The 54586-nt window shown below is 68.6% G+C and carries 60 protein-coding genes, 4 tRNA genes and 1 pseudogene (2 of these 65 cut by a window edge); 12 read left to right on the top strand and 53 right to left on the bottom strand.

Going from position 1 to position 54586, the window contains the following annotated elements; all coding sequences use genetic code 11:
• The 19 genes from rpsH to PZB75_RS19680 form a co-directional block, all read right to left on the bottom strand.
• Positions 1-319 carry the 5' portion of a 30S ribosomal protein S8 gene (rpsH, locus tag PZB75_RS19770; protein ID WP_275536631.1) on the bottom strand. The gene continues 80 nt to the left of window position 1, outside the view, so only the first 319 of its 399 coding nucleotides appear in the window; the start codon lies at positions 317-319; the stop codon falls past the left edge of the window.
• Positions 320-541: 222 nt separating this feature from the next.
• Complete coding sequence (locus PZB75_RS19765; protein WP_024491590.1) at positions 542-727, bottom strand: type Z 30S ribosomal protein S14; 186 nt, start codon at positions 725-727, stop codon at positions 542-544.
• Positions 728-729: 2 nt separating this feature from the next.
• On the bottom strand, positions 730-1287 hold the full coding sequence (gene rplE / locus PZB75_RS19760) for a 50S ribosomal protein L5 (protein WP_275536630.1): 558 nt from the start codon (positions 1285-1287) through the stop codon (positions 730-732).
• Positions 1287-1610, bottom strand: a complete 324-nt coding sequence (gene rplX / locus PZB75_RS19755) for a 50S ribosomal protein L24 (protein ID WP_275536629.1) — start codon at positions 1608-1610, stop codon at positions 1287-1289. The genes rplE and rplX overlap by 1 nt, the downstream gene beginning before the upstream one ends.
• A 2-nt stretch (positions 1611-1612) precedes the next feature.
• Complete coding sequence (gene rplN, locus PZB75_RS19750; RefSeq protein WP_003966950.1) at positions 1613-1981, bottom strand: 50S ribosomal protein L14; 369 nt, start codon at positions 1979-1981, stop codon at positions 1613-1615.
• A gap of 106 nt (positions 1982-2087) precedes the next feature.
• Positions 2088-2372 (bottom strand): 30S ribosomal protein S17, encoded by a 285-nt coding sequence (gene rpsQ / locus PZB75_RS19745; protein ID WP_275536628.1) that lies wholly within the window; start codon positions 2370-2372, stop codon positions 2088-2090.
• Positions 2372-2596: a 50S ribosomal protein L29 gene (rpmC, locus tag PZB75_RS19740; protein WP_275536627.1), complete on the bottom strand. Its 225-nt coding sequence runs from the start codon at positions 2594-2596 to the stop codon at positions 2372-2374. The genes rpsQ and rpmC overlap by 1 nt, the downstream gene beginning before the upstream one ends.
• Positions 2596-3015 (bottom strand): 50S ribosomal protein L16, encoded by a 420-nt coding sequence (gene rplP / locus PZB75_RS19735; RefSeq protein WP_014047785.1) that lies wholly within the window; start codon positions 3013-3015, stop codon positions 2596-2598. The genes rpmC and rplP overlap by 1 nt, the downstream gene beginning before the upstream one ends.
• 5 nt (positions 3016-3020) lie before the next feature.
• Positions 3021-3863 carry a 30S ribosomal protein S3 gene (gene rpsC, locus PZB75_RS19730; RefSeq protein ID WP_275536626.1) on the bottom strand — a complete coding sequence of 281 codons (843 nt, stop codon included), beginning with the start codon at positions 3861-3863 and terminating at the stop codon, positions 3021-3023.
• Positions 3863-4210, bottom strand: a complete 348-nt coding sequence (gene rplV / locus PZB75_RS19725) for a 50S ribosomal protein L22 (protein WP_026290933.1) — start codon at positions 4208-4210, stop codon at positions 3863-3865. Before rplV ends, rpsC begins: the two co-directional genes overlap by 1 nt.
• Positions 4211-4252: 42 nt before the next feature.
• Positions 4253-4534, bottom strand: coding sequence for a 30S ribosomal protein S19 (gene rpsS / locus PZB75_RS19720; protein WP_023539342.1), 282 nt, complete (start codon positions 4532-4534; stop codon positions 4253-4255).
• Between the two features lie 12 nt (positions 4535-4546).
• Positions 4547-5383, bottom strand: a complete 837-nt coding sequence (rplB, locus tag PZB75_RS19715) for a 50S ribosomal protein L2 (RefSeq protein ID WP_030914137.1) — start codon at positions 5381-5383, stop codon at positions 4547-4549.
• 48 nt (positions 5384-5431) lie between these two features.
• Complete coding sequence (rplW, locus tag PZB75_RS19710; RefSeq protein WP_275536625.1) at positions 5432-5755, bottom strand: 50S ribosomal protein L23; 324 nt, start codon at positions 5753-5755, stop codon at positions 5432-5434.
• Positions 5755-6405 carry a 50S ribosomal protein L4 gene (gene rplD / locus PZB75_RS19705; protein ID WP_275536624.1) on the bottom strand — a complete coding sequence of 217 codons (651 nt, stop codon included), beginning with the start codon at positions 6403-6405 and terminating at the stop codon, positions 5755-5757. The genes rplW and rplD overlap by 1 nt, the downstream gene beginning before the upstream one ends.
• A gap of 4 nt (positions 6406-6409) precedes the next feature.
• Positions 6410-7054, bottom strand: coding sequence for a 50S ribosomal protein L3 (rplC, locus tag PZB75_RS19700; protein WP_275536623.1), 645 nt, complete (start codon positions 7052-7054; stop codon positions 6410-6412).
• A gap of 13 nt (positions 7055-7067) precedes the next feature.
• Complete coding sequence (gene rpsJ / locus PZB75_RS19695; protein WP_003948644.1) at positions 7068-7376, bottom strand: 30S ribosomal protein S10; 309 nt, start codon at positions 7374-7376, stop codon at positions 7068-7070.
• A 537-nt stretch (positions 7377-7913) separates the two neighbouring features.
• Positions 7914-8081 (bottom strand): DUF397 domain-containing protein, encoded by a 168-nt coding sequence (locus tag PZB75_RS19690; protein WP_275538774.1) that lies wholly within the window; start codon positions 8079-8081, stop codon positions 7914-7916.
• Positions 8082-8137: 56 nt separating this feature from the next.
• Positions 8138-8344: a DUF397 domain-containing protein gene (locus PZB75_RS19685; protein ID WP_275536622.1), complete on the bottom strand. Its 207-nt coding sequence runs from the start codon at positions 8342-8344 to the stop codon at positions 8138-8140.
• Positions 8341-9213: a helix-turn-helix transcriptional regulator gene (locus tag PZB75_RS19680; RefSeq protein WP_275536621.1), complete on the bottom strand. Its 873-nt coding sequence runs from the start codon at positions 9211-9213 to the stop codon at positions 8341-8343. Before PZB75_RS19680 ends, PZB75_RS19685 begins: the two co-directional genes overlap by 4 nt.
• Positions 9214-9353: 140 nt before the next feature.
• On the opposite strand from PZB75_RS19680, the gene PZB75_RS19675 reads away from it, so the two are divergent.
• The 4 genes from PZB75_RS19675 to PZB75_RS19660 all read left to right on the top strand — a co-directional run bounded on the left by PZB75_RS19675 (position 9354) and on the right by PZB75_RS19660 (position 13585).
• On the top strand, positions 9354-9791 hold the full coding sequence (locus tag PZB75_RS19675) for an ATP-binding protein (RefSeq protein WP_275536620.1): 438 nt from the start codon (positions 9354-9356) through the stop codon (positions 9789-9791).
• A gap of 149 nt (positions 9792-9940) precedes the next feature.
• The gene (locus PZB75_RS19670) at positions 9941-10849 is read left to right on the top strand and encodes a hypothetical protein (RefSeq protein ID WP_275536619.1); all 909 of its coding nucleotides are present in this window, start codon (positions 9941-9943) and stop codon (positions 10847-10849) included.
• A 91-nt stretch (positions 10850-10940) separates the two neighbouring features.
• A complete protein-coding gene (locus PZB75_RS19665; protein ID WP_275536618.1) occupies positions 10941-11198 on the top strand; it encodes a hypothetical protein in 258 nt (85 codons plus the stop codon).
• A gap of 341 nt (positions 11199-11539) precedes the next feature.
• Complete coding sequence (locus PZB75_RS19660) at positions 11540-13585, top strand: PIG-L family deacetylase (RefSeq protein WP_275538773.1); 2046 nt, start codon at positions 11540-11542, stop codon at positions 13583-13585.
• A gap of 143 nt (positions 13586-13728) precedes the next feature.
• On the opposite strand, the gene tuf is transcribed toward PZB75_RS19660, so the two are convergent.
• The 14 genes from tuf to PZB75_RS19590 all read right to left on the bottom strand — a co-directional run bounded on the left by tuf (position 13729) and on the right by PZB75_RS19590 (position 32341).
• Complete coding sequence (tuf, locus tag PZB75_RS19655; RefSeq protein WP_275536617.1) at positions 13729-14922, bottom strand: elongation factor Tu; 1194 nt, start codon at positions 14920-14922, stop codon at positions 13729-13731.
• 160 nt (positions 14923-15082) lie between these two features.
• Positions 15083-17209 carry an elongation factor G gene (gene fusA, locus PZB75_RS19650; protein ID WP_275536616.1) on the bottom strand — a complete coding sequence of 709 codons (2127 nt, stop codon included), beginning with the start codon at positions 17207-17209 and terminating at the stop codon, positions 15083-15085.
• Positions 17210-17246: 37 nt separating this feature from the next.
• A complete protein-coding gene (gene rpsG / locus PZB75_RS19645; protein WP_031076642.1) occupies positions 17247-17717 on the bottom strand; it encodes a 30S ribosomal protein S7 in 471 nt (156 codons plus the stop codon).
• Positions 17718-17719: 2 nt separating this feature from the next.
• Complete coding sequence (rpsL, locus tag PZB75_RS19640; RefSeq protein WP_003948652.1) at positions 17720-18091, bottom strand: 30S ribosomal protein S12; 372 nt, start codon at positions 18089-18091, stop codon at positions 17720-17722.
• 489 nt (positions 18092-18580) lie between these two features.
• Positions 18581-22480, bottom strand: a complete 3900-nt coding sequence (locus PZB75_RS19635) for a DNA-directed RNA polymerase subunit beta' (protein ID WP_275536615.1) — start codon at positions 22478-22480, stop codon at positions 18581-18583.
• Positions 22481-22610: 130 nt separating this feature from the next.
• Positions 22611-26093, bottom strand: a complete 3483-nt coding sequence (gene rpoB / locus PZB75_RS19630; protein WP_275536614.1) for a DNA-directed RNA polymerase subunit beta — start codon at positions 26091-26093, stop codon at positions 22611-22613.
• Positions 26094-26692: 599 nt separating this feature from the next.
• A complete protein-coding gene (rplL, locus tag PZB75_RS19625; RefSeq protein ID WP_275536613.1) occupies positions 26693-27076 on the bottom strand; it encodes a 50S ribosomal protein L7/L12 in 384 nt (127 codons plus the stop codon).
• An 85-nt stretch (positions 27077-27161) separates the two neighbouring features.
• Complete coding sequence (rplJ, locus tag PZB75_RS19620; protein WP_275536612.1) at positions 27162-27722, bottom strand: 50S ribosomal protein L10; 561 nt, start codon at positions 27720-27722, stop codon at positions 27162-27164.
• Between the two features lie 370 nt (positions 27723-28092).
• Positions 28093-29010 (bottom strand): hypothetical protein, encoded by a 918-nt coding sequence (locus tag PZB75_RS19615; protein ID WP_275536611.1) that lies wholly within the window; start codon positions 29008-29010, stop codon positions 28093-28095.
• Positions 29011-29179: 169 nt separating this feature from the next.
• Entirely contained in the window at positions 29180-29902 is a 723-nt protein-coding gene (gene rplA, locus PZB75_RS19610) for a 50S ribosomal protein L1 (protein WP_275536610.1), read from the bottom strand.
• An 82-nt stretch (positions 29903-29984) separates the two neighbouring features.
• Positions 29985-30419: a 50S ribosomal protein L11 gene (gene rplK / locus PZB75_RS19605; RefSeq protein ID WP_275536609.1), complete on the bottom strand. Its 435-nt coding sequence runs from the start codon at positions 30417-30419 to the stop codon at positions 29985-29987.
• 428 nt (positions 30420-30847) lie between these two features.
• Complete coding sequence (nusG, locus tag PZB75_RS19600; protein ID WP_275536608.1) at positions 30848-31801, bottom strand: transcription termination/antitermination protein NusG; 954 nt, start codon at positions 31799-31801, stop codon at positions 30848-30850.
• 73 nt (positions 31802-31874) lie between these two features.
• Positions 31875-32162 carry a preprotein translocase subunit SecE gene (secE, locus tag PZB75_RS19595; RefSeq protein WP_275536607.1) on the bottom strand — a complete coding sequence of 96 codons (288 nt, stop codon included), beginning with the start codon at positions 32160-32162 and terminating at the stop codon, positions 31875-31877.
• Between the two features lie 106 nt (positions 32163-32268).
• Positions 32269-32341: transfer RNA gene (locus PZB75_RS19590), tRNA-Trp, on the bottom strand.
• A 237-nt stretch (positions 32342-32578) separates the two neighbouring features.
• Between PZB75_RS19590 and PZB75_RS19585 the strand changes: the two genes are divergently transcribed.
• Both PZB75_RS19585 and PZB75_RS19580 read left to right on the top strand, forming a co-directional pair.
• Positions 32579-33805: a pyridoxal phosphate-dependent aminotransferase gene (locus PZB75_RS19585; protein WP_275536606.1), complete on the top strand. Its 1227-nt coding sequence runs from the start codon at positions 32579-32581 to the stop codon at positions 33803-33805.
• 124 nt (positions 33806-33929) lie between these two features.
• On the top strand, positions 33930-34976 hold the full coding sequence (locus PZB75_RS19580) for an adenosine deaminase (RefSeq protein WP_275536605.1): 1047 nt from the start codon (positions 33930-33932) through the stop codon (positions 34974-34976).
• Here the strand turns inward: PZB75_RS19580 and PZB75_RS19575 are convergent.
• The gene (locus PZB75_RS19575) at positions 34969-35580 is read right to left on the bottom strand and encodes a TetR/AcrR family transcriptional regulator (RefSeq protein ID WP_275536604.1); all 612 of its coding nucleotides are present in this window, start codon (positions 35578-35580) and stop codon (positions 34969-34971) included. The two genes, PZB75_RS19580 and PZB75_RS19575, sit on opposite strands and share 8 nt — an antisense overlap.
• Before the next feature lie 96 nt (positions 35581-35676).
• On the opposite strand from PZB75_RS19575, the gene PZB75_RS19570 reads away from it, so the two are divergent.
• A complete protein-coding gene (locus PZB75_RS19570; protein ID WP_275536603.1) occupies positions 35677-36309 on the top strand; it encodes an NAD(P)H-binding protein in 633 nt (210 codons plus the stop codon).
• 97 nt (positions 36310-36406) lie between these two features.
• On the opposite strand, the gene PZB75_RS19565 is transcribed toward PZB75_RS19570, so the two are convergent.
• From PZB75_RS19565 to PZB75_RS19540, 6 genes are all read right to left on the bottom strand, one after another.
• Positions 36407-37462, bottom strand: a complete 1056-nt coding sequence (locus tag PZB75_RS19565; protein ID WP_275536602.1) for a UDP-N-acetylmuramate dehydrogenase — start codon at positions 37460-37462, stop codon at positions 36407-36409.
• Positions 37463-37604: 142 nt separating this feature from the next.
• The gene (locus tag PZB75_RS19560; protein ID WP_275536601.1) at positions 37605-38033 is read right to left on the bottom strand and encodes a MaoC family dehydratase; all 429 of its coding nucleotides are present in this window, start codon (positions 38031-38033) and stop codon (positions 37605-37607) included.
• The gene (locus tag PZB75_RS19555; protein WP_275536600.1) at positions 38033-38485 is read right to left on the bottom strand and encodes a MaoC family dehydratase N-terminal domain-containing protein; all 453 of its coding nucleotides are present in this window, start codon (positions 38483-38485) and stop codon (positions 38033-38035) included. The genes PZB75_RS19560 and PZB75_RS19555 overlap by 1 nt, the downstream gene beginning before the upstream one ends.
• Positions 38486-38602: 117 nt before the next feature.
• Complete coding sequence (rpmG, locus tag PZB75_RS19550; protein WP_003956487.1) at positions 38603-38767, bottom strand: 50S ribosomal protein L33; 165 nt, start codon at positions 38765-38767, stop codon at positions 38603-38605.
• Positions 38768-38856: 89 nt separating this feature from the next.
• A tRNA-Met gene (locus PZB75_RS19545) sits at positions 38857-38929 on the bottom strand.
• A gap of 46 nt (positions 38930-38975) precedes the next feature.
• Positions 38976-39048 (bottom strand) — tRNA-Thr (locus PZB75_RS19540).
• Between the two features lie 382 nt (positions 39049-39430).
• Between PZB75_RS19540 and PZB75_RS19535 the strand changes: the two genes are divergently transcribed.
• Both PZB75_RS19535 and PZB75_RS19530 read left to right on the top strand, forming a co-directional pair.
• Positions 39431-40771, top strand: coding sequence for an amidohydrolase family protein (locus PZB75_RS19535; RefSeq protein ID WP_275536599.1), 1341 nt, complete (start codon positions 39431-39433; stop codon positions 40769-40771).
• Positions 40772-40862: 91 nt separating this feature from the next.
• Positions 40863-41519 (top strand): SDR family oxidoreductase, encoded by a 657-nt coding sequence (locus PZB75_RS19530; RefSeq protein WP_275536598.1) that lies wholly within the window; start codon positions 40863-40865, stop codon positions 41517-41519.
• Between the two features lie 29 nt (positions 41520-41548).
• Here the strand turns inward: PZB75_RS19530 and PZB75_RS19525 are convergent, their stop codons facing one another.
• Both PZB75_RS19525 and PZB75_RS19520 read right to left on the bottom strand, forming a co-directional pair.
• Positions 41549-41998, bottom strand: a complete 450-nt coding sequence (locus tag PZB75_RS19525; protein ID WP_275536597.1) for a DUF523 domain-containing protein — start codon at positions 41996-41998, stop codon at positions 41549-41551.
• Between the two features lie 250 nt (positions 41999-42248).
• A tRNA-Tyr gene (locus PZB75_RS19520) sits at positions 42249-42330 on the bottom strand.
• 254 nt (positions 42331-42584) lie between these two features.
• Between PZB75_RS19520 and PZB75_RS19515 the strand changes: the two genes are divergently transcribed.
• The 3 genes from PZB75_RS19515 (at position 42585) to PZB75_RS19505 (ending at position 44628) form a co-directional block, all read left to right on the top strand.
• Positions 42585-43073 (top strand): YajQ family cyclic di-GMP-binding protein, encoded by a 489-nt coding sequence (locus PZB75_RS19515; protein WP_275536596.1) that lies wholly within the window; start codon positions 42585-42587, stop codon positions 43071-43073.
• Between the two features lie 281 nt (positions 43074-43354).
• Positions 43355-43870: a methylated-DNA--[protein]-cysteine S-methyltransferase gene (locus PZB75_RS19510; protein ID WP_275536595.1), complete on the top strand. Its 516-nt coding sequence runs from the start codon at positions 43355-43357 to the stop codon at positions 43868-43870.
• Positions 43871-43887: 17 nt separating this feature from the next.
• Entirely contained in the window at positions 43888-44628 is a 741-nt protein-coding gene (locus PZB75_RS19505) for an alpha-ketoglutarate-dependent dioxygenase AlkB (RefSeq protein ID WP_275536594.1), read from the top strand.
• A 25-nt stretch (positions 44629-44653) separates the two neighbouring features.
• On the opposite strand, the gene PZB75_RS19500 is transcribed toward PZB75_RS19505, so the two are convergent.
• The 11 genes and pseudogenes from PZB75_RS19500 to PZB75_RS19450 form a co-directional block, all read right to left on the bottom strand.
• On the bottom strand, positions 44654-44926 hold the full coding sequence (locus tag PZB75_RS19500) for a GlsB/YeaQ/YmgE family stress response membrane protein (RefSeq protein WP_275536593.1): 273 nt from the start codon (positions 44924-44926) through the stop codon (positions 44654-44656).
• Positions 44927-45059: 133 nt separating this feature from the next.
• Positions 45060-45452: a YccF domain-containing protein gene (locus tag PZB75_RS19495; RefSeq protein ID WP_275536592.1), complete on the bottom strand. Its 393-nt coding sequence runs from the start codon at positions 45450-45452 to the stop codon at positions 45060-45062.
• A complete protein-coding gene (htpX, locus tag PZB75_RS19490; RefSeq protein ID WP_275536591.1) occupies positions 45449-46312 on the bottom strand; it encodes a zinc metalloprotease HtpX in 864 nt (287 codons plus the stop codon). The genes PZB75_RS19495 and htpX overlap by 4 nt, the downstream gene beginning before the upstream one ends.
• Positions 46313-46613: 301 nt before the next feature.
• Positions 46614-47072: pseudogene (locus PZB75_RS19485) on the bottom strand (MscL family protein); the annotation flags it as partial.
• Positions 47073-47243: 171 nt separating this feature from the next.
• Positions 47244-48773, bottom strand: coding sequence for an NADH-quinone oxidoreductase subunit N (locus PZB75_RS19480; protein WP_275538772.1), 1530 nt, complete (start codon positions 48771-48773; stop codon positions 47244-47246).
• A gap of 98 nt (positions 48774-48871) precedes the next feature.
• A complete protein-coding gene (locus PZB75_RS19475; protein ID WP_275536590.1) occupies positions 48872-50431 on the bottom strand; it encodes an NADH-quinone oxidoreductase subunit M in 1560 nt (519 codons plus the stop codon).
• A gap of 27 nt (positions 50432-50458) precedes the next feature.
• A complete protein-coding gene (locus PZB75_RS19470) occupies positions 50459-52459 on the bottom strand; it encodes an NADH-quinone oxidoreductase subunit L (protein ID WP_275536589.1) in 2001 nt (666 codons plus the stop codon).
• Entirely contained in the window at positions 52456-52905 is a 450-nt protein-coding gene (gene nuoK / locus PZB75_RS19465) for an NADH-quinone oxidoreductase subunit NuoK (protein ID WP_275536588.1), read from the bottom strand. The genes PZB75_RS19470 and nuoK overlap by 4 nt, the downstream gene beginning before the upstream one ends.
• Positions 52905-53648, bottom strand: coding sequence for an NADH-quinone oxidoreductase subunit J (locus PZB75_RS19460; protein ID WP_275536587.1), 744 nt, complete (start codon positions 53646-53648; stop codon positions 52905-52907). The genes nuoK and PZB75_RS19460 overlap by 1 nt, the downstream gene beginning before the upstream one ends.
• Complete coding sequence (locus tag PZB75_RS19455; protein WP_275536586.1) at positions 53645-54388, bottom strand: 4Fe-4S binding protein; 744 nt, start codon at positions 54386-54388, stop codon at positions 53645-53647. The genes PZB75_RS19460 and PZB75_RS19455 overlap by 4 nt, the downstream gene beginning before the upstream one ends.
• A protein-coding gene (locus PZB75_RS19450; protein WP_275536585.1) for a complex I subunit 1 family protein crosses the window boundary here: on the bottom strand, positions 54388-54586 show its 3' end. 770 nt of this gene lie beyond the right edge of the window; the window shows 199 of its 969 coding nt (coding positions 771-969); its start codon lies off the right edge, out of view — the gene reads right to left on this strand; its stop codon occupies positions 54388-54390. The genes PZB75_RS19455 and PZB75_RS19450 overlap by 1 nt, the downstream gene beginning before the upstream one ends.

Below are 54586 nucleotides of genomic sequence, written 5' to 3'. Positions count from 1 at the left end.
AGATGATCGCCACGCCCAGGCCGCCGAGGACCTTCGGCAGATTGGTGGACTTCGCGTAGACACGCAGACCCGGCTTCGAGATCCGCTTGATGCCGGCGATCGAGCGCTCGCGGTTCGGGCCGAACTTCAGCTCGAGGACGAGGTTCTTGCCGACCTCGGCGTCCTCGACCTTCCAGCCGGTGATGAAGCCCTCCTGCTGGAGGATCTCCGCGATGTGCGACTTGATCTTGCTGTGCGGCATCAGGACGGAGTCGTGATACGCCGAGTTCGCGTTACGCAGACGCGTGAGCATGTCTGCGATGGGATCAGTCATGGTCATGAATTGGCCTTCGGCCTCTCTCGCCGGGGTTTCCTGTATGCGCCATCCCTCTCCCCACTCAGTGGCGGGACGGGTGCGGTGCGGGGACCTACGGCGTAGTAAGTCGGTCAGGGCGGCAGGCGCCCAACCCTGCAAGCCTACGGCATGCGGGGCGGGGCTCCTGCCGACCAGATGCTTACCGAGAGCTTCCGGAATCCTCAACGCCCGAGGGGCGAAGGAGAATTACCAGGAGCTCTTGGTCACGCCCGGCAGCTCGCCACGGTGAGCCATCTCACGAAGGCACACGCGGCACAGGCCGAACTTGCGGTAGACGGAGTGGGGCCGGCCGCAGCGCTGGCAACGGGTGTACCCGCGCACGCCGAACTTCGGCTTGCGGGCGGCCTTAGCGATCAGGGACTTCTTCGCCACGGTCAGTTCTCCTTGAACGGGAAGCCGAGGTGACGAAGGAGGGCACGACCCTCGTCGTCGTTGGTCGCCGTGGTGACCACGGTGATGTCCATGCCCCGGACCCGGTCGATCTTGTCCTGGTCGATCTCGTGGAACATGACCTGCTCCGTGAGACCGAAGGTGTAGTTGCCGCGGCCGTCGAACTGCTTCGGCGACAGACCACGGAAGTCACGGATACGCGGCAGCGCGAGCGACAGCGTACGGTCCAGGAACTCCCACATCCGGTCACCACGAAGGGTGACGTGGCAGCCGATCGGCTGGCCCTCGCGCAGCTTGAACTGCGCGATGGACTTGCGGGCCTTGGTGACGGCCGGCTTCTGGCCGGTGATCGTGGTGAGGTCGCGCACGGCGCCGTCGATCAGCTTGGAGTCGCGGGCGGCGTCGCCCACACCCATGTTGACCACGATCTTGACCAGACCGGGAACCTGCATGACGTTCTCGAAGGAGAACTCCTCACGCAGCTTGCCGGCGATTTCCTCGCGGTAGCGCGTCTTGAGACGCGGCGCAGTGGTGGCAGTCATCAGATGTCCTCACCGGTCCGCTTGGCAACGCGGATCTTGTTGCCCTCGTCGTCAAAGCGGTAGCCGACGCGGGTGACGACCTTGTTGCCGTCCTTCTCCACGACCAGCTGTACGTTGCTGACGTGAATCGGGGCCTCGGTGGTGACGATGCCACCGGTCTGCGAGCCGCGAGCCGTCTGACCGGCCTTGGTGTGCTTCTTGACCCGGTTGACACCCTCGACGAGGACGCGGTCGAGCGTGGGGTAGGCCACGATGACCTTGCCCTGCTTGCCCTTGTCCTTACCGGTGATGACCTGAACCAGGTCGCCCTTCTTGATCTTCATGCTTACAGCACCTCCGGCGCGAGCGAGATGATCTTCATGAACTTCTTCTCGCGCAGTTCCCGGCCCACGGGGCCGAAGATGCGGGTGCCGCGGGGGTCGCCGTCGTTCTTCAGAATGACGGCTGCGTTCTCGTCGAAGCGGATGTACGAGCCATCCTGACGACGACGCTCCTTGACGGTGCGAACGATGACGGCCTTGACGACGTCACCCTTCTTCACGTTGCCACCGGGGATCGCGTCCTTGACGGTGGCCACGATGACGTCACCGATGCCCGCGTAGCGGCGACCCGAACCGCCGAGAACACGGATGGTGAGGATTTCCTTCGCACCCGTGTTGTCGGCGACACGAAGTCGCGACTCCTGCTGGATCACGTCTGTCTCCTGATCGTCTGCCGGTTCCCGGCGGGGCCGCGTACGTCACGCGCACGCGGCCCCACCGAGCCTGGCGGAACCTGCCCGAGGGAATACCCCTCAGGAATTACTTGGCCTTCTCGAGGACCTCGACGATGCGCCACCGCTTCGTCGCGGACAGCGGCCGGGTCTCCATGATGAGGACGCGGTCGCCGACGCCGGCGGTGTTCTGCTCGTCGTGGGCCTTGAGCTTGTTCGTACGGCGGATGACCTTGCCGTACAGGGCGTGCTTGACGCGGTCCTCGACAGCGACGACGACGGTCTTGTCCATCTTGTCGCTGACGACCAGACCCTCACGGGTCTTGCGGAATCCGCGGTCGGTGTTGGTCTCAGTCACAGTCTTCTCGCTCATCAGGCGCTCTCCACCGTCTCGATGCCCAGCTCACGCTCGTGCATCAGGGTGTAGATCCGGGCGATGTCCTTACGGACGGACTTGAGCCGGCCGTGGTTCTCGAGCTGTCCGGTCGCCGCCTGGAAGCGGAGGTTGAACAGCTCTTCCTTGGCCTCGCGAAGCTTGTTGAGAAGCTCCTCGTTGCCCAGCTCGCGCAGCTCGGACGCCTTGGTACCGGCCGACATCACGACTCACCTGCCTCGCGCCGAACGATCCGGCACTTCATCGGAAGCTTGTGAGCAGCGCGGGTGAGCGCCTCACGAGCAATCTTCTCGTTCGGGTAGGACAGCTCGAACATCACCCGACCGGGCTTGACGTTCGCGATCCACCACTCGGGAGAACCCTTACCGGAACCCATGCGGGTCTCGGCGGGCTTCTTCGTCAGGGGGCGGTCCGGGTAGATGTTGATCCAGACCTTGCCGCCACGCTTGATGTGGCGGGTCATCGCGATACGAGCTGCCTCGATCTGGCGGTTCGTCACGTACGCCGGGGTCAGCGCCTGGATGCCGTACTCGCCGAACGCAACCTGCGTACCACCCTTGGACATACCGCTGCGCTTCGGGTGGTGCTGCTTGCGGTGCTTGACCCTACGGGGGATCAGCATTTCGGTCAGGCCTCCGTTCCGGTGCTCTCAGCAGCCGGAGCGGCAGCGGCGGGAGCCTCGGCCTTGGGGGCCTCGGCAGCCGGAGCCGACTGCTGCTGCGGCTTGCGACCGCGACCGCCACGCTCGCCACCGCGGCCACCGCGGCCGGCCGGACGGTCGGTGCCGCCTCGGGCCGGACGGTTGCCGGCGCGGGCAGCGGCGTTCTCGGCGCGGACCTCGGCGATGTTCTTGACGTCGCCCTTGTAGATCCAGACCTTCACGCCGATGCGGCCGAAGGTCGTCTTGGCCTCGAAGAAGCCGTAGTCGACGTTCGCGCGGAGCGTGTGCAGGGGCACGCGGCCCTCGCGGTAGAACTCCGAGCGGGACATCTCGGCGCCGCCGAGACGACCGCCGCACTGGATCTTGATGCCCTTGGCGCCCGCCTTCATCGTGCTCTGCATGCTCTTGCGCATGGCACGACGGAAGGAGACACGGGAGGAGAGCTGCTCGGCGACGGCCTGGGCCACCAGCTGAGCGTCCACCTCGGGGTTCTTGACCTCGAGGATGTTCAGCTGGACCTGCTTGCCGGTCAGCTTCTCCAGCTCGCCGCGGATGCGATCGGCCTCGGCGCCGCGGCGACCGATGACGATGCCCGGACGGGCGGTGTGGATGTCAACGCGGACGCGGTCGCGGGTGCGCTCGATCTCGACCTTCGAGATACCGGCCCGCTCCATGCCCTTCGTCATCATGCGACGAATGGCGACGTCTTCCTTGACGTAGTCCTTGTACAGCTTGTCGGCGTACCAACGGGACTTGAAGTCCGTGGTAATGCCGAGCCGGAACCCATGCGGGTTAACCTTCTGGCCCATTACCGGGTTCCTTCCTTGCTGCTGACGACCACGGTGATGTGGCTGGTCCGCTTACGGATCCGGTAGGCACGGCCCTGAGCACGCGGACGGAACCGCTTCAGGGTCGGGCCCTCGTCCACGTAGGCCTCGCTGATGACCAGCGAAGAGGCGTCCGGGTGATCGTAGTTGTGTGCGGCGTTGGCGATGGCGCTGTCGAGCACCTTGCCAACCGGCACGCTCGCGGCCTGCGGGGCGAAACGCAGGACCGCCTGAGCCTCCGTGGCGTCCATGCCACGGATGAGGTCCACCACGCGGCGGGCCTTCATGGGCGTGACGCGGATGTACCGCGCCTGGGCCCTGGCTTCCATGGTTGTCCCTTCGGTGTGAGTCATAGTCGTTTCCACCCCGCCTTAGCGGCGCTTCGACTTCCGGTCGTCCTTGACGTGGCCGCGGAAGGTGCGAGTCGGCGAGAACTCGCCGAGCTTGTGGCCGACCATGGACTCGGTGACGAACACCGGGACGTGGATCTTGCCGTTGTGCACCGCGATGGTGTGGCCCAGCATGGCCGGGATGATCATCGAGCGACGGGACCAGGTCTTGATGACGTTCTTGGTGCCTGCTTCGTTCTGTACGTCCACCTTCTTGATGAGGTGGCCGTCGACGAAGGGCCCCTTCTTGAGACTGCGCGGCATCTAAACCCGCTCCTAGCGCTTCTTGTTCGTCTTGCGGCGGCGGACGATGTACTTGCTGGACGCCTTCTTCGGCGAGCGAGTACGACCCTCCTTCTGACCCCACGGCGAGACCGGGTGACGTCCACCGGAGGTCTTGCCCTCACCACCACCGTGCGGGTGGTCAACCGGGTTCATCGCGACACCGCGGACGGTCGGGCGGACGCCCTTCCAGCGCATGCGGCCGGCCTTGCCCCAGTTGATGTTCGACTGCTCGGCGTTGCCGACCTCACCGATCGTGGCGCGGCAGCGGGCGTCGACCAGGCGGATCTCACCCGACGGCATACGAAGGTGGGCCATGGTGCCCTCCTTCGCCAGCAGCTGCACGGAGGCACCCGCGGAACGGGCGAACTTCGCGCCGCCGCCGGGCCGCAGCTCGATGGCGTGGATGGTCGTACCGACCGGGATGTTGCGCAGCGCCAGGTTGTTGCCGGGCTTGATGTCGGCGGCCGGGCCGTTCTCGACACGGTCGCCCTGCGACAGGCCACGCGGCGCGATGATGTAGCGCTTCTCGCCGTCGGCGTAGTGCAGGAGCGCGATGCGCGCGGTGCGGTTGGGGTCGTACTCGATGTGCGCGACCTTGGCCGGCACACCGTCCTTGTCGTGACGACGGAAGTCGATCACCCGGTAGGCGCGCTTGTGGCCGCCGCCCTGGTGGCGAACGGTCACACGACCGGCGTTGTTACGGCCGCCCTTGCTGTGCAGGGGGCGGACCAGCGACTTCTCCGGCGTGGACCGCGTGATCTCGACAAAGTCGGCGACGCTGGAGCCACGACGGCCCGGGGTCGTCGGCTTGTACTTGCGGATACCCATTTCTCAGTCCTCGGAAGATTCCGGACTTCTCAACGATCCGATCCCCCGTCAGGAGGTCGGGCCGCCGAAGATGTCGATACGGTCGCCCTCGGCGAGGGTCACGATGGCGCGCTTCGTGTCGGCGCGCTTGCCGAAGCCGGTCTTGGTGCGCTTGCGCTTACCCTGCCGGTTGATCGTGTTGACCCCGGTGACCTTGACCGAGAAGACCGCTTCGACGGCCTGCTTGATCTGGGTCTTGTTGGTGCCGGGCGCGACGATGAACGTGTACTTGTTCTCGTCGAGCAGCGCGTAGCTCTTCTCGGAGACAACCGGCTTGACGAGAACGTCGCGCGGGTCCGTGAAGGTCTTGCTGGTAACGGTCGCCTCGCTCATCAGGCGTCGCTCCCTTCGGTCTCAGCGGTCTGGGGGCCAGACACGAAGGACTCGAAAGCGGCCTGGGTGAAGACCACGTCGTCAGAGACGATCACGTCGTACGTGTTCAGCTGGCCCGGCTCCAGGATGTGCACCTGGGGCAGGTTGCGTGCGGACAGCCACGCGGCCTCGTCGGCGCGGTCGACGACCAGGAGCAGGTTGCTGCGCTCCGAGATCTTGCCGAGCAGCGTCTTGGCGGCCTTGGTGGAAACCCCACCCTCGACCACGCCGGTGACGACGTGGATGCGGGAGTGACGCGCCCGGTCGGAGAGGGCACCGCGGAGGGCGGCGGCCTTCATCTTCTTCGGGGTGCGCTGCGAGTAGTCACGCGGCTGCGGGCCGTGGACGACGCCACCGCCGACGAACTGCGGCGCGCGGGTCGAGCCCTGGCGGGCGCGGCCGGTGCCCTTCTGGCGGTACGGCTTCCGGCCGCCACCGCGGACTTCGCCGCGACGCTTGGTCTTGTGCGTGCCCTGACGGGCCGCGGCCAGCTGTGCGACAACGACCTGGTGGATCAGCGGAACGCTGGTCTTGGCGTCGAAGATCTCCGCGGGGAGGTCGACGGTACCGGCCTTGTCGCCTGCCGGCGAAAGGATGTCAATGGTGCTCATTACCTCAAGCCCCCTTGGCCGCGGTACGGACCAGGACGAGGCCGCCGTTCGGACCGGGGACCGCGCCCTTGATGAGCAGCAGACCCTTCTCCGCGTCAACCGCGTGGATGGTCAGGTTCTGGGTGGTGACCCGCTCGTTGCCCATACGACCCGCCATGCGCATGCCCTTGAAGACACGCCCAGGGGTGGCGCAGCCACCGATCGAGCCGGGGGAGCGGTGCTTGCGCTGGGTGCCGTGACCGGCGCCGAGGCCCTTGAAGTTGTGACGCTTCATGACACCGGCGAAGCCCTTGCCCTTGCTCTTGCCCGTGACGTCGACCTTGACGCCGGACTCGAACACCTCGGCAGTGACCTCCTGGCCCAGCGTGTACTCGCTGGCGTCAGGGGTGCGGAGCTCCACCAGGTGGCGGCGCGGAGTCACGTCGGCCTTGGCGAAGTGACCCTTGAGGGGCTTGTTCACCTTGCGCGGGTCGATCTCGCCGAAGGCGATCTGGACCGACTCGTAGCCGTCGCTGTCATTGGTGCGGACCTGGGTCACGACACACGGCCCGGCCTTGACGACGGTCACCGGGACGACCCGGTTGTTCTCGTCCCAGACCTGGGTCATGCCGAGCTTCTCGCCCAGGACGCCCTTGATGTTCTTGGTCATCTCGCGCGTCACCTCAGAGCTTGATCTCGATGTCGACGCCCGCCGGCAGGTCGAGGCGCATGAGCGAGTCAACCGTCTTCGGCGTGGGGTCGAGGATGTCGATGAGGCGCTTGTGCGTCCGCATCTCGAAGTGCTCGCGCGAGTCCTTGTACTTGTGCGGCGACTTGATGACGCAGTACACGTTCTTCTCAGTGGGCAGCGGCACCGGGCCTGCGACCGACGCACCAGTGCGGGTCACCGTCTCGACGATCTTCTTCGCCGAAGAGTCGATGACCTCGTGGTCGTAGGCCTTGAGCCGGATGCGGATCTTCTGTCCCGCCATGGCTACTTTGTAGTCCTGTTCTCTCGTCACGCTCTGGAACCCGGGTGTCCTGCGACTCCGACTCCGACCCACGCGGTCGGGTGTGTCGCTCCCCCTCCACGGAGATCTCCCGAAGGATTTCCCAGCCAAGGGTTTGCGGGCCCAAGGGCCGCGCCGCGCTCGGTGAAGAGCTGGTCGGAGGCGAACTGCATCCGCAGGTACGAACACGGATGCGGCCACCGGGTGCCTGGTCTGCGCCCTGCTGACACTTCCCGGAAGATTCCCGTACGTCCGATCCGCATGGGATCGACGAGTACTGTGGGACTCGCTTCCGGTCCTCCCGGCGGGAGGCGCGCAGCATTGACACTCAACCGAGCAACCTGGTCAGTGTGCCATACGGGACGTGACGCTGGCCAATCGGGCCAGGGATCTTACCCCCAGCGGTCGACCGGTCAAACGCGGGCGCGCTCCGACTGCGGCAGGGGGGCGGCGCGAGGCCGCCGCCGCCCCCCGATGCCCCGGTTCACCACGGAGACGCCCCGGCCCGCCCCTCCCGCTTCAGCGCCCGGACGCGTACGCGACGAAATCCGCCCACGCATCAGACGCGAACCCGAGCTGCGGACCCGACACCACCTTGGAATCACGCACCCGCACCGAACTCGCGGCCGCCGCGACCTCGACGCATGAAGGACCGTCGCTGGTGCTGTAGCTGCTCTTGAACCACATCAGCCCGGAAACGTCTCCGGCCGAGTGCTTGCCACTCACGTTTCTCCCCTGCGGGCTCAACGCCCGGACGCGTACGCAACGAAATCCGCCCACGCATCAGGCGCGAACCCGAGCTGCGGACCCGACACCACCTTGGAATCACGCACCCGCACCGCACTCGCGGCCGCCGCGACCTCGACGCAATCAGGGCCGTCGTTGGTGCTGTAGCTGCTCTTGAACCACATCAGCCCGGAAGCGTGTCCGGCCGAGGACTCCACACTCATGTTTCTCCCAGCAGTTTCTCGATGAAGGCCCGCGACAACCGAGGTGTGAGCGCCTGGGCCCGGATCATGCCGTACCGCATCTCAAGGATCTGGACCTCCTTGGGATCAGTGATCAGCCGACTGGTGAGCTGAACCTCGTTGTGCCCGACAGTCGTACCGTCGTTCAGCTTAAGCACCCGGTGGGAACCCGCCAGACCCGCGTGCTCCTCCGCCTCCGTCGGCATGACCTGAATCTCGACATGCCTCAACGCGCCTACATCCAGCAGGTGTTGAAGCTGGCGCTGCAACACGGCCCTGCCACCCGTCGGCCGCCGCAGCGTCGCCTCTTCCTGGACGAACGTGAGCAGGGGTGCGGGCTGTCGCTCGAACACCGACTGGCGGGCCATACGGGCTGCCACCAGGCGTTCGACCTCCTCCTCCGCGAAGGCGGGCCGCCGCTCCCCGTACAGGGCACGGGCATACTCCTCGGTCTGCAAGAGACCGTGTACGACATTGCCGGCGTAGGCCCCCATCTCGACGGCGTTCGCCTCAAGCTTGGCCAGATCGCGGACCTTCTTCGGATACCGCGCCTCCGCCACGTCCTTCTTCATGGCGGAGAGCTTCCCGCCCGCCCCCAAGACCTCGTCCGCCCGGTCCAGGAACTCCGGCTTCGGAATGCGCTTGCCGGCCTCCACCTTGTAGACCTGGTTCTCCCCGTACCCGATCGCCGCACCCAACTCCGTCGCGCGCAGCCCCGCCGCCTCGCGCCACAGCTTCACCTGCCGCCCCACCGCGGTGATCACGGCGGCGGAGTCGGCGTCCAGACCGAGATCCCGATCGGGATCGTCTCCGCCGTTCGTTCCGTACGACCTGCTCTCTTCTCCGCTCATACCGACACCTGCCTCCCACGTGTGCCACAGAACTGGACGCCGTACCCAACTGGACAGGGCCGAAAGACGACTGGACAGTGACTGCCCGTACTCACCTCACCCCTGTTCAGAGTAGGCACGGAGCGACCACTCTGCGTAACGTGAATCAAGAAATCACCCGAACCGGACGTTCCGTTCTCACCCACGAGTTCACCGTGCTGCTCTCCCCCACCCGTCGGGGCGCCAGACTCGCCCGACTGCTCACCACGGCCCATCTGGGCTGCTGGGGACTGCCGACGGATTCCGCGGCGCACATCGTGGCCGAGCTGGCCGTCAACGCCACGATCCACGGCCGTGTACCGGGCCGGGACTTCCGGCTGAGCCTCCGCGTGCGCGACGAAACGCTGTTGCGGATCGAGGTCTCCGACGCCCGGGGTGAGCACCTTCCGCCCGCGCCGGGGACGACGGGAACGGTCGCCGAGGACGCGGAATCGGGCCGGGGACTGCTGATCGTCGAGGCGCTGGCCGACCGCTGGGGCGTGACGCCGGGGCCGGTGCCACGCAAGACCGTATGGGCGGAACTCGATCTCGCTCCGTAACCCTGCCTCCACCGGGTCGCTACGGATCGCGCCCCGGTGGACCACACCGCCGAATTCGGGGGCGGCCGAAAGCACATACATCACACCATCGGGTGAGTATTCACCGTTTTGGCATATGCCAGGGGTCTGTGGCGTTTAGCGTTTGGTGCATGGTCAATTCCTCACATGAGGCGATGCATCGGATCTTTCAGGAAGATCCGGGTATTTTCACTCGGACGTTCAGGTCGTTGGGTGTGTCTTTTCCTGATCCGGTGGCGGTGTCGTTGCTGCCGACGGATCTCACCGAGCTGAAGCCGCTGGAACGGCGGCTGGACACGTTGTTGCGGGTGGACACGGCGGAGGGGGGTGGGTATCTGCTGGCGGTGGAGGCGCAGGGGCGCAGGGATGTGGCGAAGGAGAGCAGCTGGGCGTATTACCTGGCGCATCTGCGGGCGAAGTACGGGCTGGGTCCGGTGCTTTTGGTGGTGTGTCAGGACGAGGCGACGGCGTTGTGGGCGCAGGGTCCGTTCCGGATCGGTCCGCCGCAGTGGCCGTCGTTGCTGGTGCGTCCGCTGGTGCTGGGTCCGCACAATGTGCCGGTGGTGACGGATGCGTCGGTGGCAGCGCGGGATGTTCCGCTCGCGGCGTTCTCGGCGATTACGCATGGTAGGAAGCCGAATGCTCCTGCGATACTTCACGCACTGGCCACCGCGCTGAAGAGTGTCGACGAGGAGACCGCGACGATCTTCAGTGAGCTCACCGAACTCGGCCTGGGAAACACCCCGGCCGCTCAGGTCTGGAGGGACCTCATGGCTGTCGACCTCTCGTTCTTCCGCTCCGAAACCTCCCAACGCCTACGCTCCGAAGGCCGAGCGGAAGGCAAAGCCGAAGGCAAAGCCGAAGGCAGGGTGGAAGGCCAGGCCGAAGCTGTCCTCCTGATTCTGGACCGCCGCGGCCTCCTCCTCACCGATGAAGCGGTCCACCGCATCCGTACCTGCACCGATCCCGACACCCTCCACCACTGGCTCGAACGCGCCATCACCGCCACCACCACCGAAGACCTCTTCACCCAACACTGACCCACACCGACCCCCGTCCCTACTCCAGGAGCGGGGGCCATCTCCTCATGGGCATCGGCCTTCCCCGGCCGCTCAGGTCTGGAGGGACCTCATGGCTGTCGACCTCTCGTTCTTCCGCTCCGAAACCTCCCAACGCCTACGCTCCGAAGGTAAAGCCGAAGGCCGAGCCGAAGGCAGGGTGGAAGGTCAGGCAGAAGCCGTGCTGCTGATCCTGGACCGCCGCGGCCTCCTCCTCACCGACGAAGCGGTCCACCGCATCCGCACCTGCACCGATCCCGACACCCTCCACCACTGGCTCGAACGCGCCATCACCGCCACCACCACCGAAGACCTCTTCACCCAACACTGACCCACACCGACCCGTAACCGGCCCCGCCCCCGGACACACCACGCCCGGGGGCGGGGCCGTCCCCATCTCCTCCCTCCCTGGTCAACCGCGTCCGGCACGCAGGCAACCCACCCGCCCGCCTCCCCGTCTAGTCATCCGCGCGAGCCGGCTCGGGAACGGTTCGCGCGCACCACGACAGCGACAGCGAACAGCGGCAGCACAGGGCAGAGCAGGCACTCCCCCATCCGCCCGCTGCGGGGACAGCGGACGGAGTACGCGGCGTGACGGACAGATCTGCGCGGAGCGCGACCGGCGGCGGCATATCCAGCGCCGGTACCGGAGGCGGACGAGGGTCCGCTCGAATACCGCGGCGCAGTGTCGTCGTGGCCGGGTCCGTGCTCGGCCTCGCGTCCGTCGCCGGCTGCTCCGTACCCGCTCCCCGGCGGCCGAACCCCGCCGCCGATCCGGCACCCGGCCTCACCATCAGCAGCTCGCGACGGGCCCGGCTGATGCAGATCCTGGCCCACCCGGACGACGACCTCTACTTCATGAACCCGGACACACAGCGCGCGCTGGACGCCGGGACGCCGCTGGTCTGTGTGTACCTCACGGCCGGGGAGGCGGACGGGGTCAACAAGGCCCCCGGCAAGGCCGAACCCACTCCCGACAAGGGGGCGTACTCCTCCGCCCGCCACCAGGGGCTGCGCCAGGCGTACGCCACCCTGATCGGGCTTCCCCGCTTCACCGGCTGGCAGAAGTCCGTCGTCCAACTGCACGGCGGCCACCGCGCCGAGCTGAACAGCCTCACCAACGGCGTCCGCCGGGTCGAGCTGATCTTCCTCAACACCGCGATGCACAGCCGCCGCGGCAAGCTGGGGCTGCCCACTCTCTGGGAGGACCGCGGGCTGAGCCTGCGTACCGTCGTCGCCGACGACTCCCCGCTGCGGCGGCCGGGCGCGTACACCTACGACGGGCTGATCGATGTGCTCGTCGCACTGCTGGAGGAGTACCGGCCCACCGTCGTGCACACCCTGGACCCCGACCCGGACATCCAGCACAGCACCGACGCCGTCCGCAGGAAGGACAGTGAGCAGCGCGGCTACTCCGATCACGCGGACCACACCGCGACCGCGTCCTTCGCCTGGGCCGCGATGATCCGGTGGGTTGCGCGGTCCGCCGCTCGTGGGGAAGGCGTTCCGGGGTTCGTGGTCACCGCGTTCCGGGGGTATTACAACCGGCACTGGCCCAAGAACCTCCCGCACGATGTGCTCACGGAGAAGGCCGCGCACCTCGTCCCGTACGGCGGCGACGCCGACTGGGAGTGCGGCAACCCGGGTGGCTGCGGTGACTACAACGTCGGCGGCGACCGGCCCCTCACCAACAAGAAGGGCTGGGTCCGCGCCACCCACCACCGCTATCCGGGGCCCCGCACCGTCGTGGCCACCGAACCGGACGGGCGGCTCGCCGCCTACGGAGTGCTCGGGCTGCGGGCCGTGCGGTGGCGGGAGACCGCGCCCGGCAACGGCGTCTGGGGGCCGCCGGACGATCTCGGTGGCGGCCCGCTCGCCCCGGTGCTGGGCGGCGCCGCGCTCGCGGACGGGCGGCGGCTGCTGTTCGGCCTGCGGTTCGCGGCGCTCGCCGGGCACGGCTCGGACAACAGGCGGGAGATCGTCCTGCTGGAACAGCGCTTCCCCGGCGGCCCGTTCCTCGCCTGGCGCGGGCTCGGCAATCCTGAGCCGGACCAGGACCGGGGCCGGCGGATCGGGGTGCCGGTCGCGGTGACCGCGCCCGACGGCCGGGTGCATCTCTTCGTGCGGAACGCCGACATGGGTGTGGTTACGCGGGTACGGGACCGGGCCGGCCGGTGGGGCGTGTGGCGCGACCTCGGCGGCGCCGCCGTCCAGGACGGGCTGACCCCGGTCGTCGACAGCGGCGGGCTCGTCCACCTGTACGGTGCGGGCCGGGACGCGGTGCACCACTGGGCGCAGGAGACGGCCGCGGGCGAGGTGTACGCCCGGCCCCCGATCGCCGGGGTGCCGGTGCCCGGGGACGGCCCCGCCGCGCTGCCCGCCCCGGACGGATCGGTCGAGCTGTTCTACCGGCCGGCGGCGAAGGCCCGGCTGACCACGGTCCGCGGGGGTACGGCCGTGGACATGATCGGGTTCGACGGGTACGGCCCCGTGACCGCCGCCGCCGCGACCCGGGGGCAGGTGCTGCTGGGCCGTACCTCGCGGGGCCTCGTCCAACTCCGTACGGACACGGGTCTCTCCGTACGGACCGGGGGGCCCGTCGCCCTGGACGGCCCCACGCTCCACCTAGCCGACAGCGACAGCGACGACGTCCGCGACGGACGGCCGACCGTGGTGGGTCTCGGACCGGACGCGCTCCCCTGGCTCTGGCGCCCCTGACCCGGCGCCGGGGCCGGACCCCGACCCGGGCGGGACACACCATGCGAAAGAGCCCCGGTCCACCGCTCACGCGGTGGGACGGGGCCCTTCGTGGTGCTCTGTGCGGAGCTACCAGGTCAGACAGTCAGCGAGTACGGAGGTACTTACTTGACGATCTTGGTGACCTGGCCGGCGCCCACGGTCCGGCCACCCTCACGGATGGCGAACTTCAGGCCCTCCTCCATGGCGATCGGCTGGATCAGCGCGACCGACATGACGGTGTTGTCGCCCGGCATGACCATCTCGGTGCCCTCGGGAAGGGTCACGACGCCGGTCACGTCCGTGGTACGGAAGTAGAACTGCGGGCGGTAGTTGTTGAAGAAGGGGGTGTGACGGCCACCCTCGTCCTTCGACAGGATGTAGGCCTGGGCCTCGAACTCGGTGTGCGGCGTGATCGAGCCCGGCTTGATGATGACCTGGCCGCGCTCGACGTCCTCGCGCTTGATGCCACGGAGAAGGAGACCGACGTTCTCACCGGCCTGGCCCTCGTCGAGCAGCTTGCGGAACATCTCGATGCCGGTGACCGTGGTGGTGGTCTTCTCCGGCTTGATGCCCACGAGGTCAACGGTCTCGTTGACCTTGAGGATACCGCGCTCGATACGACCGGTGACGACGGTGCCACGACCGGTGATCGTGAAGACGTCCTCGATCGGCATCAGGAACGGCTTGTCGACGTCACGCTCGGGCTGCGGGATGGACTCGTCGACGGCCTTCATCAGGTCGAGGACGGTCTGGCCCCACTCCTTGTCGCCCTCAAGGGCCTTGAGCGCCGAGACCTTGACGACCGGAAGGTCGTCGCCCGGGAACTCGTACTCGGAGAGCAGCTCGCGAACCTCGAGCTCGACGAGCTCCAGGATCTCCTCGTCGTCCACCATGTCGGCCTTGTTCAGCGCGACGACGATGTAGGGGACGCCGACCTGGCGGGCCAGGAGCACGTGCTCCTTGGTCTGCGGCATCGGGCCGTCGGTGGCCGCGACCACGAGGATGGCGCCGTCCATCTGCGCCGCACCCGTGATCATGTTCTTGATGTAGTCCGCGTGACCCGGGCAGTCGACGTGCGCGTAGTGACGCGACTCCGTCTGGTACTCGACGTGCGCGATCGAGATCGTGATACCGCGCTGGCGCTCCTCGGGAGCCTTGTCGATCTGGTCGAAGGCCGAGGCCTCGTTCAGGTCCGGGTACGCGTCATGCAGCACCTTGGTAATGGCGGCCGTGAGGGTCGTCTTACCGTGGTCGATGTGACCGATGGTGCCGATGTTGACGTGCGGCTTAGTCCGCTCGAACTTCGCCTTCGCCACTGGGTCCTCCTGTGGAGTGGTTCTGTACGCCTTGCTTCATCGGCGCCAGGTGATCTTTGCTGGGATGCCGGGGCCGGGGGCGCACACCGCACAGCTCGCGCGCTGCGGTGAATGCCCTACCAGGCTCCGGTGACAAGCCTAAAGCGTGAGCTCGGGAGAGTTACTCGCCCTTGGCCTTCGCGATGATCTCCTCGGCGACGTTCCGCGGAACCTCGGCGTAGGAGTCGAACTGCATCGAGTAGCTTGCGCGACCCGAGGTCTTGCTGCGGAGGTCTCCGACGTAGCCGAACATCTCCGAGAGGGGCACGAGGCCCTTCACGACGCGAGCGCCGCTGCGCTCCTCCATGGCCTGGATCTGGCCACGGCGGGAGTTGATGTCGCCGATGACATCGCCCATGTAGTCCTCGGGCGTGGTGACCTCGACGGCCATCATCGGCTCCAGGAGCACGGGGGACGCCTTGCGCGCGGCCTCCTTGAAGGCCTGCGAACCGGCGATCTTGAACGCGAGTTCGGAGGAGTCGACCTCGTGGTAACCACCGTCGAGAAGAATGACGCGGACGCCAGTCATCTCGTACCCGGCCAGGATGCCGAACTGCATGGCCTCCTGGGCGCCCGCGTCCACCGAGGGGATGTACTCCCTGGGGATACGGCCACCGGTGACCTTGTTGACGAACTCGTACGACGCCTCGCCGCCCTCGATGGGCTCGATCGCGATCTGCACCTTCGCGAACTGACCGGTACCACCGGTCTGCTTCTTGTGGGTGTAGTCCACGCGCTCGACGGTCTTGCGGATCGTCTCGCGGTACGCGACCTGCGGCTTGCCGACGTTCGCCTCGACGCGGAACTCGCGCTTCATGCGGTCGACGAGCACTTCGAGGTGGAGCTCGCCCATACCACCGATGATGGTCTGGCCGGTCTCCTCGTCCGAGTGCACCTGGAAGGAGGGGTCCTCCTCCGAGAGGCGCTGGATGGCGACACCCAGCTTCTCCTGGTCACCCTTGGACTTGGGCTCGATGGCGACCTGGATGACCGGCGCCGGGAAGTCCATGGACTCCAGGATCACCGGGTTCTTGTCGTCGCACAGCGTCTCACCGGTGGTGGTCTGCTTCAGGCCCATCACGGCGACGATGTCGCCGGCGCCCACCGCCTCGATCTCCTCACGCTTGTTCGCGTGCATGCGGTAGATCTTGCCGATGCGCTCCTTCTTGCCCTTGACGGGGTTCAGCACCGCGGTGCCGGACTCCAGGCGGCCCGAGTAGACCCGGACGAAGGTGAGCTTGCCCAGGTGCGGGTCGCTCATGATCTTGAACGCCAGCGCCGACAGCGGAGCGTCGTCGGACGGCTGACGCTTGACGACAACCTCCGGGTCCTTGACGTCGTGGCCCTCGATGGCCTCGACGTCCAGGGGGGAGGGAAGGTAGCGGACAACCGCGTCGAGCAGGGGCTGGACGCCCTTGTTCTTGAACGCGGTACCACAGAACACCGGGGTGACCGTGGTGTCGCCGCCCTTGCCGGAGTTGATGGTGATGCGGCGGATCGCCGCGTACAGCTGCTCCACGGTGGGCTCCTGGCCCTCCAGGTACAGCTCCATCAGCGCGTCGTCGTTCTCGGCGACGGTCTCCAGCAGCTGGGCACGCCACTCGGCCGCGGCCTCGGTGAGCGTGGCCGGGATGTCGAGGATGTCGTACGCCTCGCCCTTGGCCGCCTCGGCGGAGTAGACGAACGCCTTCATCGTGACGAGGTCCACGACACCGGTGAAGTCGGCCTCGGCACCGATCGGCAGCTGCATCACGATCGGGGTCGCGCCCAGGCGGCCCTTGATCATGTCGACGCAGCGGTGGAAGTCGGCGCCGGTGCGGTCGAGCTTGTTGACGAAGCAGATGCGCGGCACGCCGTAGCGGTCCGCCTGACGCCAGACGGTCTCGGACTGCGGCTCAACACCGGCGACACCGTCGAACACCGTGACGGCACCGTCGAGGACGCGGAGCGAACGCTCCACCTCGACCGTGAAGTCGACGTGCCCCGGGGTGTCGATGATGTTGATGGTGTGATCGACGTCCTCGAGCGGCCAGTGACAGGTCGTCGCGGCCGACGTGATCGTGATGCCGCGTTCCTGCTCCTGCTCCATCCAGTCCATCGTGGCAGCGCCGTCGTGGACCTCACCGATCTTGTAGCTCACACCGGTGTAAAACAGGATGCGCTCGGTGGTCGTCGTCTTGCCCGCGTCGATGTGGGCCATGATCCCAATGTTGCGGACCTTGGCCAGGTCAAGCGAAGTGGTGGCCATAAGGCTCAGTCTTCTCTCGGTCTCGATGTGGGTACGACTACCAGCGGTAGTGCGCGAAGGCCTTGTTGGACTCGGCCATCTTGTGCGTGTCCTCACGCTTCTTGACCGAAGCGCCGAGGCCGTTGGAGGCGTCGAGCAGTTCGTTCATGAGGCGCTCGGTCATGGTCTTCTCGCGACGGGCGCGGGAGTAACCGACCAGCCAGCGCAGCGCGAGGGTGGAGGCGCGACCGGGCTTGACCTCGATCGGCACCTGGTAGGTGGCGCCACCGACACGGCGGGACTTGACCTCGAGCGAGGGCTTGACGTTCTCAAGCGCGCGCTTCAGCGTGATGACCGGGTCGTTGCCGGTCTTCTCGCGGAGGCCTTCCATGGCGCCGTACACGATCCGCTCGGCGGTGGAACGCTTGCCGTTGAGCAGGATCTTGTTGATCAGCGAGGTGACAAGAGGAGAACCGTAGACCGGGTCGATGATGACCGGGCGCTTCGGGGCGGGGCCCTTACGAGGCATTCTTACTTCTCCTTCTTGGCGCCGTAGCGGCTTCGGGCCTGCTTGCGGTTCTTGACACCCTGGGTGTCGAGCGAACCACGGATGATCTTGTAACGAACACCAGGCAGGTCCTTCACACGGCCACCACGCACGAGCACGATGGAGTGCTCCTGCAGGTTGTGTCCCTCACCCGGGATGTAGGCCGTGACCTCGATACCGGAGGTCAGACGCACACGCGCGACCTTACGGAGGGCCGAGTTCGGCTTCTTCGGGGTGGTCGTGAACACACGCGTGCAGACGCCGCGGCGCTGGGGCGAACCCTCGAGTGCGGGCGTCTTGTTCTTCTCGACCTTGTCCTGCCGGCCCTTCCGGACCAGCTGCTGGATCGTAGGCACTACTTCTCCGGTTTCTGTGTGCCGTTCGTGAAACTAACCTGGAACATCTCCGACCCACGCGGTCGGGTGTGTCGAATACTGCGGACTCCTGCCCGAGGGCGGGAAAGGCGCAGATTGCGATGGCCACTGACAGGCTCGCGATGCGGCTGAGGACACGCGCACGAGCCCAGGCACACCCCAGGCACAAGGTCTGAGCGTACCTACCTCACGGACTCCGGTCAAAACAAATGGCGTCCACCACGACACGCCGCGAGCGCTGTCCGGCTTGTCCGGGACCTCCTCCGACCACGGCGGTGCCCCTTCCGAGCCCCCACAAGGCCCCTCAGGGCCCGTACGGACCCCGACACCCCCGTGGGCGCCGACTCGCCGGCCGACACCGGGCCGGACGGAAGTGACGCATTCCACACGCGAACGGCGGTGTTCCACAACGCCGAGGGGCGGCCACCCCGTGCACAACGGAGTGACCGCCCCTCGGTTCGAGCGACCCGCTTACTGGTTGTACGGACCGTAGTCGTAGTCCTCCAGCGGGACGGCCTGGCCGGAGCCCGTGCCGAACGGCGAGTAGTCGATGTCGTCGTAGCCGACGGCCGAGTACATCGCGGCCTTGGCCTCCTCGGTCGGCTCGACCCGGATGTTGCGGTAGCGGGACAGACCCGTACCGGCCGGGATGAGCTTACCGATGATGACGTTCTCCTTGAGGCCGATCAGGGAGTCCGACTTGGCGTTGATCGCCGCGTCGGTCAGAACCCTGGTCGTCTCCTGGAAGGACGCCGCCGACAGCCACGACTCGGTGGCGAGCGAGGCCTTGGTGATACCCATCAGCTGCGGACGGCCGGAGGCGGGGTGACCGCCCTCGGTGACCACACGACGGTTCTCGGTCTCGAACTTCGACCGCTCGACGAGCTCGCCCGGCAGCAGCTCCGCGTCGCCGGACTCGATGATCGTCACACGGCGCAGCATCTGCCGGATGATGATCTCGATGTGCTTGTCGTGGATCGACACGCCCTGCGAGTTGTAGACCTTCTGGACCTCGCCGACCAGGTGGACCTGGACCGCGCGCTGGCCGAGGATGCGCAGCACGTCGTGCGGGTTGGTGGCACCGAAGGTGAGCTTCTGGCCCACCTCCACGTGGTCACCCTCGCGCACCAGGACCTTGGCCCGCTTCGAGATCGGGAAGGGCGTCTCTTCGCTGCCGTCGTCCGGGGTGACGACGATCTTCTTGGTCTTCTCGGTCTCCTCGATACGGATGCGGCCGGCCGCCTCCGAGATCGGGGCGACACCCTTGGGCGTACGGGCCTCGAAGAGCTCGACGACACGGGGCAGACCCTGGGTGATGTCGTCACCGGCCACACCACCGGTGTGGAAGGTACGCATCGTCAGCTGGGTGCCGGGCTCACCGATGGACTGGGCGGCGATGATGCCGACCGCCTCACCGATGTCGACCAGCTTGCCGGTGGCGAGCGAGCGTCCGTAGCAGAAGGCACAGGTGCCGACCGCGGACTCACAGGTCAGGACCGAACGGGTCTTGACCTCCTCGACGCCGGCGCCCACCAGGGCGTCGATCAGGACGTCACCGAGGTCGACGTTGGCAGGCGCGATGACCTTGCCGTCGATGACGACGTCCTCGGCGAGCATGCGGGCGTACACCGAGGTCTCGACGTCGTCCGTCTTGCGGAGCCTGCCGTCGGTCCCCTTGACCGCGATCTTCAGCTTGAGGCCGCGGTCGGTGCCACAGTCCTCCTCGCGGATGATCACGTCCTGCGAGACGTCCACCAGACGACGGGTCAGGTAACCCGAGTCGGCGGTACGCAGGGCGGTGTCCGCCAGACCCTTACGGGCACCGTGCGTGGAGATGAAGTACTCCAGCACGGTCAGGCCCTCACGGAAGGACGCCTTGATCGGACGCGGGATGGTCTCGTTCTTCGCGTTCGACACCAGACCACGCATACCCGCGATCTGACGCATCTGCATCATGTTTCCTCGGGCACCCGAGTCGACCATCATGAAGATGGGGTTCGTCTTCGGGAAGTTCGCGTTCATCGCCTCGGCGACCTCGTTGGTCGCCTTGGTCCAGATCGCGATGAGCTCCTGCGTGCGCTCGTCCTTGGTGATCAGACCGCGCTCGTACTGCTTCTGGACCTTCTCGTCCTGCGCCTCGTAGCCCGCGACGATCGCCTTCTTGGCCTCGGGGACCACGATGTCGGAGACGGCCACGGTGACGCCGGAGCGGGTCGCCCAGAAGAAGCCCGCCGCCTTCAGGTTGTCGAGCGTCGCCGCCACGATGACCTTGGGGTAGCGCTCGGCCAGGTCGTTGACGATCTCGGAGAGCTGCTTCTTGCCCACCGAGTAGTCGACGAACGGGTAGTCCTCGGGCAGCAGCTCGTTGAAGAGCGCGCGGCCCAGGCTGGTCCGCAGCCGGAAGGTGTCGCCCTGCTGGTACTCGGGCTCGCCCTCCTCACGGGCCGGCGGGGTCCAGCCGCGCGGCGGGATGGTGCCCACCGGGAAGCGGATGTCGACCTTCGCCTGGAGCGACAGCTCCTTGGCGTCGAACGCCATGATCGCCTCGGCGGTGGAACCGAAGGCCCGGCCCGCGCCGACGACCTCGCGCTCCGCCTCGTCCGTGGTGAGGAAGAAGAGGCCCAGCACCATGTCCTGGGTCGGCATGGTGACGGGGCGGCCGTCGGCCGGCTTCAGGATGTTGTTCGAGGACAGCATCAGGATGCGGGCCTCGGCCTGCGCCTCCGCGGAGAGCGGCAGGTGCACGGCCATCTGGTCACCGTCGAAGTCCGCGTTGAACGCGGTGCAGACGAGCGGGTGGATCTGGATGGCCTTGCCCTCGACCAGCTGCGGCTCGAAGGCCTGGATGCCGAGGCGGTGCAGGGTGGGCGCGCGGTTCAGCAGCACCGGGTGCTCGGCGATGACCTCTTCGAGGACGTCGTACACGACGGTGCGGCCACGCTCGACCATGCGCTTGGCCGACTTGATGTTCTGCGCGTGGTTCAGGTCGACCAGGCGCTTCATCACGAACGGCTTGAAGAGCTCCAGCGCCATGGCCTTGGGCAGACCGCACTGGTGCAGCTTGAGCTGCGGGCCGACGACGATGACGGAACGCGCCGAGTAGTCGACACGCTTGCCGAGCAGGTTCTGGCGGAAACGCCCCTGCTTGCCCTTCAGCATGTCGCTGAGGGACTTCAGCGGACGGTTGCCGGGGCCGGTGACCGGACGGCCGCGGCGGCCGTTGTCGAACAGCGCGTCGACGGCCTCCTGGAGCATCCGCTTCTCGTTGTTCACGATGATCTCGGGGGCACCGAGGTCGAGCAGACGCTTCAGACGGTTGTTGCGGTTGATCACGCGGCGGTACAGGTCGTTCAGGTCGGAGGTCGCGAAGCGGCCACCGTCCAGCTGCACCATCGGACGCAGGTCCGGCGGGATGACCGGCACGCAGTCGAGCACCATGCCCTTGGGGCTGTTGCTCGTCTGGAGGAACGCGGAGACGACCTTGAGGCGCTTGAGCGCGCGGGTCTTCTTCTGGCCCTTGCCGGTACGGATGATCTCGCGGAGGCGCTCGGCCTCCTCGTCGAGGTCGAAGGACTCCAGCCGCTTCTGCAGCGCGGCGGCGCCCATCGAACCGTCGAAGTACGTGCCGAAGCGGTCACGCAGCTCGCGGTAGAGCAGCTCGTCGCCCTCCAGGTCCTGGACCTTGAGGTTCTTGAAGCGGTTCCACACCTCGTCGAGACGGTCGATCTCGCGCTGCGCACGGTCGCGCAGCTGCTTCATCTCGCGCTCGGCGCCTTCGCGCACCTTGCGGCGCACGTCGGCCTTGGCGCCCTCGGCCTCCAGCTCGGCCAGGTCGGTCTCAAGCTTCTTGGCGCGGTTCTCCAGATCGGAGTCACGCCGGTTCTCGACCTGCTGACGCTCGACGGAGACGTGCGCCTCCAGCGAGGGCAGGTCGCGGGTGCGGCGCTCCTCGTCCACGAACGTGATCATGTACGCGGCGAAGTAGATGACCTTTTCGAGGTCCTTCGGCGCCAGGTCGAGGAGGTAGCCCAGACGCGACGGGACACCCTTGAAGTACCAGATGTGGGTGACCGGGGCGGCGAGTTCGATGTGGCCCATCCGCTCGCGGCGCACCTTGGCGCGAGTGACCTCGACGCCGCAGCGCTCACAGATGATGCCCTTGAAGCGGACACGCTTGTACTTGCCGCAGTAGCACTCCCAGTCCCGGGTGGGGCCGAAGATCTTCTCGCAGAAGAGTCCGTCCTTCTCGGGCTTGAGCGTGCGGTAGTTGATGGTCTCCGGCTTCTTCACTTCGCCGTGCGACCAGGTCCGGATGTCGTCCGCGGTGGCAAGGCCGATCCGCAGCTCGTCGAAGAAGTTGACGTCGAGCACTTGTCGTCAATCCCTCTTTCGGGGGTTCGAGCCCCCTCGCCGCAGCGAGAAAATGGGGCACTTCAGCAATGGTCTGAACGGGTCCGGGGAGAGCCGGCCGGATCAACGGACGATCCGGCCGGCCAACCCGTCAGACCTCTTCGACGCTGCTCGGCTCGCGCCGGGACAGGTCGATACCGAGCTCCTCCGCCGCGCGGAAGACGTCCTCGTCGGTGTCGCGCATCTCGATGGACATGCCGTCCGAGGACAGCACCTCCACGTTGAGGCAGAGCGACTGCATCTCCTTGATGAGCACCTTGAACGACTCGGGGATGCCGGGCTCGGGGATGTTCTCGCCCTTGACGATGGCCTCGTAGACCTTCACGCGGCCGGTCACGTCGTCGGACTTGATGGTCAGCAGCTCCTGGAGGGCGTAGGCGGCGCCGTAAGCCTCCAGCGCCCACACCTCCATCTCTCCGAAGCGCTGTCCACCGAACTGAGCCTTACCACCCAGCGGCTGCTGGGTGATCATCGAGTACGGACCGGTCGAGCGGGCGTGCAGCTTGTCGTCGACCAGGTGGTGGAGCTTGAGGATGTACATGTAACCGACCGAGATCGGTTCCGGGAACGGCTCACCGGAGCGGCCGTCGAACATCCGGGCCTTGCCGGACGGGAGGACCATGCGGTCGCCGTCGCGGTTCGGGATGGTGGACTCGAAGAGACCGGAGATCTCGTCCTCACGGGCACCGTCGAAGACCGGGGTCGCGACGTTGGTGCCGGGAGCGACGTCGTCGGCGCCGATCGTCTTGAGCCGCTCCATCCACTCCTCGTTGCCCTCGACCTTCCAGCCCTGGCTGGCGAGCCAGCCGAGGTGGATCTCCAGGACCTGGCCCGGGTTCATCCGGGACGGGACACCCAGCGGGTTGAGGATGATGTCGACCGGGGTGCCGTCCTCCAGGAACGGCATGTCCTCGATCGGGAGGATCTTCGAGATGACGCCCTTGTTGCCGTGGCGGCCGGCGAGCTTGTCACCGTCGGTGATCTTGCGCTTCTGCGCGACGTAGACGCGGACCAGCTGGTTCACGCCCGGCGGCAGCTCGTCGCCCTCCTCGCGGTCGAAGACGCGGACGCCGATGACCTTGCCGATCTCGCCGTGCGGGACCTTCAGCGAGGTGTCGCGCACCTCGCGCGCCTTCTCGCCGAAGATCGCACGGAGCAGACGCTCCTCGGGGGTCAGCTCGGTCTCGCCCTTGGGCGTGACCTTGCCGACGAGGATGTCACCGGCGACGACCTCGGCACCGATCCGGATGATGCCGCGCTCGTCGAGGTCGGCGAGGACCTCCTCGGAGACGTTCGGGATGTCCCGGGTGATCTCCTCGGGGCCGAGCTTGGTGTCACGGGCGTCGACCTCGTGCTCCTCGATGTGGATCGAGGAGAGGACGTCGTCCTGCACGAGGCGCTGCGACAGGATGATCGCGTCCTCGTAGTTGTGACCCTCCCACGGCATGAACGCCACGAGCAGGTTCTTGCCGAGCGCCATCTCACCCTGCTGGGTGGCGGGCCCGTCGGCGAGGACCTGGCTCTCGATGACCCGGTCGCCCTCGTTGACGACGACCTTCTGGTTGACCGAGGTGCCCTGGTTCGAGCGGGAGAACTTGGCGATGCGGTACGTGGTGTACGTGCCGTCGTCGTTGGCGACGGTGATGTAGTCCGCGGAGACCTCTTGGACCACACCCTCCTTCTCCGCCTTGATGACGTCACCGGCGTCGACCGCGCAGCGGTACTCCATGCCCGTGCCGACCAGCGGCGCCTCGGACGTGATCAGCGGCACCGCCTGGCGCATCATGTTCGCGCCCATGAGGGCACGGTTGGCGTCGTCGTGCTCCAGGAAGGGGATCATCGCGGTCGCGACGGACACCATCTGGCGCGGCGAGACGTCCATGTAGTCGACGTCCGTGCCGGGCACGTAGTCGACCTCGCCGCCACGGCGGCGGACCAGCACGCGGGACTCGGCGAACCGGAGTTCCTCGGTCAGCGGCGCGTTGGCCTGCGCGATGACGAAGCGGTCCTCCTCGTCGGCGGTCAGGTAGTCGACATCGTCGGTGACCTCGCCCTCGACGACCTTGCGGTACGGCGTCTCGATGAAGCCGAACGCGTTGATCCGCCCGTAGGAGGCCAGCGAGCCGATCAGACCGATGTTCGGGCCTTCAGGCGTCTCGATCGGGCACATGCGGCCGTAGTGCGACGGGTGCACGTCGCGGACCTCGAAGCCGGCCCGCTCACGGGAGAGACCACCCGGGCCGAGGGCGTTGAGACGACGCTTGTGCGTCAGACCCGACAGCGGGTTGTTCTGGTCCATGAACTGGGACAGCTGGCTGGTGCCGAAGAACTCCTTGATGGAGGCGACGACCGGCCGGATGTTGATCAGGGTCTGCGGCGTGATCGCCTCGACGTCCTGGGTGGTCATGCGCTCGCGCACGACGCGCTCCATACGGGCGAGACCCGTACGGACCTGGTTCTGGATCAGCTCTCCGACGTTACGGATACGACGGTTGCCGAAGTGGTCGATGTCGTCGGTCTCGACCATGATCGAGCGGCCGGACTCGCCGACCGTCTCGGTCTCACCGGCGTGCAGCTTGACCAGGTACTTGATGGTCGCGATGACGTCGTCGCTGGTGAGAACGCCGGCGTCCAGCGGCTCGTCGGCGCCGAGCTTCTTGTTCACCTTGTAGCGGCCGACCTTCGCGAGGTCGTAGCGCTTCGGGTTGAAGTAGAGGTTCTCGAGCAGCGTCTGAGCGGCTTCGCGGGTGGGCGGCTCGCCCGGGCGGAGCTTGCGGTAGATGTCGAGCAGCGCGTCGTCCTGGCCCTGGGTGTGGTCCTTCTCCAGGGTGGCGCGCATCGACTCGTACTCGCCGAACTCCTCCAGGATCTGCTCGGTCGTCCAGCCGAGAGCCTTCAGGAGAACGGTGACGGACTGCTTGCGCTTGCGGTCGATGCGGACACCGACCATGTCGCGCTTGTCGATCTCCATCTCCAGCCAGGCACCCCGGGACGGGATGATCTTGGCGGAGAAGATGTCCTTGTCGGACGTCTTGTCGATGGAGGAGTCGAAGTAGACACCCGGCGAGCGCACCAGCTGCGACACGACGACACGCTCGGTGCCGTTGATGACGAAGGTGCCCTTGTTGGTCATGAGCGGGAAGTCGCCCATGAAGACCGTCTGGGACTTGATCTCGCCGGTCTCGTTGTTGGTGAACTCCGCGGTGACGAAGAGCGGGGCGGCGAACGTGAAGTCGCGCTCCTTGCACTCGTCGATCGAGTTCTTCGGGGGCTCGAAACGGTGGTCGCGGAAAGTCAGCGACATCGACCCGGAGAAGTCCTCGATCGGCGAGATCTCCTCGAAGATCTCTTCCAGGCCGGACTTGGTGGGGACGTTCTGTCCACTGTCCAGAGCAGCCTCGACGCGAGCCTTCCAGGCGGCGTTGCCGAGGAGCCAGTCAAAGCTCTCCGTCTGCAGCGCGAGGAGGTTCGGAACCTCGAGGGGCTCCTTGATCTTTGCAAAGGAGATGCGCAGCGGGGCGGTGCTGGCGCCGTTGTTCGTATTCGCGGTCGAGGCGTTGCGCGAGGCGGCCAAGAGGGGGTCCTTCCGAGGGCTCGGACTCACTACGCGCGTACCGGTCCCATCGTTGGGCACGGGGAGAGAAGTCCCAGGTGAGGGAGATCGGTCCACGGTGCTCAAGACAGGTATGCCCCTGGTGACGGGCAGGAGGCAGCTAACAGGCAGCGCAAAGGGTCAGTGTAGCCACTCGGCTCACTGATGTCCAGTCGGGGTTCTCAGAGACCCACGTTGTTCGCAACAGCTTGTTCTCAACACCTATGACTAGCCTTCGCGCGGGGTGCGCATTCCTTTACTGCCCTCTTCGCCGACGATCCATGCCTCGGATTCGGATCGATGTGACGACGCGTCCTGAGAATTGCGCGCCACGCGCGGTTCGTCAAGGCCCCCTCGGCCCCCGACAGCGCCCCCGGCCCGCTCGCCGACCACCCCTGCGCGTCGGCCGGCGGCCCCAAGATGGGCACGGCGAAGATCACCATACTCGTCAACGGAGGAAGTTCAAGGCACCCTCTTCGGGCACGCCGAAGGGCGACCACCCGGATGGGTGATCGCCCTTCGCGATGTGACGCCCCGCCTCACAGCGGGGTTGGTCCGAACGAGTCAGAGGACTCGCAGGGTCACTTGACCTCGACGGAGGCGCCGGCGGCCTTGAGGGACTCGGCGGCCTTCTCGGCGGCCTCCTTGGCGACCTTCTCGAGGACGGGCTTCGGGGCGCCGTCGACGAGGTCCTTGGCCTCCTTGAGACCCAGCGAGGTCAGCTCACGCACGACCTTGATGACCTGGATCTTCTTGTCACCGGCGGCGGTGAGGACGACGTCGAACTCGTCCTGCTCCTCAGCGGCCTCGGCGGCGGCGGGACCGCCACCGCTGGCGGCGACGGCGACCGGGGCGGCGGCCTTGACGTCGAACTTCTCCTCGAATGCCTTCACGAAGTCGGAGAGCTCGATGAGGGTCAGGTTCTCGAACTGCGCGAGCAGGTCGTCCTGGGACAGCTTCGCCATGATGGCGTCCTTCCACTAAGTCGGCAGGTGCCGGGTGTACATGAAGGCGGGCGTACGGGCCCGCTCCGAGCCGGAGGGCGGAGGGTTACTCCGCCACCTCGGCGTCGGCGGGAGCCGGCGTACCGGCACCGCCCTGCTCGACCTTGGCGCGAAGGGCGTCCGCGGTGCGGACGAACTCCGACAGCGGGGCCTGGAACGTCGCCGCGGCCTTGGCCATCGACGCCTTGATTCCACCGGCCACCTTGGCGAGCAGAACCTCGCGGGACTCGAGGTCCGCGAGCTTCTTGATCTCATCCGCGGACAGCGCCTTACCGTCAAGGACACCGCCCTTGATGATGAGGTTGGGGTTGTCCTTGGCGAAGTCACGAAGACCCTTCGCCGACTCCACCGGGTCACCGGTGATGAAGGCAACCGCCGTCGGACCCGAGAACAGGTCGTCCAGCGTGTTGATCCCGGCCTCGTTGGCCGCGATCTTGGTCAGCGTGTTCTTCACCACGGCGTACTGGGCGTTCTCACCGAGCGAACGGCGCAGCTCCTTGAGCTGAGCCACGGTGAGACCCCGGTACTCGGTCAGCATCGCGGCGTTCGAGCTGCGGAACTGGTCCGTCAGCTCGGCCACCGCGGCAGCCTTGTCGGGCCTTGCCATGAGCGTCGGCCTCCTTCCGGATGATGAGGACCGCTCAGAAGGGGCCGGAAAAGACGAAACGCCCCGGCACAGGTGCACGGGGCGTAGCTCGACCCGACAAGTCGGGGAGCTTTCCACAGTCACCTGCGCGGGTCGTCCGTGCTCAACGGAACCTTCGGTCACTGATTCCTCTTGCGAGTGCACAGCGACGACCAGCGGTCTTTGGCTTCTGTCGAAGAGTACGCGACCGGGGTCGCGTCGGGCAAATCCGTCCTGGACCGGGCGGCCGGCACCGTGATCCGGCGCTGTCCGCCAGGACCGTCCGGACCGCCCGGACCGCCCGGCAGGGGCGGAATTCGCAGGACCTGCCGGAAGCGGAACCGGTGGAGGACTACGAGCCGCCCGATCCGCTCTGCGCCTGCTTCATCATCTCGGCGAAGTCGACCGTGTCACCGGTCGGCGGCAGCTCGGCGGCGGCCTTGACGCCGTAGTCGCTGTAGAAGACCGTGGAGTTCAGCTCTCCGGTCTTCATCATGCCCTTCTCGATCTTCTTCACCAGGAGGTCGTTCTTGTCCACCCAGATGTCGACCTGCTCGGTGGTCACTCCGGCGTCGGTCAGCTGCTTCTTGAACTCCGCCAGCTGCTCGGCGCTCAGGGCGGTGCTCTTCGCGGTCAGCTCGGCCACGTCGACCGTGCCGGAGTAGTGCGTGGCGGAGACGCCCCGTACGTCCTCCTGGCCGACCTTCTTCACATCGCCCGAGGCGAGCAGCGCCTTGACCCCCTGGTCGGGGGTGGCGTTCTGCATCTGGTCCTTCATGACCTCGCCGGACGCCCCCGCCACCTTGGCCAGGTCGTCGTACGCGTACCGGATCCAGTGCTTGCCGCCGGCCTGCTTGGCGAACGCCTCGCCCATGTTCGCGTAGTAGGCGTCCTTGAAGTACCTGGCCTGCATGGTGCCGTCGCCGCCGAGCTGCTTCATGGAGTCCGCCATGGAGCCGCCGGTGTACTTGATGGTCATGCTGCCGGTGACGCCGTCCGTCCAGTCGAGGGAGCCGGACTGGGTCATCGACATGGTGTCGCCCATGACCGTGGTGCCCTCGACCTTGGCGGACTTGGCGCCGTTGGTCTTCTTCTGGACGGTCCGCAGGGCGGCGATCGGGTCGACCTTCGCCACGGCGCCGCCGTTGTCCTTCTTCTCCGCGCTCTTGCCGCTGCCGCCGTCGTCGGAGCCGCCGCAGGCCGCCACCGAGGTCAGCATCGCCGCCATGGCGACCGTGGCCCCCACGCGTCGTACCGTCTTCGTGCTCATGAACGCTCCACCCCTCGTTGTCTGTCGGGATCACGCTAACGCAATGCTCCGACAGTCATTTATCCGTACGACTACCCCGTACGGATACGAGGACGGGCCCCGCACCTCGAAAGGTTGCGGGGCCCGTCGTACACGCGTGTCGACGCGGCTACCGGGTGAGCGCGGGGGCTCAGACGGCGGCCGGGTCCTCCTCGACGAGGAGGTTGCGGGTGCGGTTGGCGTCCAGCGGGATGCCAGGACCCATCGTCGTCGCCAGGGTCGCCTTCTTGATGTAACGGCCCTTGGCGGCGGACGGCTTCAGACGAAGGATCTCGTCCAGTGCCGCGGCGTAGTTCTCGACCAGCTTCGTCTCGTCGAAGGAGACCTTGCCGATGATGAAGTGCAGGTTCGAGTGCTTGTCGACGCGGAACTCGATCTTGCCGCCCTTGATGTCGTTGACAGCCTTGACGACATCGGGGGTGACGGTGCCGGTCTTCGGGTTCGGCATCAGACCACGCGGACCGAGCACACGGCCGAGACGGCCGACCTTGCCCATGAGGTCCGGGGTGGCGACGACGGCGTCGAAGTCCAGACGGCCCTTGGCCACCTCGTCGATGAGCTCGTCGGCGCCGACGATGTCGGCGCCCGCGGCCTCCGCGGCCGCAGCACGGTCACCGGTCGCGAAGACCAGGACCCGGGCGGTCTTGCCGGTGCCGTGCGGCAGGTTCACGGTGCCACGGACCATCTGGTCGGCCTTGCGAGGGTCGACACCCAGGCGGAAGGCGACCTCGACGGTGCCGTCGAACTTGGTGGTGGCGGTGTCCTTGGCGAGACGGACGGCCTCGAGCGGGGCGTAGTTGCGCTCCCGGTCGACCTTGGCGTCCGCAGCGCGGAGAGTCTTGCTGCGCTTCACTTCTGCTCCTGTGTGGTTTCAGGTGGGGAGTCGTGGTGCGGACCAGCGCTTGGTCCTACCACTGTCGGTCTACGGGGCTGAGTCAGCCTTCGACCGTGATGCCCATGGAACGGGCGGTGCCAGCGATGATCTTCGACGCGGCGTCGAGGTCGTTGGCGTTCAGGTCGGGAAGCTTCGTCGTGGCGATCTCGCGGACCTGGGCGGCCGTCAGCTTGGCGACCTTGGTCTTGTGCGGCTCGCCGGAGCCCTTGTCCACACCCGCGGCCTTGAGGATCAGCTTGGCGGCCGGCGGAGTCTTCGTGACGAAGGTGAAGGAACGGTCGTCGTAGACCGTGATCTCCACCGGCACGACCATGCCACGCTGCGACTCGGTCGCGGCGTTGTAGGCCTTGCAGAACTCCATGATGTTGACGCCGTGCTGACCCAGTGCGGGACCGACCGGCGGAGCCGGGTTGGCCGCACCGGCCTGGATCTGGAGCTTGATGAGCCCCGTGACCTTCTTCTTCTTGGGAGGCATTGCTCTCTCCGGGTCCTAGTGAGAGTTTTTCGCCGCCGTCCGGTCATCCGGACAGAGGCATACCGCACAACGATAACGGGTATGGCTGCGCGACCAAAAACCGAGCAGGTCAGACAGGCCGTGAAGCCGGTCTGACCTGCTGGTCAGGCATATGACCGGAGGGCGTGAAACCCACCGGTTCCTCCGTCGAGGGGGCTGGTGCCGTGACCGGCAAGGTTTGCCCGTCAAGGAGCGTCGTCCGGCGCGTGCGATCGCAAGGCGGCCGGAAGTCCTGGAGGGGGTCCTCCCTGGTCCTCAAGACCTTGGGGGAAGGGCTACCAGGGCTTTTGGCCGACACGGCGAGGACGGGGCCTCCCCTGATCGAGCGAAGCCGAGAGCTCGGGGAAGTGCTGGGCGACGCGACAGGGCAAAGCTTGCCGGGAGAGGCACTAGTTCTTCTGGATCTGGTCGAAGCTCAGCTCGACCGGAGTCTCGCGGCCGAAGATCTCGACGAGGCCCTTGACCTTCTTCGAGTCGGCGTTGATCTCGTTGATCGTCGCCTGGAGCGTCGCGAACGGGCCGTCGGTGACGGTGACCGAGTCGCCCACCTCGAAGTCCAGCACCTGGACCTCGACCTTGCGGGACGGAGCCGGCCTGCCCTCGGCCTCGGCGGCCTCGCGGGCGGCCTTCTCCTCGGCCTCCGGCGCGAGCATCTTGACGATCTCGTCCAGGGTCAGCGGGTACGGGTCGTAGGCGTTGCCCACGAAACCGGTGACGCCGGGGGTGTTGCGGACCACGCCCCACGACTCGTTCGTCAGGTCCATGCGCACCAGGACGTATCCCGGGAGCTTGTTCTGACGGACGTTCTTCCGCTCGCCGTTCTTGATCTGGACGATCTCTTCCTCGGGCACCTCGGCCTGGTAGATGAAGTCCTCGACGTTGAGCGAGACGGCGCGCTGCTCCAGGTTGGCCTTCACACGCTTCTCGTAACCGGCGTACGTGTGGATGACGTACCACTCGCCGGGGAGACCACGAAGCTCCTCGCGGAGCGCGGTGACCGCGTCGACCGGCTCTGCCACCGGCTCGGCGTCCGCGCTCTCGGCCACGTCGGCATCCTCGGAGACATCGGCGTCCTCCGGGACAGCGGCGTCCTCGGCCGACTCCACGTCGGTGGACCCGTCCTCGTCGGCGACGGACTCCTCGTCCGTGGCGGACTCGACGGCCTCTTCAGCCTCGGTGTGCACGGCGGCCTGCTCGGCGGGCTCGCCCGCGGCGACGTCGGCAGCTTCGGCCTGGTCCGGCTCCACAGCGTCCTTCGCCTCAACGATGTCGAGCTCGTCCTCGGCAGACTCGACGGCGCCTGCCTCAGGCTCGCGGGCGTCGTTCAGGTTCGGGTCAGACACGATGGCTGCTTCTTCCTGGATACAAATGGGTGGAACATGCGAAAGGGGCGCCGGTCAGGCGCCCTCCGCGGGATCAGCCGAATACGTACTTGATGACCCGCTGGAAACCGAAGTCAAGCACGGTGACGATACCGATCATGACAACGACGAAGGCGATCACCACACTGGTGTACGTCGTCAGCTGGTTGCGGGTCGGCCAGACGACCTTCCGCAACTCGGCGACGATCTGGCGGTAGAACAGCGCGAGACGGCCCAGTGGGCCCTTCTTTCCGCGCTTCCCGCCCTTCCGAGGCCGCTTCTGGGACTCGGGGACTTCATCCTCGGCATCAGGCATGTCGATGGAGCCTACGGCGTCCGTCACGCTACTCACCTGATTCCGGGTCGTGGCCGTGCCGCGCCCGGTGAAGCCGCACGGCAGTGCATTGAAGTACGTACATGCGCACGCATCCTGGCGAAGACGCGTGTAGCAGGGCCGGAGGGACTTGAACCCCCAACCGCTGGTTTTGGAGACCAGTGCTCTACCAATTGAGCTACGACCCTTTGTGGTTTCCACCAATCTACCGCATCCGCTCCGGTGCTCCCGGTGCATCAACAGCGTGGCTGGTGAAGGCCAACGACAGGTGAGTGTACGTGTTCAGCGGCCGAACGTCGAACAGATGGTTCCGGACCCGCCCCCGGCCCCCGCGCCGACGCCCGTTGTCGGCCGCTTGTCCCCGGGTTGTCCGGTCCCTGAAACCCCCGTGCCGCGGTCGCTCCCCGTCTGGGACCATGGGGCACATGAGCGCTGCAACTTCTCCGTCCGAGCGCCGGGTCTCCGCCCGCGTCGGTGCGATCTCCGAATCCGCGACCCTCGCCGTCGACGCCAAGGCCAAGGCACTCAAGGCCGCCGGTCGTCCGGTGATCGGCTTCGGCGCCGGTGAGCCCGACTTCCCGACCCCCGGCTACATCGTCGACGCCGCGGCCGATGCCTGCCGCGACCCGAAGTACCACCGCTACACCCCGGCAGGCGGGCTTCCCGAGCTCAAGGCCGCCATCGCAGAGAAGACGCTGCGCGACTCCGGTTACGAGATCGACGCCTCCCAGGTCCTGGTGACCAACGGCGGCAAGCAGGCCATCTACGAGGCGTTCGCCGCGATCCTCGACCCGGGCGACGAGGTCATCGTCCCGGCCCCGTACTGGACGACCTACCCGGAGTCGATCCGGCTGGCCGGCGGGGTGCCCGTCGAGGTCGTCGCCGACGAGACCACCGGCTACCGGGTCTCGGTCGAGCAGTTGGAGGCCGCGCGCACCGAGCGCACGAAGGTCGTGCTGTTCGTCTCCCCCTCCAACCCGACCGGCGCCGTCTACAGCGAGGCCGACGCCGAGGCGATCGGCCGCTGGGCCGTCGAGCACGGGCTGTGGGTGCTGACCGACGAGATCTACGAGCACCTGGTCTACGGCGACGCGAAGTTCACCTCGCTCCCCGCGCTCGTCCCCGAGCTGCGCGACAAGTGCGTCGTGGTCAACGGGGTCGCCAAGACCTACGCGATGACCGGCTGGCGGGTGGGCTGGCTGATCGGTCCGAAGGACGTCGTGAAGGCCGCCACGAACCTCCAGTCCCACGCCACGTCCAACGTCAGCAACGTGGCGCAGATCGCCGCCCTGGCCGCGGTGGCGGGCCCGCTCGACGCGGTCGCCGAGATGCGGACCGCCTTCGACCGCCGCCGCCGGACCATCGTGCGGATGCTCAACGAGATCGACGGCGTGCTGTGCCCTGTGCCGGAGGGCGCGTTCTACGCGTACCCGTCGGTGAAGGCGCTGCTCGGCAAGGAGATCCGCGGCAGGCGCCCGGCCACGTCGGTCGAGCTGGCCGCGTTGATCCTGGACGAGGCCGAGGTGGCCGTCGTACCGGGCGAGGCGTTCGGCACGCCGGGCTATCTGCGGCTGTCGTACGCGCTGGGCGACGAGGACCTGGCCGAGGGCGTCTCGCGGCTCCAGAAGCTGCTGGGCGAGGCCCGCGACTGACCCGCTGTTCACACGGAAGAGATGACCCCCGGCGACCCGGCCGGGGGTCACTTTTTTGTTCGACGACGGACTCGATCGGGAAACCGGCTACCGCGAGGGTGCGCGAGTGCGGCAGGATCTTGGAATGGAGCGCGATGTACGGCTGTTGCCGAAGGCCCACCTGCACCTGCATTTCACCGGGTCGATGCGGCCCACGACCCTCCTCGAACTCGCCGACAAGTACGGGGTGCGGCTGCCGGACGCGCTGACCGGCGGCGAGCCGCCCCAGCTGCGTGCGACGGACGAGCGCGGCTGGTTCCGCTTCCAGCGGCTCTACGACATCGCACGGTCCTGTCTGCGCTCTCCCGAGGACATACAACGCCTGGTGCGCGAGGCCGCTCAGGAGGACGTGGCGGACGGCTCCCGGTGGCTGGAGATCCAGGTCGACCCCACCTCGTACGCCCCGCTGCTCGGCGGTCTGATCCCGGCGATCGAGATCATCCTCGACGCGGTGGACAGCGCGTCGCGCGAGACCGGGCTCGGGATGCGGGTGGTGATCGCGGCGAACCGGATGAAGCACCCGCTGGACGCGCGGACGCTGGCCCGGCTCGCGGTGCGGTACGCCGACCGGGGCGTCATCGGGTTCGGACTGTCCAACGACGAGCGCCGGGGCATGGCCCGTGACTTCGACCGGGCCTTCGCCATCGCCCGGGAGGGCGGTCTCCTGGCGGCTCCGCACGGCGGCGAGCTGGCGGGGCCAGCGAGTGTGCGGGACTGTCTCGACGATCTCGACGCGGCCCGGATCGGACACGGGGTGCGGGCCGCCGAGGACCCCCGGCTGCTGCGCAGGCTGGCCGAGCGCGGGGTGACCTGCGAGGTGTGCCCGGCCTCCAACGTCGCGCTGGGGGTCTACGAGAAGCCCGCCGACGTGCCGCTGCGCACACTGTTCGACGCGGGGGTGCCGATGGCACTCGGCGCGGACGACCCGCTGCTGTTCGGCTCACGGCTGGCGGCGCAGTACGAGCTGGTACGGCAGCACCACGCCTTCACGGACGAGGAGCTGGCCGAGCTGGCGCGGCAGTCCGTACGGGGCTCGGCGGCGCCCTCCGACGCACGGGCGTCGATGCTGGCGGGGATCGACGGGTGGCTGGACGGCGGTCACGGTACCGGCGCCGCTCCCGGCGTCAGCTGATCCCGCGCAGCAACGTGCGGGCCAGGGACGCGGCGAACTCGTCGAGGGACTGCGGAGGGCCGGCCGTCGCGGTGGCGTCGTAGGCGAACGCGCGCTGGACGCAGGCGCCCAGCAGCAGTGACGCGGCGGCGTAGAGGTCGGCGTCCGGCCCGATGCGGCCCGCCGTCCGCTCGGCCCGGAGGTAGGCGGCGAGCCCCTGGATGGGCAGGTGCGGCCCGGTGCCGAGTTCACGCATGGCGTCGTCGTGGCGGCTCTTGAGCCGGGGTTCGGCGTAGAGCGAGGCGGCGATCGGGAAGCTCTGCGCGTAGAAGAGCGCGGCCTGGCGGGCGATCTCGGTGAGGTTCTGCTCGACGGTCCGCTCCCCGCCCGGATCGTCCGCCAGCCGTTCGAGGAGGGGGCTGAGCCTGGGCAGCCGCTCCTTGAGCACGGTGACGAACAGTTCCTCCTTGCCCGTGAAGTGCTTGTAGAGCGCCGCCTCCGAGCATCCGGCGGCCTTGGCTATCTCCTTCGTGGTGGTGCGGGCCAGTCCGATGGTGAGCATCAGCCGATGTGCCGCGTCGATGAGGCGGACCCGGGCCGGCCGTTCCTGGCTCTGCTGCTGCATGGGCGCTCCGACGCTCCTTGACGGGTGGACGATCATCCACTCACCCTAGAGGTGAGTGAACGCTCACCCACCTGACGATCCTGAGGAGATCCCACGATGAGGCTCACAGTCTTCGGCGCGACCGGCGGCATCGGCCAGGAGATCGTGCGTCAGGCGGTGGCCTCGGGCCATGAGGTGACGGCAGTGGTCCGTGATCCGGCGCGGCTGCCGGTCCCGCTCTCCGCCGTGAAGGTGCACGCGGTGGAGCGGCTGGACGATCCGGACGCGGTCCGGGAGGCGGTCGCCGGGCGGGAAGCGGTGCTGTCCGGGCTGGGGGCCCGCAGCCGGAAGGACCACGGGGTCGCCCAGCGGCTGACCGGAACGGTGCTGGGCGCGATGGAGGCGGAGAAGGTGCGCAGGCTGGTGGTGGTGAGCGCCGCGCCGCTGGGAGGGTCGGCCGGCGATCCGGTGCTGGACCGGGCGGTGCGGAAACTGCTCCGTCTCTTCCTCAAGGACGTGTACGCCGATCTGGCCCGGATGGAGGCGGATCTGGCGGACAGCGGAACGGACTGGACGGTGGTGCGCCCGCCGAAGCTCACGGACGGGCCGCTGACGGGTGTGTACCGGAAGGTGACCGGCGGCAATCCGCGTGCCGGGCGGACCATCTCGCGCGCGGACGTGGCGCACGCGATGCTGGCGCTGGCCGACGATCCGGCGGCGGTGCGGCGGGCCGTGGGAGTGGCGCGCTGAGGTCGCCGGTGCCGAGGGCCGTGGGGGTGGCGCACCGACGTCGCCGGTGCCGCCCCCATCCGGGGGTGACCCGGCGTGATCCGGACGGGACAGCTCCTCAGAGCCCGACGCCGACCGTCACCGGTTCGTTGACGAGGGTGACGCCGAACGCGTCGTGCACCCCGGCGACGACCTCGCGGGCCAGTGCCAGCAGATCCTCGGTGGTGGCCGCGCCCCGGTTGGTGAGGGCGAGGGTGTGCTTGGTGGAGATGCGGGCCGGACCCGCGCCGTACCCCTTGGTGAAGCCCGCCCTGTCGATGAGCCAGGCCGCCGAGGTCTTGGTGCGGCCCTCCCCCGCGGGAAAGGCGGGCGGCATCGCGTCGGGGCCGAGACGGTGCCTGGCGCGGACCAGGAAGGTGTCGTACTCCGAGTCCGTCAGGACCGGGTTGGTGAAGAAGGAGCCGGCGGACCAGGTGTCGTGGTCGGCCGGGTCCAGCACCATGCCCTTGCCCGCGCGGAGCCGGAGGACGGTTTCCCGGGCGGCCGACGCGGGGACGCGTTCGCCCTGCTCGACGCCCATGGCACGGGCCGTTTCGGCGTACTTCAGGGGTGCGGAGAGACCGCCCGCGTCCTCCAGCTCGAAGCGGACACGCAGCACCACGAAACGGTCGGGTTCGGACTTGAAGCGACTGTGCCGGTACGAGAAGGAGCAGTCCGCGTTCGTGAGGGTGACCGTTTCGCGGGTGTGCCGGTCGTAGGCGACGACCTCCGTGAGGGTGGACGCCACCTCCTGTCCGTACGCCCCGACGTTCTGGATCGGGGTGGCACCGGCGGAACCGGGAATCCCCGCGAGGCATTCGACTCCCGCGAGGCCGGCGTCGACCGTGCGCGCGACGGCGTCCGTCCAGACCTCGCCCGCGGCCAGCTCCAGTGTGGTGCCGGACAGCCCGAAGCCCTTGGTCGCGATGCGCAGGGCGGTGCCGTCGAAGCCCTTGTCGCCGATGACCAGGTTGCTGCCGCCGCCGATGACGAGGAGGGGGGTGCCCCTCTCGTCGGCCGTCCGCACGGCGTCGACGATCTCGTCGTCGGTGGTCGCCGTGAGGAGACGGGTGGCGGGACCGCCGAGCCGGAAGGTGGTCAGAGGGGCGAGGGGGGCGTCGTGGAGTTCCTGCACGGAACAAGAGTACGGTCCGTGGCCCCGCCGCTCGGGCGGGGCCACGGACCGGGCGGGCCGGGTGACCGGGACGGGCGGCGATCAACCGCCACCGGCCGCAAGCCTCGCTCCCGGCCCGGCACGTCCACGGAGCGGGCGCGGCTCAGGCGAGCCTGACGACGGCGCGCGACATGCCCAGTACCTTCTTGTCGGCGCTCATGGCGGTCAGGTCCACCCGGACCCGGTTCTCCTCCAGCTTGGCGGCGACCTTGGCGCTGACCTCGATCAGGGCGCCCTTGTCGTCGTCGGGCACCACGACGGGCCGGGTGAACCGGACGCCGTACTCGACGACGGCTCCCGGGTCGCCGACCCAGTCCGTGACCACCCTGATCGCCTCGGCCATGGTGAACATGCCGTGCGCGATCACGTCCGGCAGTCCGACCTCGCGGGCGAACCGCTCGTTCCAGTGGATCGGGTTGAAGTCACCGGAGGCGCCCGCGTACTTCACGAGCGTCGCGCGGGTCACCGGGAAGGAACCGGCGGGCAGCTCCGTACCGACCTCGACCGACTCGTAAGCGATCTTCGCCGTCATCACGCCTCCTCGGCGGCGCGCGCCACCAGCTTCGTCCACGCGGTCACGACATGTTCGCCCGCTTCGTCGTGGACCTCGCCACGGATGTCCAGGATGTCGTTGCCCGCCAGGGACTTGATGGTCTCGATGGTCGAGGTGACCGTCAGCCGGTCGCCCGCCCTGACCGGCCGGGCGTAGGCGAACTTCTGGTCGCCGTGCACCACCCGGCTGTAGTCCAGACCGAGCTGCGGGTCCTGGACGACCTGCCCGGCGGCCTTGAAGGTGATCGAGAAGACAAAGGTGGGCGGCGCGATCACATCGGGGTACCCGAGCGCCTCGGCTGCTTCCCGCTCCAGATAGGCGGGATTGGTGTCGCCCACGGATTCGGCGAACTCGCGGATCTTCTCCCGGCCGACCTCGTACGGCGAGGTGGGCGGATAGGTCCGCCCCACGAAGGACTGGTCGAGCGCCATGAGCTCGCTACCTCCTGATCAAAAACGAACCTGATCAACAACAAATGGGCCGATGGGCCAGTGGTACAACGACACGAGGCCGCCCCCAGTGGGGACGGCCTCGTGTACGAGCCTGTTTCAGCGTGTTTCGCGGTGCGCCGTGTGCGAGTTGCAGCGCGGGCAGTGCTTCTTCATCTCAAGACGGTCCGGGTTGTTACGCCGGTTCTTCTTGGTGATGTAGTTCCGCTCCTTGCACTCCACGCAGGCCAGCGTGATCTTCGGGCGGACGTCGGTGGCAGCCACGTGAGTGCTCCTTGGACGGACGGTGGACGGATGAACGCAAAAAAAGAGTAGCCGATCGAAGGACCGACCCCGCAATCGGCTACCGTGAGTAGCGGTGACCGGACTTGAACCGGTGACACAGCGATTATGAGCCGCTTGCTCTACCGACTGAGCTACACCGCTTTGATGTCAGGTCCCCTCGCCCGAGGACGAGGGTTCCCTTCACCAGAGCCCCAATACGGAATCGAACCGTAGACCTTCTCCTTACCATGGAGACGCTCTACCGACTGAGCTATTGGGGCGAGCGATGAAGACATTACACGGTCGATCGCCGATCGCCCAAATCCGTTTCGCCCGCCCCCGCCACGTCCGTGATCGCTCCGGCACGTCCCCCGGGACAGCACGCCCGTCAGGCCCTTGATCAGCGTTTGTCGCTCCCTGACGCACTCCCGGCGCACCTCCTCGGGCGGTTCGTCCGCCCCTCCTTGACCGGCGCTCGGCGCCCGGACCGGCGCCCCACCGGGCGGGCGGGTGCGGAGCCCGTCACACCCGCCCCGTACGCCACCTGAGGGCGCACCGGTACGACTATTCGCCCCGTCCTCCGCTCTTCCTCGGAGCGGACCGCGGCGGCCCCTAGGGTCGGCCCGACGCATCTCATGTGACTTCGGCCCCCTCAGGAGCGCGATGCCCGACAGCCGACCGCCACGACAGCCGGACGGCGGGCCCTCGCTGGTGCTGTGCGGTGCCCGGCTGGCCGACGGGCGGATCGTGGACGTACGGCTGGGGGACGGCCGCATCGAGGCCGTCGGCACCCCGGGCAGCCTGTCCGGGGTGCGGGCCGGGACCGACCTGCTCGATCTGCGCGGCCACCTGCTGCTGCCCGCCCCCGCCGAACCGCACGCCCACAGCGACACGGCGCTGACGGCGGACGGTGCCCGGCCGGACGGTTCCGTACCGGCCGGTACGGAACCGGGCCGCACCGGGGCGGACGACATGGGCCCGGCCGGGCCACTTCCCGTCCCGAACCGCCCCGAGGACGTCCAGCGCCGCGCCACCGAGGCCGCCCTCCTCCAGCTGGGCCACGGCGCCACCGCGCTGCGCTCGCACGTGCGGATCGGGGACGTCCAGGGCCTGTCGGTGCTGGAGGCGGTTCTCCAGGCGCGGCGGTCGTTGCGCGGACTGGTCGATCTGACCGCCGTCGCCGTGCCCCGGCTGCTCACCGGGGTGGCGGGGGCGGACGGTCTGGCGATGCTGCGGGACGCGGTACGGATGGGGGCGGGCGCGGTGGGCGGCTGCCCGGACCTCGACCCCGACCCCGACGGGTACGTGGAGACCGTCCTCACGGTCGCGGCGGAGCACGGCTGCCCGGTCGATCTGCACACGGACGGGGACGATCCGGCGAGGCTCGCCCGGCTCGCCGCGATGTCGGACGGACTGCGCCCCGCCGTGTCCGTCGGCCCCTGCGCGGGGCTCTCCCACCTCTCCCAGGAGGCGGCGGCGCTGGCGGCCGACCAGCTCGCGGCCACCGATGTGTCGGTGGTCTGTCTGCCGCAGGGCGGCTGCCACGGGGCGGAGCGCCGGGGCGTGGCACCGGTACGCCTGCTGCGGGCGGCGGGGGTACGGGTGGCTGCGGGCAGCGGCGCGCTACGGGACGTCACCAATCCGGTGGGGCGCGGAGATCCCCTGGAAGCGGCCTATCTGCTGGCCTCCCAGAGCGGGATGCGGGCCGAGCACGCGTACGACGCGGTGTCCTCGGTCGCCAGGGAGGTGATGGGGCTGCCGGAGCTGCGGCTGGAGGCGGGATTCCCGGCCGAGTTGCTGGCGGTGCGCGGGGAACGGATCTCGGGCGCGCTGTCGCTCGCGTACAGCAGGATCGTGGTGCACCGGGGGCGGGTGGTGGCGCGGACCAGTGCGGTACGGGAGTTCTGCGACGCGGACGCCGCGACGGCGCTCGGCCTGCCGCGCCAGGGCGGCCCGGACGCCGGCCGGGAGCCGGGACGCGGCCCGGACGGGCGGGGAACCTGAACGGTGGGGACTGAACGGGCGGGGGCCTGAACGGGTGGGGCGGGGCGCGGATCGCGGGCATGGTGGCGTGGTGCGGCGTACGGTCGTGATTATGCGCATTGTCATCGCAGGTGGACATGGTCAGATCGCGTTGCGGCTGGAGCGGTTGCTCGCCGCGCGCGGGCACGAGGCGGCGGGCGTCATCCGCGATCCGCGCCAGAGCGAGGACCTCCGGGCGGTGGGGGCCGAACCGGTCGTCCTGGACCTGGAGTCGGCGTCCGTCACGGAGACCGCGCAGACGCTGCGGGGAGCCGACGCGGTGGTCTTCGCGGCGGGTGCGGGCCCGAACAGCGGTACGGAACGCAAGGACACGGTGGACCGGGGCGGCGCGGTTCTCCTCGCCGACGCGGCGGAGCGGGCGGGTGTACGGCGTTACGTCCTGGTCTCCTCCATGGGCGCGGACGCCGGGCACCGGGGCGACGAGGCCTTCGACGTGTATCTGCGGGCCAAGGGCGCCGCGGAGGAGGACGTACGGTCCAGGACCGCGCTCGACTGGACGATCCTGCGCCCGGGGATGCTGACGGACGACGCGGGCACCGGCCAGGTCCAGTTGGCGGCGGCCACGGGCCGCGGGCCGGTGCCGCGCGACGATGTGGCGGCGGTGCTGGCGGAGTTGCTGGACACCCCGGCGACGGCGGGTCTGACGCTGGAACTCGTCTCCGGCCATGTACCGGTGCCGGTCGCGGTGAAGGACGTCGCGGGGAACTGACCCGGGCCCGTACGCCCGCCTTCCGGCCGTCAGACGCCCGGGGCGGGCCGGACGGTGATGCCGTGGCGCTCCAGCAGCGCGGCGGTGACCCCGTCGCCCTCGCGCAGGGCCCCGGCGAACGTACCGTCATGGACCGTGCCCCGCCCGCACGACGGGCTGCGCGGCATCAACAGGGCCTCGGCGCACCCGGCCCTGGTCGCGACGTCCAGGGCACGCCGGGCCCCGTCCACGAACGCCGCCGTGACGTCCGCGCCGATGTCGTCGACGACCCGGGCGCGCCCGTCCAGCACGTCATGACCGTCGCCCCCGACGATCTCGGCGGGCCGACGCGGCGTGGGCAGCCCGGCGGCCACCTCGGGGCAGAAGACGACGGCCCTGCGCTCCCCCACCGCGGCAGCCACCTCGGCCGACGCCTTGCCCCGCCCGTCGAACCGGCAGGGCACCCCGTGCAGACACGCACTGACCAGCACAGATTCCATGCGCCCGAGCCTAAGGGCTGTCCCGCAGTCCCTGGTGGGCGTGCGACGACAGCTACGGCACCTCGCGGCGTTGTCGGAACGTCCCCGTACATCCAGTACGCGGACGCCCCTCCGCCTCGCGACGCACCGCATCCGACGCCGCACGCTGATCCACCACGGATCGCGGGACAGCCCTTAACAACGGCGGAGCCGACAGATCGGTGGAGAAACGAAGAAGGCCCCTGTCCGAGGACAGGGGCCTTGCTCGATGTGGCGGCGCCAGGATTCGAACCTGGGAAGGCTGAGCCGGCAGATTTACAGTCTGCTCCCTTTGGCCGCTCGGGCACACCGCCAGGGATTGCTGCCGGGAGCCCCACCTCGCGGTGGTTTTCCGTGGCAACGACGTAAACGATACCTGATGCCCGGGGGTGGTCCACCACCGGATTGATCAGCGGCCGGAGCGGGTGCGGGTGGCTAGGCTTTGGTCGGCGGGGCGGTGTCCGCGGGGACCGCGGCCGCCCGGAAGGCGCCGCGTGCTTCGCGGCACCGCCGTCAGACCGATCTCAGAATTTTCGTCCCAGCACCCTGATACAAGGAGCCACACGTCATGGCCGACTCCAGTTTCGACATCGTCTCGAAGGTCGAGCGGCAGGAGGTCGACAACGCCCTCAACCAGGCCGCCAAGGAGCTCTCCCAGCGCTACGACTTCAAGGGCACGGGCGCGTCGATCTCCTGGTCCGGCGAGAAGATCCTCATGGAGGCCAACGGCGAGGAGCGCGTGAAGGCCATCCTCGACATCTTCCAGACCAAGCTGATCAGGCGGGGCATCTCGCTGAAGTCGCTGGACGCGGGTGAGCCGCAGCTGTCCGGCAAGGAGTACAAGATCTTCGCCACGATCGAGGAGGGCATCTCCCAGGAGAACGCCAAGAAGGTCGCGAAGATCATCCGCGACGAGGGCCCGAAGGGCGTCAAGGCACAGGTCCAGGGCGACGAGCTGCGGGTCAGCTCCAAGAGCCGCGACGACCTCCAGGCCGTGCAGGCGCTGCTGAAGGGCCAGGACTTCGACTTCGCCGTGCAGTTCGTGAACTACCGCTAGGGCGGTGACCGGCAGGGCCTGCCGGGAGCGGCACCAGGTCTTCCGCCGGGGCCGGGCGGGGCCGGGGTACCCGGCTCGATCCGGTCGGGGAGTCCGGGGAATCCGGCGCGGCGGGAGCGTCGTCACGACGCTCCCCTCCCCGCGTCCGGGTCCAGGTCCGGACGCGGTGTCCGAATACCGCCAGTTGTCGGACGGTGCGGGGCGCAGACTGAGGTACGGAGGATGTGCCCCGCGGTTCGGAGAGTCCGCCGGTCCGCGGCCGACGAGAGAGGAACGACGCCATGACCACCCTGTACACGACGGTCGACAGCCCGCTGGGTGAACTGCTGCTGGTCGGCGAGGAGCCCGCCGCCGGTTCCGTCGGCCCGGTCGCGCTGGTCTCCCTCTCGTTGCCCGGCCAGAAGGGTGGCGCGGTCGTCCAGGACGGATGGCTGCGGGTGCCCGGGGTGTTCGACGGGATCGCCGGGCAGTTGCGGGCGTACTTCGAGGGGCGGCTGACCCGCTTCGACTTCACCCGTGCGGAGGGCCGGGGCACGGACTTCCAGCGGCGGGTGTGGGCAGCGCTGGACAGCGTCCCGTACGGCGAGACGGTGTCGTACGGCCAGATCGCCGGACAGGTCGGTGTGTCCGGGGCCGGAGTGCGGGCCGTGGGGACCGCGATCGGGCGCAATCCGCTGCTCGTCGTGCGGCCGTGCCACCGGGTGATCGGTGCGGACGGGGCGCTGCGCGGGTACGCGGGCGGTCTCGCGAGCAAGGAGCGGCTGCTGGGGCTCGAAGGCGCCCTCGTGGCCCGCTGACGGGCCGGGAACACGTCATGCCGCAGGACGACGCCCCGTCCCGTCCGTCGTGGCGGCCCCAGGACGGGCTCTTTCCGCTTCCGGAGCGCCCTCGGACCGTTGTCGCGCCCGGGGCCGTGCATGTGCCGGGATGGCTCTCCGAGGAGTGCCAGCGGGAGTTGGTCGAGGCGTGCCGGGACTGGGCGCGCGGTCCCGTACCTCTGCGGCACACCGCGCTGCCGGGTGGCGGGGTGATGTCGGTGCGGACGGTGTGCCTGGGATGGCACTGGCAGCCGTACCGGTACAGCCGTACCGCCGATGATGTGAACGGCGCCCGGGTGGCGGCCTTCCCCGACCGGCTCGGCGCGTTGGGGCGTGCGGCGGTGGCCGAGGCGTACGAGGGGACGGGCATCGCGACCGGTCCGTACGAGCCGGACACCGCGCTGGTGAACTTCTACGACGGCGCGGCGCGCATGGGGATGCACCAGGACAAGGAGGAGCGGTCGAACGCTCCGGTGGTGTCGCTCAGCCTCGGCGACACGTGTGTCTTCCGCTTCGGCAACACGGAGAACCGCGGGCGGCCTTACACGGACGTGGAGTTGGTCTCCGGTGATCTGTTCGTCTTCGGCGGGCCCTCTCGGTACGCGTTCCACGGGGTGCCGAAGGTCCTGGCCGGCACGGCCGGTCCCGCGTCCGGTCCGATGGCCGGCCGGCTCAATCTGACGTTGCGCGAGACCGGCGCGGCCGGGTCGGGGCGATGGGGAATGTCGGGGCGGTAGGGAAAAGAGGGGAGCCGCGAACGGGTCAGCGGCGGTCCCGGGAGTTGCCGAAGAGCAACCGGTAGAGGATCAGCAGGACCAGGGAGCCGCCGATGGCGGAGAGCCATGTCCCGCTGTCGTAGAAGTCCTTGGAGATGGGGCGGTCGAGGAAGCGCGAGGAGATCCAGCCACCGAGGAAGGCACCGACGATGCCTATGAGGGTGGTGCCGATGATGCCGCCGGGGTCCCGGCCCGGGAGCAGGAGCTTCGCGATGAGTCCCGCGAGCAGCCCGAGAATGATCCAACCAATGATGCTCATGCCCGCGAACCTACCCTTCAGCCTGTCCTGCTATCCAGGACGCCGAAGGGGTGGGGACGGTTGCCCGGTGATGCCTTGAGCCGGGCGCAGGACCGGGGTCGCGCGGCCTCGCGGGGGTGCCCGGGGACAGCTGTCAGCGTGCGGCGAACGGCCGGTCGGTCGGGACGATCTCCTTGCCGAGGGGCAGCAGTGACACCGGGATGAGCTTGAAGTTCGCGATGCCGAGCGGGATGCCGATGACCGTGACGCACAGGGCGATGCCCGTGACGATGTGGCCGATCGCCAGCCACCAGCCCGCGAGGATCAGCCACAGGACATTGCCGACGCAGGAGGCGGCGCCCGCGTCCCGGCGGTCGACGACGGTGTGACCGAACGGCCAGAGGGCGTAGATCCCGATCCTGAAGGCGGCGAGGCCGAACGGAATCCCGATGATCGTGATGCACAGGAGCACGCCCGCGAGCAGATAGCCGAGGAACATCCAGAAGCCGCACAGGATGAGCCATACGACGTTCAGAATCGTCTTCACGGGCGGTGACCTGCCATCTGTTCGAGTCGGGCGATGCGCTCCGCCATCGGCGGATGGGTCGAGAACATCCTGGCCATGCCCTCGCCGGGACGGAACGGGTTCGCGATCATCATGTGGCTCGCGGTCTCGATCCTCGGCTCGGGCGGCAGCGGGAGCTGTTTCGTGCCCGCGTCGAGCTTACGCAGGGCACTGGCCAGTGCCAACGGGTCGCCGGTCAGCTGGGCGCCGGAGGCGTCCGCCTCGTACTCCCGGGAGCGGCTGACGGCCAGTTGGATGACGGACGCGGCGAGCGGGCCCAGGATCATGATCAGCAGCATGCCGAAGATGCCGGGGCCGTCGTCGTCGTCGGACCGGCCGATCGGGATCAGCCAGGCGAAGTTCACCAGGAACATCACGACGGAGGCGAGTGCTCCGGCGACGGAGGAGATCAGGATGTCGCGGTTGTACACATGGCTCAGCTCGTGGCCGAGGACACCGCGCAGTTCCCGCTCGTTGAGGATCTGCAGGATGCCGTCGGTGCAGCACACGGCGGCGTTGCGCGCGTTGCGGCCGGTGGCGAAGGCGTTGGGCGCCTGGGTCGGGGAGATGTACAGCCGGGGCATGGGCCGGCGGGCCTCGGTGGAGAGCTCGCGGACCATGCGGTAGAGCTGGGGCGCCTCGAACTCGCCGACGGGTCGGGCCCGCATGGCCCGCAGTGCCAGCTTGTCGCTGTTCCAGTAGGCGTAGCCGTTGGTGCCGAGCGCGACGAGCAGGGCGACGAGCAGACCCGTACGGCCGAAGAGGCCGCCGATGACGATGATGAGTGCGGACAGGCCCCCGAGGAGAACGGCGGTCTTCAGCCCATTGTGCCGGCGGTGCACGGTACGCCCTCCAAGTGGTGCGGCAGGGGGACCCTTTTGCTCGGGTGCTCCACTCTCCAGTGGAGCTTCCCGTACTGGTCAACGCCGGACGAGGAGAGCTAGTTCCCTTGTGCGCGCGGCCGGGGCGTGGGCCGTACGGGTGTCAGCGCTGGGCGCTGTCGGCGCGCTGATCGGTGTCGGAGCGGTGGACCGCGGTGGCTTCGGGGCGGTCGGCCGTGGCGGCGTCCGGGCGGTCGGCCGTGGTCGTTCCGGAACTGTCGTTCGTGGTCGCGCCGGCGCGGTCCGCCGGGGTGGCACCGGGGCGCGGGGCGGGCAGCCCGGCGAGCGCCAGGGCCTCCAGGTCCGGGTCGACGTCACTGGTGCAGTGCGAGCAGCGGGAGGCGACGGAGGGGATCTCGGCGTAGCAGCGCGGGCAGTCGCGCAGGGCCGCCTTGATGTCGACCTTCTCGTTCTTGGCGCTCGCGAAGCGGGTCTGCACCTTGGTCATGGGCACGACGACGCCGAAGTAGAGGACGGCGGCGGTGATCAGGAAGGCGATGGCGGCGGCGAGGAACTTCCCGTACGGGAACTCGGCGCCCTCCACCGAGAAGGTGGCGGCGCTGAAGTCGCCGACCGAGCCGGTGGCGAGGCCGATGAGCGGGGTGATGAAGGCGGTGCTGAATCCGCTGACGACTGCGGTGAACGCGGCCCCGACGGCCAGACCGATGGCCATCGAGATGATGTTTCCGCGCAGGATGAAGTCCTTGAACCCGTTCAGCACTGCTTCTCTCTCCTCTGTGTCGGCCCGCCGTCGCGGGCCGTCCGTCGCCCGTTCCGAGTCGTCCGTCCCGCCCGGGGGGCATGTGCAGCCATGACCATGCACCGGGAGAGCCGGCCACGGCAAACCGATCTCCGGGGCGCTGCGGAGCGGATCAGCAGCGGTCGGAAACGATCAGAAAAGGTCGATCGCCGCGAACCTCAGTACCAGCTGGGGAGCACCCGAGAGCACGACGCCGACGACGGCCGTGAGGGCGATCGCCGTGGTGAGCGCGGCCGGTGCGCGGAGCCGGTCCGGGGCGGCGGGGGCCGCGACCGGGGCCGGGACCGCCGGGGCTCCGTCGGGCTCGTCGGCCGGGGCGCGGAAGAGGGTCGCGGTCCACCGGAGGTAGTAGTAGAGACCGATCACCACGTTCGCGGCCATGACGACCGCGAGCCAGCCGAGGCCCGCGTCGACGGCCGAGGAGAACACCGTGACCTTGGCGAACAGGCCGATGATGCCGGGCGGCAGCCCGGCCAGGCAGAGCAGGAAGAACCCCATCACCAGGGCGGTCACCGGCCGGGTGGCGTACAGGCCCCGGTAGTCGCTGAGGCGGTTGCCCGGGGCGGTACGGGCGACGAGGGCGGCCACCGCGAACGCGCCGAGGTTCACCACGGCGTACATCAGGGCGTACGCGACGGTCGCGCCGATCTGGTCGTCGCTGGAGTACGCGGCGGCGGCGATCGGCACCAGCAGATAGCCGGCCTGCCCCACCGACGACCAGGCGAGCAGCCGTACCGCGCTGCGGGCGCGGTCGGCGGACTGCCTGAGTGCCGCGACGTTGCCGATGGTCATGGTGAGCGCGGCGAGCACGGCGAGGGCCGGTCCCCAGACATCGGCGTACGACGGGAACGCGATCACGGTGACCAGGATCAGTCCGGAGAAACCGACCGCCTTGCCGACCACCGACAGATAGGCGGCGACCGGCAGCGGTGCTCCCACGTAGGTGTCGGGGACCCAGAAGTGGAAGGGGGCGGCGGCCGTCTTGAAGGCGAATCCGACGAGGGTCAGGACGACGCCGGCCCCGGCGAGCGTCTCGAACCGGCCGGGCACGTCGTCCAGGCGGCCGGCGATCTCGGTGAGGTGGACGGTGCCGGTCGTCGCGTACACGAAGCTGACGCCGAGCAGCGTCACGGCGGTGGCGACGACGGAGGAGAGGAAGAACTTCAGCGCGGCCTCGGAGGAGCGCCGGTCGCCGCGCTTGATGCCGACGAGCGCGAACGCGGGCAGCGAGGCGACTTCGAGGGCGACGACGAGGGTGGCCAGGTCGCGTGCGGCGGGCAGCAGCGCGGCGCCGGCCGCGGAGGACAGCAGCAGGAACCAGAACTCGCCCGCGGGGAGCTTGCGGGTGTCGGCGAGCGAGAGCAGCGCGGTGAGCAGGGCGCCGCCGAGCACCAGGGCCTGGATGACGAGGGTGAAGTGGTCGGCGGTGTAGCTGCACGCGTGGCTGTCGGTGGTGAGGCAGAAGGTGGAGCGGTCGCCGGCCCGGATCGGGACGAGCAGGGCGAGGGCCGCGACCAGTCCGGCGATGGTGGCGTAGCCGAGGAGCGGTTTGCTCCGGCGCGGTACGAAGAGGTCGGCGACGAGCACGGCGAGGGCGACGGCCGCGACGACGACGGGCGGGGCGATGGCGAGCCAGTCGACGGACTGGACCAGGCTGGGCATGCTCCCGGCCGCCGCCCGGACGAGGTCGGGGGTGTTCTCGGCCGCCGCCCGGACGAGGCCCGGGGCGTTCTGGGCCGCTGTGGTCACGACGGCTGCGGTCACGACTTGCCTCCTGCGAGGAGCTTCTGCACGGCCGGGTCGGTGAGGCCGAGGAGGACCGCGGGCCAGAGTCCGGCGAGGACGGTGAGGGCGACGAGAGGGGTCCAGGCGGCGAATTCGTACGTCTGCACGTCGGCCGGTCGGTGTGGCTCCTCCCGTTTCCCGTCCTTCTCGCCCATGCAGATCCGGCGCACCACGATGAGCATGTACGCGGCGGTGAGCAGGGTGCCGAACGCGCCGATCGCCATGAAGGTGCGGAAGGCCGGGCGGCTGAGCCCTTCGGCGGGGTCGAAGGCGCCGAACAGGGTCAGCATCTCGCCCCAGAACCCGGCGAGTCCCGGCAGGCCGAGCGAGGCGACGGCGGCGAAGGCGAGGAGGGCTCCGAGGCGGGGGGCGCGGCCGTAGAGGGCGGCCCCGGTGGCGCCGGAGAGGGTGTCGAGGTCGGCGGTGCCGTACCGGTCCTTGATGGCCCCGACCAGGAAGAAGAGCAGCCCGGTGATGAGGCCGTGGGCGATGTTCGCGAAGAGCGCGCCGTTGACCCCGGTGGGGGTCATGGTCGCGATGCCGAGCAGGACGAAGCCCATGTGGCCGACGGAGGAGTACGCGATGAGCCGCTTCAGGTCGCCCTTGGAACCGCTGCGGGCGAGCGCCAGGCAGGCGAGCGACCCGTAGATGATGCCGACGACCGCGAAGGCCGCGAGGTAGGGCGCGAAGGTGTGCATCCCGTCGGGTGCGATCGGGAGCAGGATACGGACGAATCCGTACGTCCCCATCTTCAGCAGGACGCCCGCGAGGAGGACCGAGCCGACGGTGGGGGCGGCGGTGTGCGCGTCCGGGAGCCAGCTGTGCAGCGGCCACATGGGGGTCTTCACGGCGAGCCCGATCCCGACCGCCAGTACGGCGATGACCTGCACGGACGAGGTGAGTCCACGGCCGTTGTCAGTGGCGAGTGCCACCATGTCGAAGGTGCCGCTCTTCAGCCCGATGAGGAGCAGGCCCAGCAGCATGACGACCGAGCCGAGCAGTGTGTAGAGGACGAACTTCCAGGCGGCGGCCTGCCGCTGGGCACCGCCCCAGCGGGCGATGAGGAAGTACATCGGGATGAGGACCATCTCGAACGCCAGGAAGAACAGGAGCAGATCGAGGACGGCGAAGGTGGCGAGGGTGCCGGATTCGAGGACCAGGACGAGTGCGACGAAGGCCCGGGGGGACGGGCCCGCGGGCATTTTGAAGTAGCTGTGGAGCGCGCAGAGGAAGGTCAGCAGCGCGGTCAGTACGAGAAGGGGGAGCGAGATGCCGTCGATGCCGAGGTGGATGCGGACGTCGAGCGCCGGAATCCAGTTGATGTCGGTGTTGGCCTGCATCTTCGACGGGTTGTCGTGGTCGAAGCCGATGGCCAGGACGATCGCGGCGAGCAGGATCACCCCGGTCACGGTGACGCCGTGGCGGAGCGCGGCCTGGTCGGGGTTCTTGCCCTTGAGCCCGGGCGGGGCCGGGAGGAGCACGGCGACCGCGCCGATGAGCGGGCCGGCGACGACGAACGCGAGAAGGAACTGCATCACTGATTCGCTGATATCGATCACGGCTCACGACCCGGCGTTGACATGGGCAAAGACGACGGCGGCGATCGCCAGGACAAGGGAGCCGGTGAGCAGCGCGCTGAGGTAGCTCTGCACATTGCCGGTCTGGGCGCGGCGGACGGCGGTGCCGAGCCGGCGGGCGCCCGTGCCGGTGCCGCGTACATAGGTGTCGACGACCTCGCGGTCCAGGAAGCGGACGAGGCGGGCGGCGGCCTGGATGGGGCGGACGAACAGCACCTGGTAGACGCCGTCGAGGTGGAAGCCGGTGGCCGCGTGGCGGTGGAGCGGGCCCAGGAGGAGCCGGCCGGGGTCCGCGGGGTCGGGGGCGTCCGCGATGTGGCCGTAGACGGCGGCGTGCGTGGTCATGGCCTCGGCCTCGACGAGGGCGGGTTCCCGGTCGGGGCGGGCGACGACGGCGCCCATCGGGGTGCGGGCGGCGAGGGCGGTGGTGTGCCGCCAGGCGCCGTAGGTCACGAGTCCGCCGACGAGCGCGACACCGGTGGAGAGGACGCCGGTGGTGAGCGAGGGGGTGAGGCTGTGTCCGTCGAACCAGTCGCCGATCGGCCCGACGGCGAGGCCGAGGCCGATGGTCGGGACGGCCAGGACCCAGAGGACGGTGGTCATGGCGACGGGCTGCCTGCCGTGGTCGGGTGCCTCGGCGCCGCGGCCCCGGAAGGCGAGGAGCCACAGCCGGGTGGCGTACCCGGCGGTGAGGACGGCGGCGGCGAGTCCGGCGACGAGGATCGTCCAGCCGGCGGCGGCCGGGGCGATGTGCCGGTCTCCGAGGGCGGTGTGCTCGGCGGCGACGAGGACGGCTTCCTTGGAGAAGAAGCCGGCGAACGGCGGGATGGCGGCGAGCGCGAGCAGGGCGACGGTCATCGTCCAGTAGGCGTCGGGAATCCGCTTTCTGAGGTCGCCCATACGGGACATGGCGGCCAGTGAGTTGGTCCCGGCGGCGTGGATGACGACGCCCGCGGCGAGGAAGAGGACGGCCTTGAAGGCACCGTGCGAGATGAGGTGGAAGACGGCGGCGCCCCGGTCGCCGACGGCGAGGGCGCCGGACATGTAGCCGAGCTGCCCGATGGTCGAGTAGGCCAGGACGCGTTTGATGTCGTCCTGGGCGAGGGCGGCGAGCCCCGAACCGATCATCGTGACGGCGGCCATCACGGAGAGGACGACGAGGGCGGCGCCGGAGGCGGCGAAGACGGGCAGCAGCCTGGCCACGAAGTAGATGCCGGCGGCGACCATCGTCGCGGCGTGGATCAGGGCGGACACCGGGGTCGGGCCGGCCATCGCGTCGGGCAGCCAGGTGTGCAGGGGGAACTGCGCGGACTTGCCCGCGACACCCGCGAGGAGCAGCAGCGCGATCAGGGTGGGGTGGTCGAGTCCGCCGGTGGTGACGGCGTCGAGGACACCGGTGATCCGGAAGGTGCCGGTGTCCGCGGCGAGCGCGAACAGACCGATCAGGAAGGGGACGTCGCCGAGTTTGGTGACCAGGAACGCCTTCAGGGAGGCGGCGCGGGCCTCAGGCGTTTCCCAGTAGTGACCGACGAGGAAGTACGAGCAGATGCCCATGACCTCCCAGCCGACCAGCAGCACCATCAGGTCGCCGGAGTAGACGACGAGCAGCATGGCGGAGGTGAAGAGGGAGACGAGGGCCGCGTACGAGGGGTAGCGGGGGTCGTCGCGCAGATAGGCGATCGAGTAGATCTGCACGCAGGTCGCGACGAGTCCGACGAGAGCGGCGACGAGGACGGCGAAGCCGTCGAGGTGGAGGGCGAGGTCGATGGGGACCGAGCCGGTGGGGGTGAGCTGGGTCGCGGCGTCGACGGCCCGGCCGCCGCCCTGGCGCACGGCGACGGCCACGGCGAGGACGGCCGCGGCGAGGGTGGGCAGTACGGCGAGCGGGCGTACGAAACCGGGGGCGGTCCTGCCGAGGAGGAGACCGGCGGCCGCGCCGAGGAAGGGAAGGAGGGGGACGAGGACGGCGAGGGTCGTGGTGGTCACGCGGTGGCCTCTGCCTTCTTTGCCTTCCGTGCCGCTGAGGCGGGGTCTTCGGTGCCCGCGCCTTCGGCCTCGTCAGGGTCTGCGTCGTCGTCGGGATCTTCGTCGTCGGGGTCGTCCTCGGGAAGGTCCTCGGCGGCGTCGGTCTCAGCGGTGTCGCGGAGCCGGTCGATGTCCGAGCTGCCACGGTTGCGGTACACCGCGAGGACGATCGCCATGCCGATGCCGATCTCGGCCGCGGCGATGGCGATGGTGAAGAGGGTGAGGGCCTGGCCCGAGTGCAGGGCGTCGTGGAGCCAGACGTCGAAGGCGACCAGGTTGAGGTTGACGGCGTTGAGCATCAGCTCGACGGACATCAGGATCAGGATCGTGTTGCGCCGGGCGAGCACTCCGTACAGCCCGACGCAGAAGAGGAGGGCGGCGAGCACGGCGGGATAGGCGAGGTGCATCAGCGCTGGCCCTCTCGGTTCGTGCGGGCCCGGGTGCCGGTGTCCGGGGCCGTGCCGGCCTGGCTGTCCCGGGTGCCGGTGTCCGGGGCTCCGCCGTTCCGGTTCTGGCCGGACTGGGCTCTGCCGGCCTGGTTCCTGTCGGACCCGGCCTTGTCGGTCCGGGCCCTGTGGGTCCGTGTCTTGTCGGTCCGGGTCTTGTCTGTCCGGGTCTTGCGGGACAGGACGATCGCGCCCACCAGGGCGGCGAGCAGCAGGACCGACAGCGCCTCGAACGGCAGCACCCAGTGCCGGAACAGGAACTCCCCGGACACCTTCGTCGAGCCCTGGACCGGTCCGTCCAGGTCGATCCAGGTGGTGCGGAACGCGTCCACGACGACCCAGACGAGGGTGCCCGCGGCGGCCACGGCGACCCCGAGGGCGACCCACCGGTTCTCCGAATCGGCGTTTGGCGAGCGGCCGATGGGGGCCCTGGTGAGCATGAGGCCGAAGAGCAGGAGGACGACGACGGAACCGACGTAGATGAGCACCTGCACCCAGGCGATGAACTCCGCCGTGAGCAGCAGGTACTCGACGGCGAGGCCGCCGAGCGCCACGATCAGCCAGAGAGCGGCGTGCACCAGCTGTTTGGTCGTGACGGTGATGAGGGCCGCGCCGAGGGTGGCGATGCCGAACAGGACGAAGGCGATCTCGACACCGGTCGGCGAGAGGAAGCCGGGGTGGCTCACGGCAGTCGCGAGGGTCACTCCTTTCCCTCCTTCGGACTGTCGGGACCGGAGTGGTCGGTGCTGGGGCTGTCGGTGCTGGGCCTGTCGGTGTCGGCGCTGTCGGGGCGGACCGTTCCGGTGGTCCCGGGCCCGGCCTGTTGGGCCCGATCCGCCTGTTCCGTCTGCTCCGTCCGCTCTGTCCTCTCGGCCTGTCGGGCCTGCTCCGCTTCCTCGGCCTGTCGGGTCTCTTGCGCGCGCTGGGACGCCAGCTTCTCCGCCGTCTTGCGGGCGGCGGCGACCTCCTTCGGCTCCTCGGCACCCGGGTCGAGCGCGGGCGGTTCCGGCACGGTCCACATCCACTCGCGGAGCTTGTCCCGCTCGTGGGTGAGCTCGTGGATGTCCGTCTCCGCGTACTCGAACTCCGGGGACCAGAACAACGCGTCGAAGGGGCACACCTCGATGCAGATACCGCAGTACATGCAGAGGGAGAAGTCGATGGCGAAGCGGTCGAGGACGTTACGGCTGCGCTCACGGCCGCCGGGGGCGGCGGCGGGCACGGTCTCCTTGTGGGAGTCGATGTAGATGCACCAGTCGGGGCATTCACGGGCGCAGAGCATGCAGACCGTGCAGTTCTCCTCGAACAGCGCGATGACGCCACGGGTACGGGGCGGGAGTTCGGGCTGCACGTCCGGGTACTGCGCGGTGACGGTGCGCTTCGTCATCGTCCGCAGGGTGACGGCGAGGCCCTTGGCCAGGCCGGAGCCGGGGATCGGGGGCATTACTGGATCGCCACCTTCACGATGCCGGTGAGCGCGATCTGCGCGAGAGCGAGCGGGATGAGCGTGGTCCAGGCGAGCTTCTGCAACTGGTCCTCACGCAGCCGGGGATACGTCACGCGGAGCCAGATGACGACGAACGCGAGGATCGCGGTCTTGAGGAGGGTCCACACCCAGCCCAGCCCGTCCTCGCCGAACGGA

It is taken from the genome of Streptomyces sp. AM 4-1-1, from assembly GCF_029167625.1.
Lineage (GTDB): Bacteria > Actinomycetota > Actinomycetes > Streptomycetales > Streptomycetaceae > Streptomyces.
Note: the sequence above shows the minus strand (reverse complement) of the source record. Positions and strands in the feature narration are given on the sequence as shown.

Bases quoted from the DNA above. Each gene is read 5' to 3' on its own strand.
- PZB75_RS19665 (WP_275536618.1), top strand. From the start codon at position 10,941: ATGGCTGTCGACCTCTCGTTCTTCCGCTCCGAAACCTCCCAACGCCTA.
- rplW (WP_275536625.1), bottom strand. From the start codon at position 5,755: ATGAGCGAGGCGACCGTTACCAGCAAGACCTTCACGGACCCGCGCGAC.
- PZB75_RS19500 (WP_275536593.1), bottom strand. From the start codon at position 44,926: ATGAGCATCATTGGTTGGATCATTCTCGGGCTGCTCGCGGGACTCATC.
- rplJ (WP_275536612.1), bottom strand. From the start codon at position 27,722: ATGGCAAGGCCCGACAAGGCTGCCGCGGTGGCCGAGCTGACGGACCAG.
- PZB75_RS19570 (WP_275536603.1), top strand. From the start codon at position 35,677: ATGAGGCTCACAGTCTTCGGCGCGACCGGCGGCATCGGCCAGGAGATC.
- rpsJ (WP_003948644.1), bottom strand. From the start codon at position 7,376: ATGGCGGGACAGAAGATCCGCATCCGGCTCAAGGCCTACGACCACGAG.
- rpmC (WP_275536627.1), bottom strand. From the start codon at position 2,596: ATGTCGGCCGGTACCAAGGCGTCCGAGCTGCGCGAGCTGGGCAACGAG.
- PZB75_RS19510 (WP_275536595.1), top strand. From the start codon at position 43,355: ATGACCACCCTGTACACGACGGTCGACAGCCCGCTGGGTGAACTGCTG.
- rpsC (WP_275536626.1), bottom strand. From the start codon at position 3,863: ATGGGCCAGAAGGTTAACCCGCATGGGTTCCGGCTCGGCATTACCACG.
- fusA (WP_275536616.1), bottom strand. From the start codon at position 17,209: ATGGCCACCACTTCGCTTGACCTGGCCAAGGTCCGCAACATTGGGATC.
- PZB75_RS19585 (WP_275536606.1), top strand. From the start codon at position 32,579: ATGAGCGCTGCAACTTCTCCGTCCGAGCGCCGGGTCTCCGCCCGCGTC.
- PZB75_RS19670 (WP_275536619.1), top strand. From the start codon at position 9,941: ATGGTCAATTCCTCACATGAGGCGATGCATCGGATCTTTCAGGAAGAT.
- PZB75_RS19535 (WP_275536599.1), top strand. From the start codon at position 39,431: ATGCCCGACAGCCGACCGCCACGACAGCCGGACGGCGGGCCCTCGCTG.
- rplV (WP_026290933.1), bottom strand. From the start codon at position 4,210: ATGGAAGCCAGGGCCCAGGCGCGGTACATCCGCGTCACGCCCATGAAG.
- nuoK (WP_275536588.1), bottom strand. From the start codon at position 52,905: ATGCACCTCGCCTATCCCGCCGTGCTCGCCGCCCTCCTCTTCTGCGTC.
- PZB75_RS19685 (WP_275536622.1), bottom strand. From the start codon at position 8,344: ATGAGTGTGGAGTCCTCGGCCGGACACGCTTCCGGGCTGATGTGGTTC.
- PZB75_RS19575 (WP_275536604.1), bottom strand. From the start codon at position 35,580: ATGCAGCAGCAGAGCCAGGAACGGCCGGCCCGGGTCCGCCTCATCGAC.
- PZB75_RS19690 (WP_275538774.1), bottom strand. From the start codon at position 8,081: ATGTGGTTCAAGAGCAGCTACAGCACCAGCGACGGTCCTTCATGCGTC.
- PZB75_RS19505 (WP_275536594.1), top strand. From the start codon at position 43,888: ATGCCGCAGGACGACGCCCCGTCCCGTCCGTCGTGGCGGCCCCAGGAC.
- PZB75_RS19530 (WP_275536598.1), top strand. From the start codon at position 40,863: ATGCGCATTGTCATCGCAGGTGGACATGGTCAGATCGCGTTGCGGCTG.
- rplB (WP_030914137.1), bottom strand. From the start codon at position 5,383: ATGGGTATCCGCAAGTACAAGCCGACGACCCCGGGCCGTCGTGGCTCC.
- rplK (WP_275536609.1), bottom strand. From the start codon at position 30,419: ATGCCTCCCAAGAAGAAGAAGGTCACGGGGCTCATCAAGCTCCAGATC.
- PZB75_RS19580 (WP_275536605.1), top strand. From the start codon at position 33,930: ATGGAGCGCGATGTACGGCTGTTGCCGAAGGCCCACCTGCACCTGCAT.
- rplP (WP_014047785.1), bottom strand. From the start codon at position 3,015: ATGCTGATCCCCCGTAGGGTCAAGCACCGCAAGCAGCACCACCCGAAG.
- PZB75_RS19455 (WP_275536586.1), bottom strand. From the start codon at position 54,388: ATGCCCCCGATCCCCGGCTCCGGCCTGGCCAAGGGCCTCGCCGTCACC.
- rplD (WP_275536624.1), bottom strand. From the start codon at position 6,405: ATGAGCACCATTGACATCCTTTCGCCGGCAGGCGACAAGGCCGGTACC.
- PZB75_RS19480 (WP_275538772.1), bottom strand. From the start codon at position 48,773: ATGCCCAGCCTGGTCCAGTCCGTCGACTGGCTCGCCATCGCCCCGCCC.
- rpsQ (WP_275536628.1), bottom strand. From the start codon at position 2,372: ATGAGCGAGAAGACTGTGACTGAGACCAACACCGACCGCGGATTCCGC.
- rpsG (WP_031076642.1), bottom strand. From the start codon at position 17,717: ATGCCTCGTAAGGGCCCCGCCCCGAAGCGCCCGGTCATCATCGACCCG.
- PZB75_RS19515 (WP_275536596.1), top strand. From the start codon at position 42,585: ATGGCCGACTCCAGTTTCGACATCGTCTCGAAGGTCGAGCGGCAGGAG.
- PZB75_RS19680 (WP_275536621.1), bottom strand. From the start codon at position 9,213: ATGAGCGGAGAAGAGAGCAGGTCGTACGGAACGAACGGCGGAGACGAT.
- rplL (WP_275536613.1), bottom strand. From the start codon at position 27,076: ATGGCGAAGCTGTCCCAGGACGACCTGCTCGCGCAGTTCGAGAACCTG.
- rplE (WP_275536630.1), bottom strand. From the start codon at position 1,287: ATGACTGCCACCACTGCGCCGCGTCTCAAGACGCGCTACCGCGAGGAA.
- rplX (WP_275536629.1), bottom strand. From the start codon at position 1,610: ATGAAGATCAAGAAGGGCGACCTGGTTCAGGTCATCACCGGTAAGGAC.
- PZB75_RS19525 (WP_275536597.1), bottom strand. From the start codon at position 41,998: ATGGAATCTGTGCTGGTCAGTGCGTGTCTGCACGGGGTGCCCTGCCGG.
- PZB75_RS19560 (WP_275536601.1), bottom strand. From the start codon at position 38,033: ATGACGGCGAAGATCGCTTACGAGTCGGTCGAGGTCGGTACGGAGCTG.
- PZB75_RS19615 (WP_275536611.1), bottom strand. From the start codon at position 29,010: ATGAGCACGAAGACGGTACGACGCGTGGGGGCCACGGTCGCCATGGCG.
- PZB75_RS19555 (WP_275536600.1), bottom strand. From the start codon at position 38,485: ATGGCGCTCGACCAGTCCTTCGTGGGGCGGACCTATCCGCCCACCTCG.
- PZB75_RS19475 (WP_275536590.1), bottom strand. From the start codon at position 50,431: ATGCAGTTCCTTCTCGCGTTCGTCGTCGCCGGCCCGCTCATCGGCGCG.
- rplC (WP_275536623.1), bottom strand. From the start codon at position 7,054: ATGACCAAGAACATCAAGGGCGTCCTGGGCGAGAAGCTCGGCATGACC.
- rpsS (WP_023539342.1), bottom strand. From the start codon at position 4,534: ATGCCGCGCAGTCTCAAGAAGGGGCCCTTCGTCGACGGCCACCTCATC.